This is a genomic window from Stenotrophomonas sp. 22LJNL06-5-1, from assembly GCF_056861455.1.
Genome location: NZ_JBSPUE010000002.1, coordinates 57,018 through 114,688, shown reverse-complemented (window position 1 = coordinate 114,688; position 57,671 = coordinate 57,018). Strand labels below are relative to the sequence as shown.

The 57,671-nt window shown below is 63.2% G+C and carries 47 protein-coding genes and 1 pseudogene (2 of these 48 cut by a window edge); 32 read left to right on the top strand and 16 right to left on the bottom strand.

The window, feature by feature from the left end:
* Nucleotides 1-1,445, bottom strand: the 5' portion of a protein-coding gene (locus tag AC13GF_RS06185) for a TonB-dependent receptor (protein ID WP_483004290.1). 730 nt of this gene lie to the left of the window's left edge; 1,445 of the gene's 2,175 nt are visible here — the first part of the coding sequence; its start codon is at nt 1,443-1,445; the stop codon falls past the left edge of the window.
* A gap of 220 nt (nt 1,446-1,665) precedes the next feature.
* Here AC13GF_RS06185 and AC13GF_RS06180 point away from each other — a divergent pair, with 220 nt between their 5' ends.
* Nucleotides 1,666-2,670 (top strand): extracellular catalytic domain type 1 short-chain-length polyhydroxyalkanoate depolymerase, encoded by a 1,005-nt coding sequence (locus tag AC13GF_RS06180; RefSeq protein ID WP_483003874.1) that lies wholly within the window; start codon nt 1,666-1,668, stop codon nt 2,668-2,670.
* Between the two features lie 78 nt (nt 2,671-2,748).
* Nucleotides 2,749-3,105, top strand: coding sequence for an excalibur calcium-binding domain-containing protein (locus AC13GF_RS06175; RefSeq protein ID WP_483003872.1), 357 nt, complete (start codon nt 2,749-2,751; stop codon nt 3,103-3,105).
* Nucleotides 3,106-3,151: 46 nt separating this feature from the next.
* On the opposite strand, the gene AC13GF_RS06170 is transcribed toward AC13GF_RS06175, so the two are convergent.
* Complete coding sequence (locus AC13GF_RS06170; protein WP_483003870.1) at nt 3,152-3,790, bottom strand: hypothetical protein; 639 nt, start codon at nt 3,788-3,790, stop codon at nt 3,152-3,154.
* Between the two features lie 198 nt (nt 3,791-3,988).
* On the opposite strand from AC13GF_RS06170, the gene AC13GF_RS06165 reads away from it, so the two are divergent.
* Both AC13GF_RS06165 and AC13GF_RS06160 read left to right on the top strand, forming a co-directional pair.
* A complete protein-coding gene (locus AC13GF_RS06165; protein WP_483003868.1) occupies nt 3,989-4,804 on the top strand; it encodes a S1 family peptidase in 816 nt (271 codons plus the stop codon).
* 75 nt (nt 4,805-4,879) lie between these two features.
* Nucleotides 4,880-5,503 (top strand): hypothetical protein, encoded by a 624-nt coding sequence (locus AC13GF_RS06160; protein ID WP_483003866.1) that lies wholly within the window; start codon nt 4,880-4,882, stop codon nt 5,501-5,503.
* Here AC13GF_RS06160 and AC13GF_RS06155 read toward each other — a convergent pair.
* Genes AC13GF_RS06155 through msuE form a run of 3 tightly spaced genes read right to left on the bottom strand, consistent with a single transcriptional unit; the run spans nt 5,460 to nt 8,150 of the window.
* Complete coding sequence (locus AC13GF_RS06155) at nt 5,460-6,494, bottom strand: methionine synthase (RefSeq protein WP_483003864.1); 1,035 nt, start codon at nt 6,492-6,494, stop codon at nt 5,460-5,462. The genes AC13GF_RS06160 and AC13GF_RS06155 overlap by 44 nt on opposite strands.
* Nucleotides 6,495-6,533: 39 nt before the next feature.
* The gene (locus tag AC13GF_RS06150; protein ID WP_054171777.1) at nt 6,534-7,511 is read right to left on the bottom strand and encodes a DUF1852 domain-containing protein; all 978 of its coding nucleotides are present in this window, start codon (nt 7,509-7,511) and stop codon (nt 6,534-6,536) included.
* Between the two features lie 57 nt (nt 7,512-7,568).
* Nucleotides 7,569-8,150, bottom strand: coding sequence for an FMN reductase (gene msuE, locus AC13GF_RS06145; protein ID WP_483003862.1), 582 nt, complete (start codon nt 8,148-8,150; stop codon nt 7,569-7,571).
* Between the two features lie 176 nt (nt 8,151-8,326).
* Between msuE and AC13GF_RS06140 the strand changes: the two genes are divergently transcribed.
* From AC13GF_RS06140 to AC13GF_RS06130, 3 genes are all read left to right on the top strand, one after another.
* The gene (locus AC13GF_RS06140; protein ID WP_483004289.1) at nt 8,327-9,241 is read left to right on the top strand and encodes a LysR family transcriptional regulator; all 915 of its coding nucleotides are present in this window, start codon (nt 8,327-8,329) and stop codon (nt 9,239-9,241) included.
* Nucleotides 9,241-10,110, top strand: coding sequence for a methylenetetrahydrofolate reductase (locus AC13GF_RS06135; protein ID WP_483003860.1), 870 nt, complete (start codon nt 9,241-9,243; stop codon nt 10,108-10,110). Before AC13GF_RS06140 ends, AC13GF_RS06135 begins: the two co-directional genes overlap by 1 nt.
* A 147-nt stretch (nt 10,111-10,257) precedes the next feature.
* Nucleotides 10,258-10,635, top strand: coding sequence for a hypothetical protein (locus AC13GF_RS06130; RefSeq protein ID WP_483003858.1), 378 nt, complete (start codon nt 10,258-10,260; stop codon nt 10,633-10,635).
* A 26-nt stretch (nt 10,636-10,661) separates the two neighbouring features.
* On the opposite strand, the gene AC13GF_RS06125 is transcribed toward AC13GF_RS06130, so the two are convergent.
* Nucleotides 10,662-12,209 carry an MFS transporter gene (locus AC13GF_RS06125; protein ID WP_483003856.1) on the bottom strand — a complete coding sequence of 516 codons (1,548 nt, stop codon included), beginning with the start codon at nt 12,207-12,209 and terminating at the stop codon, nt 10,662-10,664.
* On the opposite strand from AC13GF_RS06125, the gene AC13GF_RS06120 reads away from it, so the two are divergent.
* The 9 genes from AC13GF_RS06120 (at nt 12,208) to AC13GF_RS06080 (ending at nt 24,476) form a co-directional block, all read left to right on the top strand.
* On the top strand, nt 12,208-13,242 hold the full coding sequence (locus AC13GF_RS06120; RefSeq protein WP_483003854.1) for a LysR family transcriptional regulator: 1,035 nt from the start codon (nt 12,208-12,210) through the stop codon (nt 13,240-13,242). The genes AC13GF_RS06125 and AC13GF_RS06120 overlap by 2 nt on opposite strands.
* A 35-nt stretch (nt 13,243-13,277) precedes the next feature.
* The gene (locus AC13GF_RS06115; protein WP_483003852.1) at nt 13,278-14,084 is read left to right on the top strand and encodes an RNA polymerase sigma factor; all 807 of its coding nucleotides are present in this window, start codon (nt 13,278-13,280) and stop codon (nt 14,082-14,084) included.
* Nucleotides 14,081-15,118, top strand: a complete 1,038-nt coding sequence (locus tag AC13GF_RS06110) for a FecR family protein (protein ID WP_483003850.1) — start codon at nt 14,081-14,083, stop codon at nt 15,116-15,118. Before AC13GF_RS06115 ends, AC13GF_RS06110 begins: the two co-directional genes overlap by 4 nt.
* Before the next feature lie 108 nt (nt 15,119-15,226).
* A complete protein-coding gene (locus tag AC13GF_RS06105; protein ID WP_483003849.1) occupies nt 15,227-17,683 on the top strand; it encodes a TonB-dependent siderophore receptor in 2,457 nt (818 codons plus the stop codon).
* 70 nt (nt 17,684-17,753) lie between these two features.
* Nucleotides 17,754-19,613, top strand: coding sequence for a PepSY-associated TM helix domain-containing protein (locus tag AC13GF_RS06100; protein ID WP_483003847.1), 1,860 nt, complete (start codon nt 17,754-17,756; stop codon nt 19,611-19,613).
* 136 nt (nt 19,614-19,749) lie between these two features.
* A complete protein-coding gene (locus tag AC13GF_RS06095; RefSeq protein WP_483003845.1) occupies nt 19,750-22,398 on the top strand; it encodes an excinuclease ABC subunit UvrA in 2,649 nt (882 codons plus the stop codon).
* 287 nt (nt 22,399-22,685) lie between these two features.
* A complete protein-coding gene (locus tag AC13GF_RS06090) occupies nt 22,686-23,726 on the top strand; it encodes an alpha/beta hydrolase (protein WP_483003844.1) in 1,041 nt (346 codons plus the stop codon).
* A 213-nt stretch (nt 23,727-23,939) separates the two neighbouring features.
* On the top strand, nt 23,940-24,065 hold the full coding sequence (locus AC13GF_RS06085) for a hypothetical protein (protein WP_483003842.1): 126 nt from the start codon (nt 23,940-23,942) through the stop codon (nt 24,063-24,065).
* A 39-nt stretch (nt 24,066-24,104) separates the two neighbouring features.
* Complete coding sequence (locus AC13GF_RS06080; protein WP_483004288.1) at nt 24,105-24,476, top strand: porin; 372 nt, start codon at nt 24,105-24,107, stop codon at nt 24,474-24,476.
* 282 nt (nt 24,477-24,758) lie between these two features.
* Here the strand turns inward: AC13GF_RS06080 and AC13GF_RS06075 are convergent.
* Nucleotides 24,759-24,941 (bottom strand): annotated as a pseudogene (locus AC13GF_RS06075) (hypothetical protein); the annotation flags it as partial.
* A 212-nt stretch (nt 24,942-25,153) separates the two neighbouring features.
* Nucleotides 25,154-26,089, bottom strand: coding sequence for a sphingomyelin phosphodiesterase (locus tag AC13GF_RS06070; RefSeq protein ID WP_483003841.1), 936 nt, complete (start codon nt 26,087-26,089; stop codon nt 25,154-25,156).
* 1,233 nt (nt 26,090-27,322) lie between these two features.
* Here AC13GF_RS06070 and AC13GF_RS06065 point away from each other — a divergent pair.
* On the top strand, nt 27,323-30,424 hold the full coding sequence (locus tag AC13GF_RS06065; RefSeq protein ID WP_483003839.1) for an autotransporter domain-containing protein: 3,102 nt from the start codon (nt 27,323-27,325) through the stop codon (nt 30,422-30,424).
* Nucleotides 30,425-30,475: 51 nt separating this feature from the next.
* Here AC13GF_RS06065 and AC13GF_RS06060 read toward each other — a convergent pair whose 3' ends face one another.
* Nucleotides 30,476-30,925: a multidrug/biocide efflux PACE transporter gene (locus AC13GF_RS06060; RefSeq protein ID WP_483003838.1), complete on the bottom strand. Its 450-nt coding sequence runs from the start codon at nt 30,923-30,925 to the stop codon at nt 30,476-30,478.
* A 166-nt stretch (nt 30,926-31,091) separates the two neighbouring features.
* On the opposite strand from AC13GF_RS06060, the gene AC13GF_RS06055 reads away from it, so the two are divergent.
* From AC13GF_RS06055 to AC13GF_RS06045, 3 genes are all read left to right on the top strand, one after another.
* Complete coding sequence (locus tag AC13GF_RS06055) at nt 31,092-32,030, top strand: LysR family transcriptional regulator (RefSeq protein WP_483003837.1); 939 nt, start codon at nt 31,092-31,094, stop codon at nt 32,028-32,030.
* A gap of 173 nt (nt 32,031-32,203) precedes the next feature.
* A complete protein-coding gene (locus AC13GF_RS06050; protein WP_483003835.1) occupies nt 32,204-32,590 on the top strand; it encodes a hypothetical protein in 387 nt (128 codons plus the stop codon).
* On the top strand, nt 32,530-33,261 hold the full coding sequence (locus tag AC13GF_RS06045; protein ID WP_483003833.1) for a hypothetical protein: 732 nt from the start codon (nt 32,530-32,532) through the stop codon (nt 33,259-33,261). Before AC13GF_RS06050 ends, AC13GF_RS06045 begins: the two co-directional genes overlap by 61 nt.
* Before the next feature lie 17 nt (nt 33,262-33,278).
* On the opposite strand, the gene AC13GF_RS06040 is transcribed toward AC13GF_RS06045, so the two are convergent.
* From AC13GF_RS06040 to AC13GF_RS06030, 3 genes are all read right to left on the bottom strand, one after another.
* Entirely contained in the window at nt 33,279-33,749 is a 471-nt protein-coding gene (locus AC13GF_RS06040) for a hypothetical protein (protein WP_483003831.1), read from the bottom strand.
* Nucleotides 33,750-34,106 (bottom strand): hypothetical protein, encoded by a 357-nt coding sequence (locus tag AC13GF_RS06035; protein WP_483003829.1) that lies wholly within the window; start codon nt 34,104-34,106, stop codon nt 33,750-33,752.
* A 457-nt stretch (nt 34,107-34,563) separates the two neighbouring features.
* Entirely contained in the window at nt 34,564-35,319 is a 756-nt protein-coding gene (locus AC13GF_RS06030; protein ID WP_483003827.1) for a tetratricopeptide repeat protein, read from the bottom strand.
* Nucleotides 35,320-35,487: 168 nt separating this feature from the next.
* On the opposite strand from AC13GF_RS06030, the gene AC13GF_RS06025 reads away from it, so the two are divergent.
* The 7 genes from AC13GF_RS06025 (at nt 35,488) to AC13GF_RS05995 (ending at nt 48,643) form a co-directional block, all read left to right on the top strand.
* The gene (locus AC13GF_RS06025; RefSeq protein ID WP_483003825.1) at nt 35,488-36,204 is read left to right on the top strand and encodes a hypothetical protein; all 717 of its coding nucleotides are present in this window, start codon (nt 35,488-35,490) and stop codon (nt 36,202-36,204) included.
* A gap of 225 nt (nt 36,205-36,429) precedes the next feature.
* Nucleotides 36,430-37,089 (top strand): hypothetical protein, encoded by a 660-nt coding sequence (locus AC13GF_RS06020; RefSeq protein ID WP_483003824.1) that lies wholly within the window; start codon nt 36,430-36,432, stop codon nt 37,087-37,089.
* A gap of 177 nt (nt 37,090-37,266) precedes the next feature.
* Nucleotides 37,267-42,372: a hypothetical protein gene (locus AC13GF_RS06015; protein WP_483003823.1), complete on the top strand. Its 5,106-nt coding sequence runs from the start codon at nt 37,267-37,269 to the stop codon at nt 42,370-42,372.
* A gap of 788 nt (nt 42,373-43,160) precedes the next feature.
* Nucleotides 43,161-44,327 carry a HEPN-associated N-terminal domain-containing protein gene (locus AC13GF_RS06010; protein WP_483003821.1) on the top strand — a complete coding sequence of 389 codons (1,167 nt, stop codon included), beginning with the start codon at nt 43,161-43,163 and terminating at the stop codon, nt 44,325-44,327.
* Nucleotides 44,328-45,038: 711 nt separating this feature from the next.
* Complete coding sequence (locus tag AC13GF_RS06005) at nt 45,039-45,701, top strand: hypothetical protein (protein ID WP_483003819.1); 663 nt, start codon at nt 45,039-45,041, stop codon at nt 45,699-45,701.
* A 709-nt stretch (nt 45,702-46,410) separates the two neighbouring features.
* Nucleotides 46,411-47,622 (top strand): hypothetical protein, encoded by a 1,212-nt coding sequence (locus AC13GF_RS06000; RefSeq protein ID WP_483003817.1) that lies wholly within the window; start codon nt 46,411-46,413, stop codon nt 47,620-47,622.
* A gap of 7 nt (nt 47,623-47,629) precedes the next feature.
* The gene (locus AC13GF_RS05995) at nt 47,630-48,643 is read left to right on the top strand and encodes an ATP-binding protein (RefSeq protein WP_483003815.1); all 1,014 of its coding nucleotides are present in this window, start codon (nt 47,630-47,632) and stop codon (nt 48,641-48,643) included.
* Nucleotides 48,644-50,123: 1,480 nt separating this feature from the next.
* Here AC13GF_RS05995 and AC13GF_RS05990 read toward each other — a convergent pair.
* The 3 genes from AC13GF_RS05990 to AC13GF_RS05980 are packed head-to-tail and all read right to left on the bottom strand — an operon-like array spanning nt 50,124 to nt 53,000.
* Nucleotides 50,124-50,648 carry a Pycsar system effector family protein gene (locus AC13GF_RS05990; protein WP_099552198.1) on the bottom strand — a complete coding sequence of 175 codons (525 nt, stop codon included), beginning with the start codon at nt 50,646-50,648 and terminating at the stop codon, nt 50,124-50,126.
* Nucleotides 50,593-51,468 (bottom strand): E2 domain-containing protein, encoded by an 876-nt coding sequence (locus AC13GF_RS05985; protein WP_483003813.1) that lies wholly within the window; start codon nt 51,466-51,468, stop codon nt 50,593-50,595. The genes AC13GF_RS05990 and AC13GF_RS05985 overlap by 56 nt, the downstream gene beginning before the upstream one ends.
* On the bottom strand, nt 51,468-53,000 hold the full coding sequence (locus AC13GF_RS05980) for an adenylate/guanylate cyclase domain-containing protein (protein ID WP_483003811.1): 1,533 nt from the start codon (nt 52,998-53,000) through the stop codon (nt 51,468-51,470). Before AC13GF_RS05980 ends, AC13GF_RS05985 begins: the two co-directional genes overlap by 1 nt.
* Nucleotides 53,001-53,136: 136 nt before the next feature.
* Between AC13GF_RS05980 and AC13GF_RS05975 the strand changes: the two genes are divergently transcribed.
* Nucleotides 53,137-54,057, top strand: coding sequence for a TIR domain-containing protein (locus AC13GF_RS05975; protein WP_483003809.1), 921 nt, complete (start codon nt 53,137-53,139; stop codon nt 54,055-54,057).
* A gap of 2 nt (nt 54,058-54,059) precedes the next feature.
* Complete coding sequence (locus tag AC13GF_RS05970) at nt 54,060-54,761, top strand: adenylate/guanylate cyclase domain-containing protein (RefSeq protein ID WP_483003807.1); 702 nt, start codon at nt 54,060-54,062, stop codon at nt 54,759-54,761.
* 7 nt (nt 54,762-54,768) lie between these two features.
* Here AC13GF_RS05970 and AC13GF_RS05965 read toward each other — a convergent pair whose 3' ends face one another.
* Nucleotides 54,769-55,848 (bottom strand): site-specific integrase, encoded by a 1,080-nt coding sequence (locus AC13GF_RS05965; RefSeq protein WP_483003806.1) that lies wholly within the window; start codon nt 55,846-55,848, stop codon nt 54,769-54,771.
* A 106-nt stretch (nt 55,849-55,954) separates the two neighbouring features.
* Here AC13GF_RS05965 and AC13GF_RS05960 point away from each other — a divergent pair, with 106 nt between their 5' ends.
* From AC13GF_RS05960 to AC13GF_RS05950, 3 genes are all read left to right on the top strand, one after another.
* Entirely contained in the window at nt 55,955-56,875 is a 921-nt protein-coding gene (locus AC13GF_RS05960) for a DNA-binding protein (RefSeq protein WP_483003805.1), read from the top strand.
* Nucleotides 56,876-56,988: 113 nt separating this feature from the next.
* On the top strand, nt 56,989-57,507 hold the full coding sequence (locus AC13GF_RS05955; RefSeq protein ID WP_232462996.1) for a hypothetical protein: 519 nt from the start codon (nt 56,989-56,991) through the stop codon (nt 57,505-57,507).
* Nucleotides 57,504-57,671 carry the 5' portion of a hypothetical protein gene (locus AC13GF_RS05950; RefSeq protein ID WP_483003803.1) on the top strand. The gene runs 249 nt beyond the window's last position, so the window shows 168 of its 417 coding nt (coding positions 1-168); its start codon is at nt 57,504-57,506; its stop codon lies beyond the right edge, outside the window. The genes AC13GF_RS05955 and AC13GF_RS05950 overlap by 4 nt, the downstream gene beginning before the upstream one ends.

Genomic DNA, 57,671 nt, shown 5'->3' with positions numbered 1-57,671 from the left:
AAGCCACGCGTCGCCAGGCCATAGACCATGATGTCCGGGGTGATCTGGTAGTCCAGCGAGACCTTGGGCGAGACGTTCTTGAAGTTGGTCTTCTTGTCGAAATCGGCGGTCACCGCCACCGGCCGGCTGAAGCCCGGGTCGGCGTAGAGGCGGTTCAGCACGATCGCGCGCTTGTCCTCGTCGGTGTAGCGGGCGCCGACATCGAGCTTCAGCTTGCTGGTCAGGTCGAAGGTCCAGTCCGCGTACAGCGCGATGCTGTCGGTCAGCACCTTGCCCTGGTTGTCAGCGAACTGCGCACTGAAGTAGTTGTTCTGGATCTGCCCGCCCGCCTCGCCACTGAACTGGTACAGGCCGACCACACCGCGCACCCGGCCGCCGGCATCGTAGTTCAACTGCACTTCGTTGCTGACCTGGTCGTCATGGTAGGTGCCACCCACGTCGGCGAGCTTGACCGGGGCGGTATCGAAGTCGATGTTGGCCTCGCTGTCCGATTCACGCTTGGCGATCACGTACTTCAGTGCGATGTCCTCGTTCGGCCGCCAGTTCACCGTGGCCGAGGCGCCCTTGCTCTCCACGTTGTTGAGGTTGCGCATGCCCGAACGGATGTCATAGCGGCTGTCCATCGGCGGGTAGGCGCGCAGGAACGGATTGGGCGCCAGCATCTTCGAGCCGCGCATGCCGGACTGATCGTCGATCCAGTCCAGTGCGAACTGCACGTCGAAGTCGTCGCCCGCATACGCGCCCAGGTTCAGGCGCGCCGCGTTGATCTGCTTGTCACTGACCGGCTGGCCGTTGAAAGTGTTCTCGCCAAACCCGTCGTGGTTCATGCTCGCCACCGCCACACGGGCGCGCAGGCCACTGTCGGCACCGCCAATCGGGCCGCCGATGGCCGCCTTCGCATCCAGCTGGCTGTAGTTGCCCACGGTGATCTGGGCGAAGCCCTCGGTCTGGGTGGGCAGGCCGCGCGAGATGTACTTGATCGCGCCGCCAATGGTGTTCTTGCCATACAGCGTGCCCTGCGGGCCGCGCAGCACCTCGATGCGCGAGACATCGAACACATCCAGCAGCGCACCCTGCGGGCGCGCGATGTAGACGTCATCCAGGTAGATGCCCACGCCCGGATCGGCGCCCCAGGTGGGATCGGACTGGCCGATGCCACGGATGTAGGCGGTGACCGTGCTGCTGGCGCCGCGGGCGGCGTAGATGGTCAGATTGGGCACCTGCGCATCCAGGTCGCTGATGTCCTGGACATTCATCTTGTCCAGCGCCTCGGAGGTAAACGCTGTGACGGCAACCGGCACCTCCTGCAGGGTTTCCTCGCGCTTGCGCGCGGTGACCTTGATGCTGTCCAGGTTGGTGGGTGATGCAGTCCTGCCCGCCGTCGGCGTGGCCTGGGGCGTTTCCTGTGCCAGTACCGGCCCGGAGGCCAGCAGCGCGCCGATCATGAGACTCAAACAATTCCGTTTCATTCGGTCCTCCCCCAGGCAGTGCTTGCAGATGGCCCATTGCCACCCCTGCAGCCAAGGCTAGCGGTGTCATCGCGCAGCGGCGAGTGGACCTAGGTCCAGTCGGCAGCGGCCGCCGGATGCGGATACTGGGCGCGCCCCCAGCCGGAAGCGCTTCCCGGTACCACTTCATCCACGACTCACCCATGAGGATCTGGCCATGAAATCCGGAATCGATTCGATCAAGGTTGTACTGCTGGTGCTGTGCAGTTGGCTGGCGATGGCGGGCAGTGCCCTTGCCGCAGGCCCGGCCGGGCATTGGGACATTGGCCTGTACGGCAATCTGTTCGGCGCCCGCGAATACCAGGTGTGGGTGCCGGCCGGCTACGACGACACTCAACCGTTGCCTTTGCTGCTGGTGCTGCACGGCTGCGTGACCGGGCCGAACCTGATGGGTGAGGCTTCGGGCTTCAACGATGTGGCCGACACCGAAGGCTTCATCGTGGTCTACCCGCGGCAGAACGTCACCTCCAATCCGGCCCGTTGCTGGAACTGGCAGCTGCCGATCAACCAGGCACGCGACAGTGGCGAGCCCTCGCTCCTGGCCGGCATCGTGGACAAGGTGAAGGCGGGTTACAGCGTTGATCCGCATCGTGTGTACGTCACCGGTATTTCGGCGGGCGGCGCGATGACCTCGATCATGCTGGCCTGCTACTCGGATATGTTCGCCGCAGGCGCCATCCATTCTGGTGGCATGTTCAAGGGCGCGACCACGATTTCCGGCAGTGCCTACGCACTGCTGGCTGGCAGCATCTACTCGCCGGACAGCAACGGCCGCCTGGCATGGCAGTGCTCGGGTTCGCCGTCGCCGCGACCGCTGCCGGTGCTGGTCTTCCATGGCAGTGCCGACCTGACCGTCAATCCGGTGAACGGCCAGCAGGCCGTGCGCCAGTTCCTGCAGACCAATGACCTGGCCGACGACGGCCAGGACAACGACTCGGTGAAATACGTGCCGACCAACACCTATCACGGGCAGGTGCCGGGCGGCCGCGCGTATACCGTCGACACCTACGCCTATGGCGGCAGGACGCTGGTCCAGCACTATGTGGTGCAGGGCATGGGCCATGCCTGGAGCGGCAGCCAGTCGGGCCTGCCATTCACCGACCCGAAGGGGCCGGACGCCACGCTGATCACCTGGTTGTTCCTGAAGGACTACCAGCGCTGACGTTGCGCCGAATTCCGTCTACTACGGCACTCCCGTGCTAGCCTTCCCCCGGGGCAGGATTGCCTGACGGGGGAGGGTATGGACATCCGAGGCGATTTCTTCTTTGCATTGCCTGCATTCGCCATGCTCGCATTGATGCTGCCTGCCAATACGCTGGCGCATCCCGGCAGGCTCGACAAGAACGGTTGCCACACCAACCGGAAGACGGGCGACTATCACTGCCATCGAGGCGCCCCGGTCGCGCCGCGATACGTCGATACCCCGCACGGGAGTTTCGCCCCCGGTCCTGCACGCAGGTCCCGGGCATTTGCCAACTGCGCGGAGGCCCGGGCGACCGGGGCAGCGCCGGTACGGCGTGGTGATCCAGGGTACGGCCCGCACCTCGATCGGGACAATGATGGGGTGGGCTGCGAGCCCTATCGTGGTCGCAGGTAGGCTCTGTGGAGCCGTTGCTTCGGCGCTGGTCGATTCCTGCCGTTCCTCACGTGCGCTTGCCGAGGCCCCCAACGATGTGATCGATGTGCTTCACGCAGCTGTAGATGACATTGACAACCGAGTCCTCGTTGCCCTTTTCGTAGGCCCACTTGTAGAACTCGAACACATTGGCGCACACAGGGTCCAGTCCGTAATCGATGATCTTCATCAAGGCCTGTACGCTCTCGCTCAGGGATAGTGGCTTTGGCTTGCAGTCTTTCTCCCTGGAGAAGGAATGAGCCAGATACTTGCTTCGGTAGGCGTAAATTCCTCTGCCCTCGATCTCTCTCTTCACGGCCTTCATTTTTTTACGCAGCTCGATAGGAAAATTCTTTATCTCGATGCCGTAGTGCGTAAATATCTCATTGAGCTTGCACAGGCCAATCAATACTCCGGTCAGGCACAGGCGATTGATGGACAGGTAGTTCTGGCTGCTTGCATCCATTGCCGGTTTCAGCTGAAACGCAAGATCCACGGGCGTCTTGATGTCGCCGACAAGCTCATTGAGAAGCCACCCCATATCGACAAGGCGCGACCTCGTTTCATCATCAATATCCTGCACTGACACCTTGAACTCCCAACGGTAGAGACACGAATTACGGCGGCCAGAGACTGCCTGCCTCGGCACGGATTTGGCGCTGCCCAATTATGCTCATCCTCAGCGCAGAGTGCTGGCTTCGGCTGGAGCGGCCAGAGACTGCTCGATCCGCATGGGTAGTGCGGATTGACTTGGCGGTTGAATTTCCGGCCTTTGTCGCCCCACGCCAGCCTTGGTCGCCGGCTTTCCATCGGGCGGATATGTTCGGCTAGTCTGCAATGACTGACCGCAGGGATGATGACACCCATGAATCGCTTGCTTTTCCTGGCGCTTGCTGCGCTCCCGTTCGCCGCAGGTGCCGTGGTCATCCGTGATGATGTGGACGACGCCAGGTATCAGATCGATGCATCGGCCTTCCCCGCGCTGGCCGACATGCCGGGCGAAGGGCATGGCGTCCTCATCGCCCCACAGTGGGTGCTGACCGCAGCGCATGCGGCACCCATGGAAGGGATGGAAGAATCTGTCTCCATCAATGGGCGCGCCTATGCGGTCGAGCGCGTCTTCGTGCATCCCGGTTTCAGAAGAATGCCGGAGGCCCTGGGCAAGGAGGCGCTGGCGACGGGAAATCCCTCCAGGATCCACGCGTTCCTGGCGGCATCGGATGACATCGCACTGATCAGGCTTGCGACTGCTGTAAAGGACGTACAGCCCGTAGCGCTCTATCGCGGTGCTGCCGAAGTCGCGCAGATCGCGGCCCTGATAGGGAAGGGGGCTACCGGCAATGGCGCCGTGGGGCTGGTGCCAGGCGGCCCGCATCGCACGACCCTGCGGCGTGCATACAACGCGCTTACCGGCGGCAACGACCGGTATCTCTGGTATCGGTTCGATCCGCCTCCGCAGGCCCTGCCGCTGGAGGGCATTCTCGGCAACGGTGACAGTGGCGGGCCGCTGGTCATCGAAGAGCACGGAACGCCACGTTTGGTGGGGCTCGGCTCATGGATCAGCGCCGTTCCCGAGCATGCCCTTGAGGCGGGCTTCTATGGCCAGGTGGTCTACAACGTCCGGGTGTCCCGCTACCTCGACTGGATCGAAAGCACCATTGGGCGTGACGCGTCACGTTAATGCCCGCGGTGCGACTGTACGGAGGGGGTGGCGGAAGGAAGCACGCCTAAACGATTCATGGTCCCGGACAACCGCATGGCGCGGATCTCAGCCAGTGCGACGGGCGCTCGTATCCTTCCCGCCATGAGTTCCCCATACGATCTTCCAGATTTCATGAACGTCCCCCGGCCATCCGGTTGGGTGCAGAGCGGCGAGCGCTGGGATCTGTGGTGGAACGGCCGTTCGGTGGCCAATATCGTGCCGCATGCCGCGCTCGGGTTCCGCCTGTACCTGGACGCACGCAAGATGTCACAGACCAAGGTCGTGTCGGCCACCAGCGCCCGTCAGGCCAAGCGCTACGCCGAGCGCTGGTGTGCTGCACGGCTCTGCCCGCAGTTGCCTCTGCGCGATGCGGTGGCGCGGCTGGTGGGTGTTGCGCCGGACGCGGGCGCCGTGCTCCCGCCTTCGCCGTCACTGACGCGGGAACAGCGGCAGCAGGCCCGGCGGCTGGCCGAGGCCGGGGCAGGGGAGATGGGGCGGATCAAGGAGGCGCTGGCACCACGGCCGCGCGTGACGGCCGCCAGGCCCGAGCTGCAGGGACGAGGTGGAACCTGGTCTGTACCCGGCCAGATTCCATCCTCCCCGGACCGAAGCGAGAACACATCCCCAGCCAGGTTTACGCCGAAAGCTCCTCACGCACGATCCTGGCCCCTTCGCTGAGCGCACGCAGCTTGCCCCGTGCCACTTCACGGGCCAGCGGCGCCATGCCGCAGTTGGTGCTGGGGTAAAGCTTGTCGGCATCCACGAACTGCAGGGCCTTGCGCAGGGTGCTGGCTACTTCATCGGCGGTCTCCACCGTGCTGGAGGCCACGTCGATGGCACCCACCATCACTTTCTTGCCGCGCACCAGCTCGATCAGGTCGATCGGTACGTGCGAGTTGTGGCATTCCAGCGAAATGATGTCGAGGTTGGAGGTCTGCAGCTTGGGGAACGACTCTTCATACTGCCGCCATTCCGATCCCAGCGTCTGCTTCCAGTCGGTGTTGGCCTTGATGCCGTAGCCGTAGCAGATATGCACGGCGGTCTCGCACTTCAGCCCTTCAATCGCGCGTTCCAGCGCGGCCACGCCCCAGTCGTTCACTTCGTCGAAGAACACGTTGAAGGCTGGCTCATCGAACTGGATGATGTCGACGCCGGCGGCTTCCAGCTCCTTCGCCTCCTCGTTGAGGATCTTCGCGAATTCCCAGGCCAGCTTCTCACGGCTCTTGTAGTGCGCGTCGTACAGGGTGTCGATCATCGTCATCGGGCCAGGCAGCGCCCACTTGATCGGCTGCGTGGTCTGCCGGCGCAGGAACTTCGCATCCTCGACGAACACCGGCTTCGGACGGCTCACGGCGCCGACCACGGTCGGCACGCTGGCATCGTAGCGGTTGCGGATGCGCATGGTCTCGCGCTTCTCGAAATCAACGCCGTTGAGGTGTTCGATGAAGGTGGTGACGAAGTGCTGCCGGGTCTGCTCGCCGTCGCTGACGATATCGATGCCGGCATGCTGCTGTTCCTGCAGGGACAGGCGCAGCGCATCCTGCTTGCCTTCAGTCAGGCCTTCGTCCTGCAGCTTCCAGGGCGACCAGAGCTTCTCGGGTTCTGCCAGCCAGGACGGTTTCGGCAGGCTGCCGGCGGTGGAGGTGGGGAGCAGTTTCTTCGTCGACATTGCGTCTTGTTTCCTGGGGGCGGATGGAAAATCGATGGATCAGCGGGCAGCCCACTGTTCAAGCACGGCGCGATACGGCTTGATGAAGTGTTCTTCGGTGAACTTGCCCTGCTTGACCGCCAGCTGGCTGCGCTCTTCGCGGTCGTAGACGATGCGGGTGGACGAATAGTCCTGGTGCTTCAGGCTGGGCTGGTAGACCTTGCCGGCCACGGAGTTGGCGTTGTAGATCTCCGGGCGGTAGATCTTCTGGAAGGCCTCCATCGTGCTGATGGTGCCGATCAGTTCCAGGTTCGAGTAATCCCCCAGCAGGTCGCCCTGGAAGTAGAACGCCAGCGGCGCCACGCTGCCCGGCGGCATGAAGTAGCGCACCTGCAGGCCCATCTTGTCGAAGTACTGGTCGGTGGGCGAGAACTCGCCCTGGCGGTATTCCACGCCCAGGATCGGATGGTGGTTCTCGGTGCGGTGGTAGGTCTTGCTGCTGGAAACGCTGATGCAGATCACCGGCCCCTTGCTGAAGTTGGCGCGGTAGGCGTCAGACTCCAGGAAGTGCTTGAACAGCTTGCCATGCAGGTCGCCAAAGCCTTCCGGAATGCCGAAGGTGGCCTTGCCCTCGTTGCTGGCCGGCAGCACCACGCTGAAATCGTAGTCGCGCACATAGGACGAAAAGTTGTTGCCGACGATGCCCTCGGTACGCGCACCGGTCTGCGTGTCGACAATGGTCGGCCGCAATACTTCGATCAGCGGGAACGGATCACTGCCATCGCTGCCGTCGATATGCATCTCCACCGAGATGATGTCCAGTTCGACCGCATAGCGATCCGCACTCGGGTTGTCCCAGTGCGCCAGGTCGTTGAAGCGGTTGTTGATCATGCTGATTGTGTTGCGCAGGTTTTCCTGCCGGGATGCACCACGCGCCAGGTTGGCGAAGTTGGTGGTGATGCGCGTGCCATCGGCGGGCTGGTAGTCCTCGTTGAAGGGGATGCGCGTGATGCTGAAGGTGAAGGTGTCGGTCGTCATGGGCGGCGTTCCGGTTAGCGGGGTCACATCCGAATGCAGGGTGCTGGCATCCGGTATTCAGAGAATTGCGGCGGTCTCGGCGATGGCGGGCGCTGCGCGATGGGACAGCGCAAGCAAGGGCAGTGCCCGCTGCACCGCCAGCCGTGCGCGCTGGATCAGCGCCTCGTTATGGACGCGGCCCTCGGCGAAATCGCGGTCGGTGGCGTAGACGCCCAAGGGCAGGGTGCGAGCCTGGAAGAAGCTGAAGAGCGGCCGCAGCTGATGGTCGATCACCAGCGCGTGGCGCTCGCTGCCGCCGGTGGCGGCGAGCAGGATGGGGATGTCGACCAGCGCGTCCTGGTGGATGAAATCGAAGAAGTGCTTGAACAGCCCCGTGTACGAACCGCGGTAGACCGGCGTGGCCACCACCAGTACGTCGGCCTGTTCGACAGCGATCAACTGCCGCTCCACAGCCTCGGGCAGCTGCGAGCGCCACAGCGCACCGGCCAGCTGCGGCGCCAGCTCGCCCAGCTCGATCAGATGCTGCTCGCAATGGACGTCTTCGCCGATCAGGCCCAGCAGATGCTCGGCCAGGGTGGCGGCCCGGGACGGGCGTTGCAGTCCACCGGAGACGGCGACGATACGGAGGGGGCGGGTCATCTATTCGCTTTCAGCAGGGGAGGGGCTGCTTCGGCGCGATCTGCGGGGGCGCAGTCCTGCAGGCCAGCTGGATCAGCAGGCTGGCAGGCAACCGAAGGCATGACCCGATGCTAGCCACGCCTTTCCATGACGTAAAATGGTATTACTTCACCAATCCATGAATGAGATTCATCGTCATGCTGGAACGGATCCACCTCAGCATCGTGCAGCAGGTCGAGCAGCAAGGCTCGCTCACCGCTGCGGCCGGCGTGCTCAACCTGACCCAGTCAGCCCTGAGCCACAGCATGAAAAAGCTGGAGCAGCAGCTCGGCACCGATGTCTGGCTGCGCGAAGGCCGCAGCCTGCGCCTGACCCAGGCCGGGCAATACCTGCTGGCCGTCGCCAACCGCGTGCTGCCGCAGCTGGACCTGGCCGAAGAGCGGCTGGGCCAGTTCGCACAGGGTGAGCGTGGCGCGCTGCGTATCGGCATGGAATGCCATCCCTGCTACCAGTGGCTGCTGAAGATCGTCTCGCCGTACCTGGCCGCGTGGCCGGATGTGGATGTGGACGTCAAGCAGAAATTCCAGTTCGGCGGCATCGGCGCGCTGTTCGGCTACGAGATCGACCTGCTGGTAACCCCCGATCCGTTGCTGAAGCCGGGCCTGAAGTTCATTCCCGTGTTCGACTACGAGCAGGTGCTGGTGGTGGCCAAGAGCCACGCCCTGGCCAAGGTGGATTACGTAAAGCCGCGGCAGCTCGGCCAGGAAGTTCTGATCAGCTATCCGGTGCCGTTCGAGCGCCTGGACATCTACAACCAGTTCCTGCTGCCGGCCGGCATCACGCCGCGGCGCCACAAGGCCATTGAAACCACCGACATCATGATGCAGATGGTAGCCAGCGGCCGCGGCGTGGCCGCCATGCCGCGCTGGCTGGTGGAGGAATACGCCGCGCGCATGGATGTGGTGCCCGTTCGCCTGGGCGCCAAAGGCATCCCCAAGCAGATCTATCTGGGTGCGCGCGAGGCGGATACCGGCATTGACTACCTGCAGGCCTTCATCGAGCTGGCCCGCAACAGCTCGCCGCTTGCCGGCAATGCAGGCGGAGCCCGTTGATGCCTGCACCTGGATCACTGCGGACGGAAGCCTTCATCAACACCTTTTCACTGGAGGTCAGCGCGAAGGCCATGCCCGCGCTGCGCGCCGAGGCCGACCGCATACCGCGCGGCACAACGATCTCCATTCCCTACCTGGCCAGTGAGGATGACGACGCGCGCCTGGCCGCCGCACGCACGGTGCGCGCACTCGGCTTCGAGCCGATGCCGCACTTGTCTGCGCGCCGCATCGGCTCGCGTGTGGCACTCGAGCGGTTCCTGGAGCGCGCGGCCAGCGAAGCCGGTGTCGAGCAGTGCCTGGTGATCGCCGGTGACCTCGCCACGCCTGCTGGACCGTTTGCAGACAGCATTTCGATCATCGAGGCCGGACTTCTGGAACGCAGCGGCATCAAGGTCGTGGGTGTCGGCGGGCACCCGGAAGGCCATCCGGTGATGAGCAGTGACGATCGCTGGCAGGCACTTGAAGGCAAGTGCCGGGCCATCGAAACGCGCGGCATGGCACCCGTGATCATCACCCAGTTCGCCTTCGATGCCGATATCGTGCTGGCGTGGCTGGCTGTACTGCGTGCCCGTGGAATCAATGTTCCAGTGCTGGTCGGCGTGCCGGGGCCGGCCAGCATCACCCGGCTGATGCGCTACGCCGCGATGTGCGGCGTGGGTGCCAGCGCATCGATGCTGGCCAGGTACGGCGTCTCGATCGGCCGGCTGCTGGGAACAGCAGGGCCGGAGATTTTTGTCGACCGTCTCGTGCAGGGGCTGACCGACGCTCATGGCCTAGTCAGCCCGCACCTGTTCCCGTTCGGCGGCATCGCGCCGTCGTTGGATTGGATGGAGCAGTACCGGCGGCGCGCTTCCGGCACCGGCCGTTGAACCGTATCGATGGCTGCAGCCCGGGTGCAAGCGAACTGATGGCCCTGGTGGTGCCGGCCGCTGGCCGCCCTGCCCGTGCAGGGTTGTGCCGGGCCAACGCAGGCATCACGATGCTCGCCACTGGCTGGCATCGGAAACGCCCACGTCATGAAGACCACCTCCTGGTTCTGGATCAACCTGGTCAGCCACTTCGGTATTGTCGCAATCCTGGCCTGGCTGCCCGCGCGGTGGGCCGGGCAACTTGTGGAGGCGATGGCCGAGACGCAGCCGGCCATCGCTGATACCCAGTTTCCAGCCCTCATGGGCTCCATCTTCGGCTTCTGCGTGATCGCATTGATTCTTGTGGGGGCGCTGTCGGCCACCGGCGAACTCATCGGTTTTGCCAGACCGTACGCGCGACAGCCGGAACCCCGATCCGAAGTGCAGGCCTTCCACCGGAAGGTGCTGCTGGTTGCATTCGCTACGCTCTCGTGGGTGGCTGTAGGCTCACTCGCCGGCATTGCGTCGATCTTCGCAGCGTCGTGATCAGCGGCGATCGCTCCGCTGGATCCTCATGGTACGTTCGATTCGTTGGCGCACGATGCCAAGGAGTGTCGACTCCCCCGGAACGTAAGCGCACTGACACCTGCCAAGGCACAGGCACATACGCCCGCGTAAGCCATGGCAAGCTGGTAGCCGAAGATCAGCGACTGGTGCGCAACATCGCGGGACACCACCTGGCCAGTGGCCGCCAGCTCATCCAGGTGCGCAGTACCTGCGGACAATCCCTCCGCAAGTGATTGCAGATGCGAAGGGTTGCCTCCGGGCAGGTTCGTTTCAAGTGCGTAGTAAGTGCCTTTCACCAGAATCAACCCCACCACGGCGATGTTGATGGCGAGGCTGATGAATCGGGCGCTGGTGTCCATGCCGGATGCCATGCCAGCGCGATCGCTGGGTACGGAGCTGGTCGTCGTATTGGTGATGGGTGTATTGATCACCCCCAGGCCCGAGCCCGCCAGAATGCAGCCTGGCAGCAGGGTCAGCCAGCTCGCGTTTTCCGCACCCGCACCGATCGCCATCATGAGCATTCCGCCACCCATGACAAACATGCCGACGGGGATCACGCGCTCGGGCCCGTAACGCACCGCGAGACGCTCGCCGTAGGGCGGCAGCAGCAGCGACGGCAATGTGTATGCCAGGACGGACAGGCCGGTCGCGATGCTTGAGTAGCCAAGTCCATGCTGGAAGAACAAGGGCAGGTACACCATCAGCGGCCAGAAACTGAAGTTCATGCCCATCGAGCCCAGCAATGCGCCCGAGAAGCGCCGGTTGCCGAAGATGGAAAAATCGAACATCGGGTCCGGCACCCTGCGCTCGACCGCAATGAATACCGCCAGGCTGATGACGGCAATCAGAGCGGCCGCCATGGAAGAGGCACTTCCAATGCCCGCAGGAATGCCCTGGGTGATGAACCAGGTAAAGGAAAAGACGGCCACTGACAGCGAGACGATCCCCGCAAGGTCCAGTTTCCGTTGGCGTGGCGCCCGCGATTCGCGGATGCCCAGAACGGCAAGAACCGTCGCACCCACTGCCAGGGGCGCATGCACCAGGAACACCCAGCTCCAGCTGCTGATGAACACGACGCCAGCACCGATGACCGGCCCGAAACCCAGCCCTATACCAAAGACCACGCCCCAGATGCCAAAGGCCTTGGCTCGCTGTGCGGAGTCACTGAACTGATGGGAAAGCACCGTAAACACGCAGACCAGCATTGCGCCTCCGGCCGCGCCCTGCAGCGATCGAGCCACGATCAACGCCGTTCCGCTTCGTGCAAGGCCGCAGGCCAGGGACGTGATGCCGAACAGCAGCAGGCTGATCACGAAGATGCGCTTGCGCCCGTACCGATCCGCCAGCGCGCCGGCCGCCATCAGCACCGTCGTGCAGGCGAGGGTGTAGGCATTCATGATCCACTGCAGGCCGCTGAAGCTGCTGCCAAGCTCGGTCTCCAGTATCGGCAGGATGACCGGCACGCTCGAGATTTCCAGCCCGAACATGAGGGAAGCCAGGCACGCCGCTGAAAGCGCCAGGCGGTCTCGAGCGGCAGATGAAAGGGAAGTCATGGATCTCCTCAGGCAGGTCCGGGATCTGGCGCGCCGCAGGGTCGAATGCAGCTGCGCGTTTCAAGTGAGCGGTCATCTTGGAGAGACTTTCATGATGATAAAAATGATTTCATTTAATAGAATTGATCAATCCTCATCATGGATTGCCCCGGTGTTCTTTGATCCCGACCTGCTGCGCGCCTTTGTCGCTGTCGTAGAGACCGGTGGCTTCACCAAGGCGGGTGAGCGCATGAACCTCAGCCAATCGGCCATCAGCCACCAGATCCGGAAGCTGGAAGAGCAGGCGGGCAGCGCCTTGCTGAAACGGACCACCAGAAGCGTGACACTCACCGAAGACGGCGAGGACTTCCTGCGCCACGCCGAGCAGATCCTTGCTGCCCAGAGCCTGCTGGTTCGGCGGTTCCAGAAGGCTGCTGTTACCGGGGCAGTGCGCCTGGGTGTGCCAGAGACCTATGCCGGCGACCGGTTGACCGCAATGCTGTCGCGCTTCTCGCGCAGATTCCCCGCGGTACGGCTGGATGTGGCCGTGGAGTCCTATGGGGCACTGAACGAACAGATACAGGCGGGAACACTCGACCTGGCGGTGAATCTGTTCCTGCAAGAGGACGTTGAGTGGCCGGTATTGAGGCGGACACGTTTCGTCTGGGCCATCGGTTCGGGATTCGAACACAAACCGGAAAAGGCGCTGCCGCTCGCACTCGCACCCAGCCCGTGCACGCACCGGGACGTGTGTATCGAAGCTCTTGTTGACGCCGGCCTGGAGTGGCGCGTCACCTTTACCTCGGCCAGCCAGCAGGGCCTGCGATCGGCTGCAAAGTCCGGGCTCGCCATCACTGTAGCTCTGCAGGATGACGTCCAGGATGGCCTGGTCATTGCGGACGGGAGATTGGGGCTTCCTGCGCTACCCGCCGCGAGCTTCCGGCTGATGCGCAGCGCGGCCGCGCGGACGCCTGCGATCGAGGCGTTGGAGGAGCAGCTGCTTGGCGCTGGCGATGGCGCGTGTTCGGCCCGTGGACTCAGTGCAGTGGGCTGAATCCCAGCGACTGCACGGGGCAGTTCCAATTGCAAATGACTCTCACTACACTTACAGCCATCCACTCTGTCGCCAATCGCGGCCAATGCCCCGGCTATCAACGTGAAATCTCCGCCCTTCCTGTGCAGGCCACGGGCATCTGTTCCGAGGGCGCTGTGTCCACGCTAGAGCGGGGCATGGGCAGAGCGGCGAGCCCGGCCTCATCAACAGAGTCCGGCGTGGCCCAGGACAGCTCGCCGATGGGTGGGAGTCTGCTAGCGAAAGCCTATGCGCGCTGGCGGGGGCCCATCCTCCGTGGTCTTGCACGTGTCAGGGGCGGGGACGGTGAGGATGCCCTGCACGACGGTGCAGTGAAATGGATTGCAGCAAGCCCTGCACTGGCATCCTGCGATCAGCAGGGGGCTTACCTTCGCCAGACGGTGATGAACACCGTGTCCGACGAATACCGCGAGCATCATGCCGGGCGACGCCTTCAGACCTTGCCGCTGGCAGACGCAGAGGAGGCTGGCCACGCCCTGGCCAGCGATGAATCACAGTGCCCGTTGCAGCTCACCGCACAGCGGCAGCGCCTGGAGCGCCTGGCAGACGCGCTGGCCGAGCTGCCCGAGCGTCAACGCGAGGCATTCGTGCTCTGCCGCTTCGATGGCCTGACCCAGGAAGACGTGGCCGCTCGCATGCAGATCTCCCGGCGCATGGTGGTCAAGCACTTGTCGCGTGCGGTGGCCTACTGCGAAGTGCGGGTACGCTATGCCTCTCTGGCACAGATGCAGGAACTGCATCGCCCGATCAAGGCGGGCGAGGCGTTGGCGCCTGCCATCGATGCTGATCTTCCCTGCCGATGACCGATATTCCCTCTGCCTCAGGTTCCGACCCGTTTGCCCTGCATGAGGCGGCTGCCGCGTGGCTGGTACGGCGGCAGGATGCGGACTGGCAGCCGGAAGACGAGGCGGCCCTGCAGCAATGGCTGGCCGAGAGCGAAGCGCACCGACAGGCCTTCGCCGGCGTGGCCAGAACCTGGCACGACCTGGGGCAGCTGCCGCGCCCCGCGCTGGCCTCGGACGCGCATGCGGTAGTCGCCCCGGCAGTACCTGCCGCTCAACGGCGGGGCAGCGCGGCGCGGCGCGCACGGTCGTGGCGCCTGCCACGCGTTGCGGCGGCTGCGGCCGTGGCGATGCTGGCCTTGGGGTACGTCGGCTACGGTTGGTACACCGCGCCCAGCTACGTGCAGGACGTGGCCACCGGTGCAGGCGAGATCCGTGATCTCCAATTGCCGGACGGCTCACGGATTTCACTCAACGCACGCAGCACGCTGGCGGTGCATTTCTATCGCTCCCGTCGTGAAGTGGTGCTCAGCCAGGGCGAAGCCTACTTCGAGGTCGCCCCCGCCGCGAACCGGCCCTTCACCGTCGATGCCCAGCGCAGCCGGGTGACGGTGGTCGGCACGGCCTTCAATGTGCGCAATGGTCCGGGCGAAGTACTGGTCAAGGTGCTGCACGGGCACGTACGTGTACAACCGGATCGCGCTGAAGGCATCGCGCCGGTCAGCCTGCATGCCGAACAGGGCCTGGCCGTTACCACGCTCACCGCTGCTTATCGCCCCATTGCGGCAAGCGCAGACAGCATTGGCGGCTGGCGCAACGGGCGCCTGGTGTTCCGGCGCACCCCGCTGGACGAAGTGGCGCAGGAGGTCGGGCAGTATCTGGGCCATCCCGTCACGCTGGGCCAGCCAGGGCTGAAGTTCCTGCCCGTCTCCGGCTACGCAGCCACCGATGCCCCGGCCACCTTCCTGGAAGCCCTGCCGGATCTGTTGCCCGTGCAGGTAACCCGCAATGCCCAGGGCGGCTATCGCATCGACGAACGGCCCGTGACCCGCTGACGCCGGAACGAAGATTTTTCCCGGCGCGGGTTCCCACCCCACCGCCGTTTTCCGTTTACCCCAGTGAGGCCAGTGGTGGCCAAGCATGATGGAGCGGTAATGGGGTACATGAAGATCAAGCGCGCGCTTGTCGCCCGCGCGTTCTCTACGGGGGTACACGCCAAGCGGCTGCCGCTGCTGGCACTGTGCATTTCCAGCGCACTGGCGGCGCCGGCCATCGCACAGGCCCAGCCGGCCGCGCGCATGCAGTTCAACATTCCGGCTCAATCGCTGGATGCCGCACTGCGCAGCTTCTCCGAGCAGTCCCGGCAGCAGGTGCTGTTCAGCGAATCAGCGGTGGCGGGCCGTCGCGCCCCGGCCTTGACCGGCAGCTACACGCCGCAGGAGGCACTGGCGCGACTGCTGGAGGGTAGTGGGGTGCGTGTCAACGCCACCCGTCCGGGCGTGTTTACGCTGGCGCAGGAAGCAGCAGCACCTGCGCGCAGCAAAGACACCCAGACCACCCTGCAGACGGTGAACGTGACCGCCAATGCACCAAGCGACGGCTCCTACACGGCACGTGAGCTGAGTCTGGGCAAGCTGGGGCAGAGCATCCGCCAGACCCCGCAATCGGTCAGCGTGATCACCCGCCAGCAACTGGACGACCGCAATCTCACCACGCTGGACGAAGCGCTGGCGCAGACCACGGGCGTGACCAAGACCGCCCGCAACTTCGGCAACCACAAGTTCTCGATCCGCAGCTTCACCGTGGACGACAGCAATTATCTGGTCGATGGCGTGGCCGGCATCGTCTATGCCCCGGTGGGCTGGCTGCCTATCGACACTGCGGTGCTGGAGCGGGTTGAAGTGCTGCGCGGTGCCGGCGGCATGATGCTGGGCGCGGCCGACCCCAGCGGGGCGATCAACATGGTGCGCAAGCGCCCCCGCGACCAGGCCCATCTCGATCTGGCAGCAACCGTGGGCTCGTGGGACAACTATCGCCTCGAGGTCGATGGTGGTGGCCCGCTCAATGCCGCCGGCACCGTGCGCGGCCGACTGGTTGCCGCCTACCAGGACCGCGACTACTTCCAGCGGGGCACCTCATCGAAGGCGCCGCTCGCCTATGGGGTGATCGATGCCGATGTGGGCACCGACACCACGCTGACCTTCGGCCTGCGTCATCAGGCCAGTGACACCGACGGCTACTGGCTGTTCGGCCTGCCACGCTACACCGATGGTGGCGCGCTGGACATCAAGCGTTCCACCTCGCTCATCCAGGACTGGAATCGACAGGAAGGCTCCGTCGACGAAGCCTTCGCAGAGGCAGAGCACCGCTTCAACGAGCGCTGGAAGGCGCGCCTGTCGGTGAACCGCACCGAGTCGGACCTGGACCAGCGCGTAGCGGTTCCGCTCGGCGGGGTGGACCGGGCCACCGGTATCGGTTCGCGCTTCTATGACATCTATTTCAACCGCTCGCGCGTGCGCAGTGATGGCATCGACCTGCACACCACCGGCAGTTTCGAAGCCTTCGGTCGCAGCCACCAGGTGCTGCTGGGTGCGATGTGGTCGCGCCAGCGTACCCGTCAGAGCTCGGCGGACCTGGCCATCGATGTGCCGATCAATGTCTACGCGCCGGACCACAGCGCCATTGCGCAGCCCCTCCAGCCCGCCTGGGACTGGGCGGAAAACGCCCGCGCCCAGCAGAGCGGCGTGTACAGCAACCTGCGCCTGCAGCTGGCAGAGCCGCTGCACCTCACGCTGGGTGGCCGGCTGAGCTGGGTGAAGTACCAGTCCAGCGATGGCTTCAGCGGCGCCAAGAGCCGCGACTACGAACAGAAGCACGAATTCACCCCGTACGCCGGCCTCGTCTACGACCTGGGGCCGCAATGGTCGGTCTATGCCAGCTACGCCGACACCTTCCAGCCGCAGAGTTCGTACGTCACCTCGTCCGGCTCGGTGCTGGATCCGGCCATCGGGGCCAACTACGAGCTGGGCGTGAAGGGTGAGTTGAACGATGGACGCCTGAACCTCTCCGCTGCGGTATTTTCCATTCGCAAGACCGGCAACGCCGTGGTGGACGAGTCCGACCCGGGCACCTGCCGTGGCTCGCTGGCGTCGTCCGATTGCTACCGCAATGGCGGGAAGCTGCGCAGCAAGGGCTTTGAGCTGGAGGCCAGCGGCGAACTGGCGCCGGGTTGGCAGATGATGGCGGGCTATACCCATGTCACCAGCCGCGACGACGAGGGCGCGACCATCAGCGCCGAGACGCCGCGCCACCTGCTGCGCCTGTCGACGTCCTACCAGCTGCCCGGCAAGTGGAACGCGTTCTCCGTGGGCGGCGGTGTATCGGCACAGAGCAGCTACTCCTATCCGGCCTACGACGACCCGGACTGGCGCATGGGCGCAGCGGGACGCGCCGTATGGGACCTGCGCGCCGGCTACCGGATCAATCCGCGCTGGAGCGTGGGCCTCAACGTGGCCAACCTGTTCGACACGCGCTACTACGCGATGATCAGCCAGATCCGCAGGGGCAACTTCTTCGGCGAACCCCGCAACGTGATGCTGACGCTGCGCGGCTCGCTGTGATCCCCCGCAAGCGGCGGGACAATGGCATGCCCGCCACGGGGACGGCATGAAGGCAGGCTTCCGGCAAAGCATGTCCTGGCTGCACACCTGGGGCGGCCTTACCTGCGGCTGGCTGCTGTGCGCGATCTTCCTGACCGGCACGCTCAGCGTGTTCCGCGAACCGATCACGCGGTGGATGGAGGCCGGCCCCGTGCCGGCCTCCTCGCCGGCGGTGGACACGGGAACGCAGGCGGTGCGTGCGCAGCACTGGCTGGCTGCAAACGCCGCCGATGCCCGGGCATGGCAGATCCGCTGGCCTGCCCAGCAGGGCGGGCCGCTGGAGCTGTCATGGGAGGATGGCGACGGCACCGCGCACGAACGCTGGGTGGACGCCGGCACCGGCATGCCACACCCTCCACCTCGCCTTCGGGAAACCGAAGGCGGACGCCACTTCATGTCCTTCCATTACACCTTGCACGGCGGCATGGCCGGCTACTGGCTGGTCGGCTGGATCACGACCTGCATGTTGCTGGCGCTGGTCTCCGGCGTAGTGGTGCATAAACGCATCTTCAAGGACTTCTTCACCTTCCGCCCGGGCAAGGGGCAGCGCAGCTGGCTGGATGCGCACAACCTGAGTGCCGTGCTGACTCTGCCGTTCCTGTTCATGATCGGCTACACCGGGCTGACGTTCTTCTACAGCAGCTATCTGCCCTGGCCGGTGCACGCCGCCTATGGCGATGCAGATGGCGCCTATGCGCGCTATGAGACCGAACTGGCGCCTGTCCAGCCGGCTCCGCCGGGCATCCTGGTATCCGCCGCGCAACTGCCGGACCTGCAGCAACTACTGGCACGCGCGCAGGCCATCAGCGGGCAGCCGCCGGCATTGATCGTGATCCAGGCGCCCGGCACCGTGCACAGCGTGGTGGAAGTGATCGGTCGCAAGCCCGAGGGCGGCGCGGACAGGCATCTGCTGACCGAGGCCAGCCGGGTGACGTTCGATGCTGCCAGCGGCGCGCTGCTGCAACAGCATGGCGCACACCCGCATGCCATTGGCGCCGTGCAGGTGCATGAGACGATTGAAGCGCTGCACAAGGCCGATTTCGGCGGCTGGCCGATGAAGTGGCTGTACTTCATCAGCGGCCTGCTGGGCACGGCGATGATCGCCATCGGCACGCTGCTGTTCTCCATCAAGCGGCGCAAGCGCAGCGAGCATGAGTTCGGCGCAGCCACGGCGGGCATCTACCGGTGCGTGGAAGCCTTCAACGTGGCGTCGCTGGCCGGGGTGGCACTGGCAAGCATCGTCTACCTGTACGGCAATCGGTTGCTGCCGCTGGAAATGAGCGATCGCAGCGCATGGGAAATACGCATTTTCCTTGCCGCCTGCGCGGCCTCGGTGGTGCACGCGCTGTGGCGCCCACCGCGCCTGGCCTGGATCGAGCAGCTGTGGCTGGTTGCAACACTGTGCCTGGCACTGCCGCTGGTGAACATGGCAACCACCGGGCAGGGGCTGCTGATGTATCTGCACCGGGGCGCATGGCAGCAGGCCGGCGTGGAGCTGGTCGCACTGGCATTCGGGTTGATGTTGGCCAGAGTAGCCGTGATGCTGCAGCGCCGCTGGCCACGGGTGCAGGAGGCGGCGCGCAGTGCCAAGCCTCCTGCCGGGCGGGGCGCGGCCTATCGCTGGCAGGTGGCGAGCCGTGTGCTGGCCGCATCGGTGGGCGGCTACGTGTTCACCGCCCTGACCACCACAACACTGGCGCTCGTGCTGCCCACCCTGGTGAATATGCGCACGTCCGTTTCGGTCCTGACCAGTTCGCTGCTGGGGTTCGTGTTGTTGATTGCCGTTGCTGTGGGCGTCTTCAGTGCCCGCAGGGTGCGGAGCGTGTGGCTGAGCCTGGCGGCGGGGAGTGCCCTGATGGGTTTGTGGCTGGCAGTGCTGCAGCGAGGGTGAGGGCAGGGGGGCGAGGCGGGCGGGATCATGCCGGCTGTCACCGTGCCCACCCTCGCCGAATTCACCTCCCAGCAGCGAGAATGGGCCACTGGGCGCGCTCTGGCGCGCGCCACTCACTGCCTGCAGGATCGTAACGATGTCCAACACCCCCTTTGGCGAGTCGTCATGTGCTGCCGCAGCCAGCGGTTGCGTTGAGGTCCGCGGTGCGCGCGAGCACAACCTCAAGAATGTCGACGTCTCCATTCCGCGCAATGCACTGGTGGTGTTTTCCGGGGTGTCCGGTTCCGGCAAGTCGTCGCTGGCCTTCGGTACGGTCTTCGCCGAGGCGCAGCGGCGCTATTTCGAGTCCGTTGCACCCTACGCGCGCCGCCTGATCGACCAGGCCGGCGTGCCCGACGTCGATGCCATCGACGGGCTGCCACCAGCGGTGGCCCTGCAGCAGCAACGCGGCGCCAGCAATGCGCGCTCATCGGTGGGCAGCGTGACCACGCTGTCCAGCCTGGTGCGCATGATGTACTCGCGTGCAGGGGCCTACCCGGCCAATCAGCCCATGCTGTATGCCGAGGACTTTTCGCCCAACACGCCGCAGGGTGCCTGCAGCACCTGCCACGGCCTGGGACACGTCTACGAAGTGACCGAAGCGCTGATGGTTCCGGACCCGTCGCTGAGCATCCGCGAACGCGCCATCGCGTCCTGGCCGCCGGCATGGCACGGCCAGAACCTGCGCGACATCCTGGTCACGCTGGGCTACGACATCGACATCCCGTGGAAGAAGCTGCCGAAGAAGGCCCGCGACTGGATCCTGTTCACCGAGGAAGCGCCCAGTGTGCCGGTCTATGCCGGTTTCACTCCTGCCGAAACCCGTGCCGCGCTCAAGCGGAAGCAGGAACCCAGCTACATGGGCACGTATACCGGCGCGCGCCGCTACGTGCTGCACACCTTTGCCAACACCCAGAGCGCGCTGATGCGCAAGCGGGTGTCCCGCTACATGGAAGGCAAGCTGTGCCCGGCGTGCCACGGAAAGCGCCTGAAGCCGGAGGCGCTTTCGGTCACCTTTGCCGGTGTGGATATCGGTGAGTTCATGCGGCTGCCGCTGGATCAGCTGGCGGACCTGCTGGAGCCCATCGCGCAGGGTGATTTCGGCGCACACAGCAAGGGCGCACGTACCAGCAGGAGTGCGACACCCCGCGATCGCGCCCGGCGGGCCGCGAGTGGCCGTGCGACCCACGAGGGCGCCCCTGACGTGCGACTGACCTCTGCCATGTCTGAGGAAAAACGCCTGGCTGCACAGCGGCTGGCGGGAGGGGTCATGGCGCGGGTACGGCAACTGCGCGAGCTGGGCCTGGGCTATCTCTCGCTGGATCGCGCCACACCCACGCTGTCGGCCGGCGAACTGCAGCGCCTGCGGCTGGCCACCCAGCTCAGCTCGTTGCTGTTTGGCGTGCTGTACGTGCTCGACGAACCCTCGGCCGGCCTCCATCCAGCTGACAGCCAGGCGCTGTACGACGCACTGGAGCGGCTGCGCGACGGCGGTAATTCGGTGTTCGTTGTTGAACACGATCTGGAGCTGATGCGCCGCGCGCAATGGCTGGTGGATGTGGGACCGCAGGCGGGCGAGCACGGCGGGCGCGTTCTCTACAGTGGCGAGCCCGATGGCCTGCGCCAGGTCCAGGAGTCGCGCACGGCGCAGTATCTGTTCGACCAGGTGCAGGCACCTGCCAGCCGACAGCGCAGTGCCAACAGCTGGCTGGAACTGAAGGGCATTCATCGCCACAACCTGCAGGGCGTGGACGCGCGGGTGCCGCTGGGGCTGCTGACCGCAGTGACCGGCATTTCCGGATCGGGCAAGTCCAGCCTGATGGCGCAGGCCCTGCCCGAGCTGATGCTGTTGCACCTGGGGCACGAAACCGTAGAGGAGAGTGCCGACAGCGCACCCACCGACGGACCAACTGTGATCGAAGCGACGCGGGGCCAGCTGGCCGGCGACGTGGACGCCATTCAACGCGTGGTGCAGGTGGATCAGAAGCCCATCGGCCGCACGCCACGCTCCAACCTGGCCACCTATACCGGCCTGTTCGATCACGTGCGCAAGCTGTTCGCCGCAACGCCCGACGCACGCCGCCGTCGTTTCGATGCGGGCCGCTTCTCGTTCAATGTGGCCAAGGGCCGGTGCGAGACCTGCGAAGGCGAGGGCTTCGTCAGCGTCGAACTGCTGTTCATGCCCAGCGTCTACGCGCCATGCCCCACCTGCCATGGCGCCCGTTACAACGAGGCCACGCTGAAGGTGTTGTGGAACGGACGCAACATCGCCGAGGTCCTGCAGATGACGGTCGACCAGGCGCAGGCGTTCTTCGCCGAAGAAGACGCCATTGCCCGCCCGCTGCAGTTGCTGCAGGAAATCGGTCTGGGCTACCTGCGGCTGGGCCAGCCGGCTACGGAACTTTCAGGCGGTGAGGCACAGCGCATCAAGCTGGCTACCGAGCTGCAGCGCAGCCAGCGCGGACGCACGCTGTATGTGCTGGATGAACCCACCACCGGCCTTCATGCATCGGACGCGGACAGGTTGCTGGTGCAGCTGCAGCGGCTGGTGGAAGCGGGCAACACCGTGGTGATGATCGAACACGACATGCGCTCTGTCGCACAGGCAGACTGGGTGATTGATGTCGGGCCGGGCGCAGGTGGTGCGGGTGGCACCATCGTGGCGAGGGGCACGCCGCAGCAGGTGGCACACGCCAAGGGCAGCAGGACGGCAGCGTTCCTTGCGCGGGAGCTGGCTTCTCTGTAGAAGCCGAGCCATGCCCGGCTGACCCTCGAACCTGTCGCTTGCCATGTACAGCAGCACCGCCATCAGCAGCAGAGAGCCAGTTGCCGGAACGGGAAGATGCGAGAAAACAAGGAAGCCTGACGAAACCGTGCAATGGCGAATCCTCTGGTGACGCTCCAGCCAAAGGCGTCCACTTTGATGCTGCAGCGCACACAGAAAAGCACGGCCCAGCTAGTCCCATCCGGCTATAGGTCGCCAGCGCAACTCGACGCACACTTCGCCCGTCGAGGCCGACGGAAGGGCGTGATATGAGTCTGCATGTGGGGAAACTGCGCGGGCTGGCAGTGCTTCTGTTCCTGCTGAATCCCTTGCTCGCGGGCGCGGTGCCGGCAGCGCCGCCTGTACCTGCACCCGAGGTGGTTCCGCTGTGGCCGCAGGGCCACTGGCAGCAACGTGCGCGCGGCCCGGAACGGATCGGCGCCGAAGGCAGCGCAAAGGGCGCGGTCTCGGGAATCAGTAACGCGCGCATGGAGATCTACCGACCGCTGAAGCCCAATGGGACCGCCGTGGTGATCTTCGGCGGCGGTGGCTACTTCCGCATCCAGATCGGCAGCGCTGCCAAGCCGACGGCACAGTGGCTGCAATCGCTGGGTGTCACGGCCGCCGTGGTCTACTACCGGCTGCCTGCCGATGGGTGGGCGCCGGTCTCACCCTTCCAGGATGGCCAGCGCGCCATGCGGCTGCTGCGCGCGCAGGCGGCAAGCCTGGGGGTCGATCCGGAACGCATCGGCGCATTGGGCTTTTCCGCCGGCGGCAATCTTGCCGGCATCGTTGCCACGCGCTTCGATGCCCCGTTGTATCCGCCGGTGGATGCAGCCGACCAGCTGTCAGCGCGCCCGGACTTCCTTGCCATGATCTATCCGGTCGTTTCAATGCGCGCGCCGCTGGACCACACCCGGTCGAAGCGGGAACTGGCCAGCCAGGACGACGCACAGCAGGCCTATTCGGTCGAACAGCACGTCCGCAAGGACATGCCGCCGGTGTTCCTGGCCCAGGCCGTGGACGATCGCACCGTCGATGTCGGCCACAGCGTGGCGATGTACCAGGCCACGCATGCGGCGGGCATTCCGGTGGAGCTGCACCTGTTCGAAGCCGGAGGTCACAGCTGGGGGTTGGGCAAGCCCGGCACATTGGTCGCGCAGTGGCCGCGGCTTTTCGCCAACTGGGCACGCAGCCACGGCTACCTCGGGCCACCGCCGTCGCGGCTCACGCCGCACGGCACCAATGCGATACCTGCGGCTGCAGCTCAGCCACCGCGCTCGCTGGACGATGATGGCGCGGGCGACTGAGCCGCGCACTGTATTCCATTCGGGAGAACTGCATGAATTCACTGAAGCGTGCCGCGATTGGCGCGGCTGCCTGTTGCTGACTCCACCCTCTGTGCTGGCTGCGGCTGGCGACACCCTGGCGCATCTGCTGCGCGCACACTGGAATCCGCTGCGTGACCAGGCAGGCCTCGTGCACTTGGGGGCTGGTACTGGTGCGAGGATCTCGGCCAGGACGTGGGCAGCATCAACAAGACCTCTCCGATCGCGCTGGGCTGGAACGGCAACGTGCGCGTGTCGGCCAGCTCCATCGCCAACGTCACCGACAACCGCGCCTGGGGGCTGGAGCCGGGCGGAGTGTAGGGCCCGGTGTGGGCCTTCGCCGAATAGACCACTCGCACCATCGAGTCACGCACAGTCGATTCGGTCCACCAGCAGGCGACGTCGATCTACGCCGGCTGGCTGATCACCGGCGAGCGCCCCGGATTCAGTAGCCAATCTGGGGTCTGGGGCACCACTCGGGTATTGCGCCCGGTGCAGGAAGGTGGCATCGGCGCTTTCGAGCTGGCTGCGCGCTATCACCGCTACGACTTTCTCGATGCGGCCCAAGGCGGCGAGGGCACGGCATGGACGCTCGGGGTAAACTGGTACCTCAACAACGGGTCGCGCCTGATGCTGAACTATGTTCGCTGGAAGACCGACAACAAGGTCGGCAACGCGCAGGGGGCGGATTCCGGCAGTACCGTGGGCGTGCGAGCGCAGGTTTCGTTCTGACCAGGGCCGGCGATGGCGCAGCCAGCGCATCTGTAGAGTCGAGCCATACTCGGCTACTGCCTGCTACACCGCACCCCATCAGGCAGCTCGCCAACAAGTATCCCCAGCACCCGATCCATCAAAACAGGCTCCGACAGGCCAGCCAATACCTGCTCCAGATAGTCCAACGGACTGAAGAAGCGCCCGCAACTGCACGGCGTCGGGTGCCTGCTGCCGGGCGTCCAGCGATATCTGCAAGAGCAGATAGTGCGAGCGCCTCTCCAGCCACAGCACAGGAACGCCCAGCACCACGCGAAGCCCGGCCAGCCAGCAATCGGTGTCCGCCAGGGTGATGGGGCGGCCGGGCATTTGATGGCGCTCTGGCCAGGGCTGGCAATTGGCGGCGGCGCCCGAGCCGATGCTGTGCAGCAAAGGCGATGAGCGTATTCGGATCCAGCGCAGGGCTGTTGGCGGCGCGTCGTGGATCGGGTGTGGGACAAGGGAGGCCCTGCGCGTGATCGAATGGTCGATGCACCATCGGCAGGGCTGCCAGACGGTTAACCGGGTCGCGCAGATGGCGACCTTGCACGCGGGTTCAAGCCATCATGCAACTACCCGAGATTCCGGGGTGGGGTCCTGATCTCCCAGACCAACATTGGCCCGACTCTCTCAGAGAGTCGGGCTTCCTCAGTCGCCTGTCACTGCGCGTATCTGAACGTCGCAATCACTGGGTAGTGATCAGACAGCTCACCATGAAACCCCTTACGTTCGTAGTCATCCCTGGCCGCGCGCGAGCCGCGCAGCCATGTCCAGAACCATCGATTCTCAGAAGAAAGTGCCAGCACTTTCTGCGATGCCGGCACTACAGGATTCAGGTAATCACTGCGCCAAGTAACATAATCGATTGTGTCGTTGTAGTCCTGACTGTACCCGTCTTCAATAGAGCCAATACGAGCGAGCAAGTTTGACTTCGCCGAAAAGCTTCCGACACCTCCGTCAGCGGGATAATCCAAGTCAAGGTTGCCCGCATCAAGCATGGCAATTACATCATCCCCTTTTTTGTACTCAACATTAAGATCGCCCGCCACAATTACCGGCTCACTCCTCGGCAATCCGAAAGTGTCAATCCACCGACGTAGTTCGCGCAATTGATCCAATCGCACCTGGTGGTACGGACGATCGTCTTCGCCATCGGTAGCCTGTAGGTGAGTCCCTACTATGTGAAAGTCAAAGCCCTGCTTGCGCACTCGAACATAAGCGGCCCCCTTGTTCGAATAGTAATCCGCCGTCCATCTGCTACTGCTGCTGTAGACGAGAGCATGCTTATCGATTATTGGAAATCGACTGAAAATTGCCACTCCACCGCGAACGACGACGGGGCTGTTTGAGCAAGATCCTGAAATTGAATCCCAGCCTTTTCCGCTACACTTCTGGCCAGCGACGAGGGTTTGATATGGATAAAGATCCGAAAGTTTTTCACTTATCGTATCATAGGATGACTGATTGAATAATTCCGAAAAAACGATTACGTCGGGTAGCTCGCGCAGCCCGCGGATTGCAATTGCAATATTGGGAGCCCGACTCTCCTGATCCCAGTTCAAGTAGAGTGGCAACTGCATCACATTATAGGTCATTACTTTAATTTCCGGCCTCCCAGCATAAGCCGAAAATGATACAAATAACAAAATCAACCCGGACAAAATCAACCTGGAAATACGCATTACACTCCCCCAGTAATTTATATTATTATTCGGCCCAGAATACTCTAAAAAATAAATCGAGCGCTTAGCGTACAGGCCGAGGTTTACCGATTTGTTGCAGGAAATCTCGAGAAACGCCCCGCCCAGGTTCATTCCTGGGTAGATGAAGTTGGGGTGTGGGCGAAGCGCCCCTACAGAGACGCCTTACACGCTCCGGAGTGGCCTTGGTCCTCGGCTCATGTGGGCCACATTGGACGTCTCGACATCAGAGCCGGGATCACCCACGCCGATCCGTCGTTCCCGGCGAATTCCGAAGACTTCGGCCAATCACATATGACGCTGTATTTCGCCGTAGCCGAGGGCTTGAAGAGGACTCAGGTCCGGGGAGCCGCCTCAACCATCATCAGACGCCACTCCCGCGCAATGTTGCGAGTGAGAGCCCACCAGACCATATCGCAGGGTTCCAGCTGGTGACCTTCAGGAGTGAACATGCGCCCATTGCCCAGCGTGTAGGAGCCGGGAGGAACATACGGGCCATGCTCGACTACTGCCTGCCACACCGCACCCCATCAGGCACCTCGCCAGCAAGAGCCCGCAGCACCCGATCCATCAAGACAGGCTCCGACACACCAGCCAACACCTGCTCCAGATAGCCCAACGGCTCCATCTGCCACTGAAGAAGTGCCCGCAACTGCACGACGTCGGGCGCCCGCTGCCGGGCGTCCAGTGATACCTGCAAAAGCAGATGGTGCGAGTGCCGCAAGCGCCACTGCAAGGCACAGCGCCGTGATCGCCCAGCGGCACCAGGCCACTCAGCCCTCTGGATGCAGCCGCGTACTTGCGTGTGCGGTAAGGCCCAATCCGGCCATGATCAGGCCCTCCATCACGCGCGGGCCGACGTACTGTTCCAGCTCGCCGTTCTCGCGGGCGCGCTCTAATGCAGCTCCGCAGGGTGCGGCTTCGTCAATGGCAGGTGGCGGAGATAGCGGGCACGGGAGGCGCCCCATTCGACCGCGCGCAAGGCCGACTGGGGGAGGTCGGGTTTGCGTTCCGTTATCAAGCAGTTCACCCGGCGCCCCGCAACTCCGATGGCAAGCGTACCGGGCGGACCTGTTGTGCATGCCTTCCGGCGAACACCCGCCTGTCCCCAACCACCAGGACCACCCTATGAAGAGCATTCCCCGTCGGTCGGTCGATCGCCGATTCACCCCGCTCGGTGCCGCCGTCTGCCTCGCGTTGAGCGCGACGCTGGCGCCAAGCCTCGCCTCGGCATACACCTTCCACGTAAATGGCGATCGGATCATCGCAACCGGCGGCGTCAACTACCAGGACCATATCCGCCTGCGGAACATGCTGGACGCGGCCGCCCGCAACGGCCGGGTCATCAACCAGGTCGTTTTCCGCGACAGCCCCGGCGGGGATGCGGCAGCAGGGCGGGGCACCGGTGAGCTGCTGCGCCAACGGGGCATCACCTCGGTGTTCCAGGGCAAGTGCATCTCGGCCTGCGGTACCAGCTTCATTGGTGGCGTCGAGCGCCGTATCGCTACCTACGATCTGCCCGAGCTCGATGCCCGGTTTCCCGACAACATCTTCATGATTCATGGCAGCACTGCGGGCGGCAAGGTGGTTCCCATTGCACAGCAGGTATCAGACGATCACTACGCCAAGATGATGCAGGGGGTTGCCTCGCCGGAAGCCATTGCGCGGGTGGTCGGCGCCATCAACGGAATGATCGTCCCCAGCGGCTCCTTCCTCTACTACTACGACCCCAGTACCGGCAGGCCGGCACAGTTCTGCCCGACCGAGGCCACCTGCAAGGTGTACCCCGGCGTGGATATCCTCAGCGATCGCATCATCACCAGCGCAGAGCGCGTCGATCTGTCGGCCGACTACCTTCGCGTGTCAGGGAATGTACGTGGCGACCTGAATCCCAACTTCCACGCTGCCCAGTACGAATATGACGTGGGCTATGGCGCGTCCACGTTCGATGCCGAAAAGGCAGCGGCCGGCGATACGTTTGGCATGATCCGCCTCGACAAGGGGGGTGTCTGGACTGCAGACACATCCAGCGGCGCCGAGATTCTCTGGGCACAGGCCGGCAAAGTGGATGTAACCTCCGGCGCCCGGCTGGTCACGCTGAATACCATCATCGACGCCACCGGAGGCGTCAACCTGGAAGACGGCCGACTGAAGGCCGTAGATACCACCGTGGCCGGCTCGCTGCGCATCGGGGCTGGCAGTGAACTGGAAAACGTCAGTACCCTGCTTGTAAAGCGCGGTGGTAGCGCCATCCTCAGTGGCGGCAACATCAAGACCGCCGTTGTGACGCTCGACCCCGGGGCCAGGCTGGAGGGAAATGGCAGGATCACGGCCACCGAGTACGTCAAGGACGAGTCCTCTCCCAACTCGCCATGGAATGTTCCCCAGGTAGCACGAGTGCGCGTGGCAGGCGGCGACCTGCATCCGCAGGGTGGGCGACTGACCGTCAATGGCTACGTCAGTTTCGCGTATTCCAACGCAGGTAGGCTGCTGTTCGATATCACTCCGGAGACACGCCAGGCAGGCCTCTTCCTGGATACGTTCGAGGTCCATCGCTGCGCCAGCGTCAGCACCTACTTCCAGTGCGATCGCGGGCCCGCTGCAAAAGCGCCGGGCTTCCTGATCGGCGGCGACGTGGGCAAGCTCGCCCTGAATGTGGCGCCAGGCTACTACCAGCAGAATCTGGCCATTCCGCTGGTGGAGGGGAGGATCTACGCCAGCAAGGAAGGCGCCCTGTTGACGGGCAAACTGTTGAAGGACCGCAGCAGTGAGTTCGACGCCAGTGTTCCGCAGCTGCAGGCTGGCCAGGTCGCCTTCACCAAGGCCGAGCGTCAGGATGGCTCGGGCTACAGCGTCGATCTGACCAGTGCAGAGGCAGGGAAGCGCATGTTCCACCCACGCGACAATTCGCTGCTCAGCTTCAGCATCCGCCAGACCGGCGACGGCATCTGGGCGATCGCCAACCCTGCCTTCGACGATGTCTCCCTGCTTGCCAACGCGGCATCGGGCGGCGGCCTGGGCGAGGCATTGAAGAACGCAGCATCACAGCCGTCGTCGGCGCTGCAGCCATTGCTGGGAATCCTGCAGTTTGCCGACCGCGACGTCATTGCCCAGCAGGCGGGTGCATTGCGGGGTGATGCGCACGCAAGCCTGCGTCTGGCCGACAATGCGCTGGTGGGCAGCATCGGCAGCGTCGTACAGCAGCACCAGGCTGCCCGACGCAATGGCAGCAGCGATGCCGCAGGCCTGGCCGCACAAGCAGCGCAGGCAGCATCGGCACAGCCGGGCATGGCCAACGGCACCCTGTTCAATCAGCTGGCCATGCATCTGGTGGAACCCGCCGGCCTCGGCAACAACAGTGCAGAGGCCAGCGCATCGGCCGGCCGCCATGGGCTGTGGGGCCGCGGCTTCGGCAGTCATGGCCGCATCGACGGCCAGGGCGGCGTGGCCGGGCTTAGCCACACCGTGGGCGGCATCGTGCTGGGTGCGGATACACAGGTTGCCGATGACCGCGTGACCCTGGGCGTCAGCGTCGCCGCCGCCGACATGTCGACCAAGGGGCGTGATGGCTCAGGATTCACCGGCGATGTGCGTGCGCTGGATGTGGGCGGTTATCTGGATGCCACGTACTCGCGTGGCTACCTGTCGGTCTCCGTTCGCTATACCGATCTGCGCCACGATACCCGTCGCAGCATTGCCGGCATCGAAGGGCTGGAGACCCCGTTGCAGGCCAAGTACAACAACGATGCGATTTCAGCACGCCTGGAGCACGGCTTCTCGTTCACCACAGGCAATGGCCTGGTGATCCAGCCGCTGCTGCCGGTGCTTGACTATGCTCGTACCTCGGCCACCCGCTTCAATGAAGGGCAGGGGGCTGCTGCACTGGTTGGGCGCGGTGGCAGCCTGGAAAGCATCCGCGCAGGTGCCGGCCTGCAGCTGTTCAAAACCTTCGAAGGCAATCACGGCGAGCGCATCACTCCGCGGGCCCGCGTGGTCTGGCAGAAGGAGCTGGGAGATACCCAGGCCCGTTACAGCACCGGCTTTGCCGCCGCACCGGATCTTGTGTTCGGCACCAACAGCCAGACGGTGGGTGAGCAGGTGCTGGCGTGGAATCTGGGTGTGACCAGCCGCGCCAGCGACCGCCTGTCAGTCATGGTGGACTACATCGGCGAACGCCGCGATGGGCAGACCCAGAACGGCGTGCAGCTGGGGCTCGGTTACAGCTTCTGACGCAGCGCGTTGCCCCGTCTGCAAGGACGGGGCAACGTTCGCAGCGTCAACTCACGCCTGCTTTGCCTGATCTGCAAAATTCCGCTGCAGCAGCCGCTCTCTCACCTTGTCATACACCAGGTTGTAGACATAGGTGTAAGGCAGGAAGAACGCGATCAGGCCCAACTCCAGCAGGAACGCGTCCCAGTAGGAGATGGACAGCCACCACGCGGCAAGCAGCACCACAACCACCACCAGGCCGCCTTCAAACCCCACCGCATGCGCAATCCGCACCGGCACGGTTCGCTTGAACCCGATCTTCTTCTCAATCCGCTCGAACAGCGCGTTATAGATCATGTTCCAGAGCATCGCGCACGTCGCCAGGGCGACGGTCAGCACACCGGTTTCAAACAGCGATTTGCCCAGGAAGTAAGACATCACCGGAGCGCACAGGCACAGGGCAATGGCTTCGAAGAGGACGGCGTGGAGGAGGCGGTCCCAGAAGGTCTTTTTGGAATTCATGCTGCAGTACCTGATGTTCACCGACGGCAGTGCCGAGCGGACGTAAGAGCGAATCGAGAGGGGGCGGGGCAGAGCGGCGATCCACGCTCGTAATGTGCCCGGGCGCCATGATATAAGCTTCAAAAATGAACCAAAACACCCAATAACGCAGGCGGCCGTTTCATCCATGAAACACTTCCCCTGGGACAACCTGATCGTGCTGTTGGCCGTGATCCGCGGCGGCACCCTGCGCGAGGCGGCGAAGGCGGCCCGCATGAGCACGGCCACGCTATCGCGCCGGCTGGATGCGCTGGAGGAGCGACTGGGCGGCAAGGTGGTAGAGCGCACGTCAACCGGCTGCGTTCCCACGGAACTGGGGCAGCGAGTGTTTGCACTGGCGGAGCAGATGGAGGAGGCCGCCGACGAGATCGCTCGCCAGGTTGATACGCCCCGGGAGCTGGTGGGCACAGTGCGCATCAACGCCGATGAGTGGGCCAGTTTCATGCTGATTACGCTGCTTCCCGGCTTGAACCGCCAGCACCCTTCGTTGGATGTGGAGGTGCTCACCTCGCGCGAGCCTTACAACCTGGCCCGTCGCGAGGCCGACGCCCTGCTGCGCTACGGTCCGCCCGACACAGGCGATCTGCGTGGTGATCGCGTGGGGCAGATGGATTATGCGCTGTACGCCAATCAGGCCTATGCTGCGCGGCGGCAGGCGGCGATTGCCAGCCACGCATGGCATGAGCTGGAATTCGTGGGTCTGGATGAGCCGCGCGTTGAATTTGAGGTGGAACGCTGGATGCGTTCGTTGCCCGGGGCAAACCGTCCTTGGCTTCGCTGCAACTATTCTGTTGGGGTGCTCGATGGGGTCACCTCAGGAGCCGGGCTGGGCGTCATAGAATGTGCGGTTGCCCAGCATGTGGGCGGGTTGATACGCGTGCGCGATGCGCCGGCACTGAGCAAGGAAGTGTGGCTGTGGACGCACCGGTCGCTGTATGACACCCCGCGTTTCCAGGCCTTGCGGGATTATCTCAAGCAGACCTGGCTCAGTGGCAAGACCGGGCGGCGAAGTAGGCCGTACCCGCTGCAGCATCTGCTCGACGAGGCCCGCACCGACGGGCAGTAGGTGAAGAAATCCATATTTCGCATGGGCTCCCAGTTGATGAACATTGGAAGTAAGCATGTGCCCGCCCTTGCATCCGAAGCCGATCCTGGGGCCGGCCCTGTTGCGAGACGAAGCAGAACGGACCCTCACTGAACGCACCGGGCGCATTGACGCGGCAGGCATATCGCCTATTAGTGGAGCTGCGCACACTGGAAAAAGCACTTCAACGCGCGGATGAACTTGGCCAGCTGGCCGCGATAACGGACATCACCATCGCAGCCCGTTGCCTGTATACCGGTATTGCAGGCGCTCCTTATGGAACGATCCTGGACACGGAGGAATTCGACATGGAACGCGACGGGGCGCAGGTGCTGGATTCGTTCTTGCTGCTGTATGCGCCGCTGCATGCCTTGGGTCCAGCAGAATCTGCAGTCACGCAGCAATGCTGTATGCCGCCCTGGCCAACCTCAGCTACGATGGCCGGGTCCGGCATCTACGCCGGCGGGGCAGGGGGCGCGCAATGGATATGCAGGCAGGGGGCGGATTCGATCCGCCGGCAAAGACCGATTCGCAGGAACTGACGTTCCACTGGCTCTACCAGCGGGTGCAGGGGCTGGTTGAGCACAGCATCTACCCCAAGGCGGGCAGAGTGGAGACGTGGGCGTTTCGTGCGGCCATGATGGCCACCGTCATCGGCGTTCTAGGCAGTCAGCTGCTAGAGCAATGGTTTCCACTTGCGACCACGCTGTTGTTGGTGAGGACGTGTCTGGCGGTGGAGATTGGTGGCTTCGCCATAGCAGGCCTCCTTGCAGCAGGCCGTGGAATCCGTCAGTTCAGCCAACCCCGGCTGTCACATGCCCAGGAAATGGACGGAGAGTTTGCCCACTGGCAAGCTGTGATCGCCGACCTTCGGTGCTTCCCCCGGCTCGAGCGAGAGCGTCGCCTCAAGTACGTCAGTCATCTGCGCGAAAGCATGATCGAACGCATGGGCATGATGTACGGCGGGCTGCAGCGCCTTGGGCCATTTCCGCTGTTGATCGCGCTCTACGTACAATTCCGCGGATGGAAATGGGGCGATTGGGCGAGCGTGTTTGACGTCAGTCCGCTCGGAGCACTGCTGATCTTTGGCATGGTGCTGCTGTATGTCGTGGGCTGGATGTTGATCAGCTTACGCACCCGGCTGGACACCTACGTTGCCTTGTTGGAGGGCTCCATCCACGAACCCGAACCCTCCCAGCCAACGCCTTTGTAGGTTCGAGCCCTGCTCGACTACTGCCTGCCGCACCGCGCGCCATCAGGCACCTCGCCAGCGAGAGCCCGCAGCACCCGATCCATCAAAACAGGCTCAGGCACTTCAACCAGTACCTGCTCCAGATAGTCCAACGGCTCAATCTGCCACTGAAGAAGCGCCCGCAACTGCACAATGTCGGGTGCTCGCTGCCGGGCGTCCAGTGATATCTGCAAGAGCAAATAGTGCGAGCGCCTCTCCAGCCACAGCACTGGAACGCCACGGCAGTAAATCTTGATGGCGGCGTCTTGACGCTGTCCAACGAACTCAAAGCCCTGCCGTGGCCGCGCTTCCACAAACTGCCTTGCCTGTCGGCGAAGCTGTGAAAAGCGATCATCGGAAATGCCGTGGAACGCGAGCTGGTCAGGCACCGGCGGCACCGGCCACTGAATCTGCGCCGTAACCACCACCGCCAGACAAATCACCGTGGCCGCCCATCGGCACCACGCCACTCAACCCTCCGGATGTAGCCGCGTACTCGCGTGTGCGGTGAGGCCCAGTCCGGCCATGATCAGGCCCTCCATGACGCGCGGGCCAACGTATTGCTCCAACTCGCCGTTCTCGCGGGCGCGTTCCGCGGCCAGCAGAATCTCCAGCACCACGCGAAGCCCGGCCAAGGAGCAGTCGGTATCCGCCAGAGCGATGCGTCGGCCGGGCATCTGATGGCGTTCAGGCCACGGCTGACCATCGGATGCGGCGCCGGAGCCGATGCTGTGCAGCAGAGCGATGAGGGTGTTCGGATCCAGTGCGGAGCCGTTGGCCGGCGCGTCGTGGATCGAGTGCGGGGCAGGGGAGTGGGGCTTGGTCATGGCTGGGCTCCTTGCGTGCATGCAGAAGCCGCCACCGATAAAGGTGGCGGACGGTGCGAGGTTCGAAACCCGGTGTGCAATCAGACCGGCGGGCGCAAGGCCCCCACGCACCGCCCGCCATAGCCGGCTGACGGATTGCCAGTCGGCACCACGCAGGGTGGTGCCGACTGGCAAGCGCTTTTTACGATTGCACAACCGGGGTTTCGAAGCCCGGCCACCTGTTCGAGGTGGCACAGCAAGGAATACGCCCGGTTGTGCGCGATGCCAATGCAGTAGGGCTGATGCCGTCACCACTTTCAACATTTTCAGAATCGTTGCATGCGGCACAATGAGGCGGGAGCCTTGTGCTGCAAGGCTGTCGTCGGTGTCAGTGGTGCAAGCCGGCAGAGTGTCGGCATCCGCCCGGCGAGGCCGTGAACGAGGGGGATACGACAGAATTGCCGGAGGCAGCCAGGCGTCAGTAGCCCTTCAACGCGACCTTGGCTCGCTCCAACCATGCGGCATTGTGGCTGCGCGCGTGGCGTGACCAGTGCTGCGCATCGTCGATGATGCTGGCGAACAGGCTGCGGGCTTGCTCGCGGTCGTCGGGCTGCGGCTGCGCCATCAACCATTCGGCGTACAGGCAGCGAGCGGCCGCATCGTTTCCGCATTCGACGGCGCGCTCGAATGCGGCGCGGGTGCCGGGTGCTTGGGCGGCAGCCAGTGCCTGCGCGTAAAGCAGCGTCTGTTCCGGCTTGCGGCGCACATCCGGATGGCGGGCGAACAGACCGTCCAGCGTCTCCACCGCAAGCGCGGGCTGCCCGGAATCGAGGCGGGCACGCGCCAGACCGGTCAGGATGTAGGGATCGTCGCCCAGTGGCGAGCTGGCTGCCTGCTCGAGCAGGGTTCTGGCTTCCTCGGCCTGGCCGGCATCCAGTAGCGTCATGCCCAGGCGAACCCGGTTCTGCACGGTGGGCGTGCGCGCCAGTTCGGCGCGGGCATTGCGCAGGTCCTGGCCCGGGTCCATGAGCTGCTTGGCGGAACGGACGACCTGCCGGGCGCCGCGCGAGTGGCGGACTTCCGGAAGGTAGATCGCCAGGAAGTAGACGACGCTGCCGAGCAGCGGGAACGAGAAGAGCAGGATGAGCCAGTAGAGGCTCTGGCCCGAGCGTATGGCGTGCACCGCGAAGTAGATGGCCGCCAGTACGTGGAGTCCGATTCCGATATAGGGCATGTGTGCCGCCTCGTCCTTGTAAGGGGTGGAACTATAGTGGGGGAGGGGTGGGGCGCCAATGGGTTGGGGGCGATCGAGCGTGACGCGTCACATTAATAGGGTGGGTTCTGCAGGGCGGAGCGCTGCATGCCACTATGTGACGAGGCTGCATTGATGGAAGGGGGATACATGGAGCGTACGAAAAAGACACTGACTATGGCCGATATTGCTGGATGGGGTTCGGCGCTCGTCACCTTTGGGTTGATTCAAGGCGCCTTCTATCTGAAGGCGTACTGGGGCCATTTCGGACTGGATCCCTTTCAGTTTGTCGCCGTAAGCGAGCTTGCGCTGGCGGGTCTTGCTGGCATTGGCATGGCGTTGTTCTTTATGCTGGTTGCGCTGCTGTTTGGAGGGTGGGTCGAAGGGAAGGTGACTGCGAGCACGTCTCAAGCCAGTCTGCTGATGTGGCTGATCTTGGCCCTTTGCGTTGTTGGAATGGGCGCCCTGCTTTGGTGGTCGAATGGCTGGCCCGTTCTGATAGGTGCGGCCCTAACTGGCATATGTGCAATCGCTGTACGCCTGTCCCCAGTGCTGCCAGCCGCCGTAAAGGACTCGCCATGGCTGGTCTATGCCCTAGTGATGCTTGTCTATGTCCCAATCTCGTCAAGCTGGCTTGGCTTCGAGCGCGCCAAGACGATTACTTCTGGCGGCAGCAAGTACACGGTCAATGTGACTATTGATGAGAAGCTGCAAGGCAGCCTGGGCCTAGTGGGGCGTTTGGGTGATAGCTATGTGCTTTGGGACCCGGTACAGAAAGCTGCAGTTCTTGTGCCAGTGGACGACGTGAGTAGGCTGGAGATTGCGCAAAAACCCGTTCGGCCTGCCAAACCAGTTCAGTCGCGATAAGGGATGTTTATCGGTGGTGGGGAAGGGCAGCTTTCGAGCATCTGCCGAAGTGCATACTCTGCCCTTGTTGACGCTGGCTATAGCTCGGCTTGTTTGCCGGACCTAGGCGTCCTAAGATCGATTCGTTTCAGAGTGCTGGGCCTCTATGCAGCGTGCTGTGGATAAGTCTTATGGCCGAGCTCAGACATTCGGCTGTCAGCTGGCTAGGCATCCTAAGGGAGTTCTATGATTTCCGAGAAGACTGTCGAGCTTAATCTCACCACCGAATTTATTAACTGGCTGTCACATCAGCACAACACGCCCTATTTTGCCGTGGGACCTACCCAAGCACAGGAGGCGCAATGGGGGTTCGACGCGGGCGTATTTGGAGGCGCCACAGGGGCTCTTATTCAGTACAAACGTGCATATGTCAATGGAACGACTTGGGAGTGGAAGCTAAATCGCACGAAGGCCAAGGATCAACTGGATCGCCTACAAAAGCTTGAAGCAGCTGGACATGCAGTTTTCTTCGCATTCCCATACTTCAATACGCTAGGCCAGATTCAATCGCATCGCCGCAGGCTGCTTGTCCACACGTTCTGGTTCAAGCCCTCCCAGATCATGCCCACCGGAGGGCCCAACGGGCACCATGAAGTGCGCTTTGATTCGGCCACGAATAAGTGGTCCGTTCACTCCGACCAAGGTTCAGACATGCCTCAGCCCGTGAGTCTTGCCGATGTGATCAGTTCAATCGACAATGCTCACAATCAGCTTTCAGAATTGGCCAGATCATTTAATGAAATTTTTATGGACGACCTTGAGCAACCGCCCAATTCGGAAACGGAAGTACTCGCATCAACACTAAGCGGAATGTGCATCATTGGTCGCGGAGAAGGTGCGCAATAGTTCACCGCGGGCCGACCTAATTCAGATGTTGGCCCATATCCGTTTTTGACCGGAAGCGGGCATCGACCAGGACTGAGGATTAGGAAGATTTGTCGGGGGTAGGCGAGGGCGGCAGACGGGATCCTCAGCCTCATAAGGGGCCACAAAACCCGGTGCGATTCAGGGCAGAATATGGCAATGCGCCGTGACGATCCCACCGCCGTCAGTCATGAATCGAGTCCCGCTGCACGCGGCGGCGCCGGCTCCTACATCGAAGGCGAGCTTGGTGCGTTCTACCTGCTGGCGCTCCTCGCCGATATCGAGCCGCGCGGGTTGCCCGGAGCGCTCGTCCAGCGGGTTCGTTACCAAGGCGTAGATCAGGGCTTTTCGCTTGACGATCTGGTGATCCATGGAACATCTCACGCCGGTGAGATGCTGCTGGAGATCCAGTCGAAGCGAACGATCTCGTTCTCTCCGAAGGACACATTGTTCGAAGAGGTGTGCAGGCAGGTAGCCAGGAGTACCGCGCAAGGAATTCCCGAAGATAGGCATCGGCTTGCCGTTGCGACGCAGCGGACGAGCAGGGCCATCTCAGGTCCATACCAAGACGTCCTCGAATGGGCACGCAAGGCTGCGACCGGAGCCGAGTTCTTTAGCCGACTGGCGGCGAAAGGCGTATCCGGGCCCGACATGCGGAAATTCGCCGGCACGTTCCGCGCGAACCTTGTGGCGGCAGGAGTTGCGGATGATGACGATGCGATCTGGCGTTTCGTCCGGCGGTTCCTGATCCTGGAGTTCGACTTCGAGTCGAGTGCGCCGCTGGCGAGGACCCACGGGCTGTTCGTTGCCAGACTGATCCTCGCGCCCCAGGATGCACCGCGTGCCGAAGCGCTGTGGGGCAACCTGATCGAAATCTCGCTTGAGAGGGCGAAGGCAGGCGGCTTCGTCGAACGCGTCGAACTGCGCCGGCTGCTCTCCGACCGCGGCTTCCAATTCGCCGGCGACCGGGACTTCTCCGTACCAAGGCTGAAATTGGCGGAGAGATCACGACAGGCTTTGGCCGAGATCGGCAACAGCGTCGCCGGTGTCCAGCTTCCTCGACTCAAAGTGATCGAGGCGCTTGACTTGGCCCTCGATCAGCATCGCTTCGTCGAGATCAGCGGTGGTCCTGGCGCCGGCAAGTCGGCGGTGCTCAAGCATGCCGCCGAGCGCATCGCTGTCCAAGCCAACGTTCTCGTTCTCGATCCAGTGAGCACGCCGGAGGGCGGTTGGTCGGCATTGGCGCAGACGTTGAATCTTCAGGCGACGGCACGGGAGTTCCTGGCAGATTTGGCGACGAGCGGTGGCGGAGTGATCTTCATTGACAGCCTCGAGATGTTCACGTCTCCTGCGCGACGGCGGACGGTCAATGATCTGCTACGGGAAGTCGCAGCGATCGAAGGCTTGTCGGTCGTAGCCACCTCGCGGCCGGAGTACGGCGCAAACGGAGACGGCTGGCTCGCGCCGGAATTGGCATCGCTGCTTGGACCGGTACACACGGTCGTCGTCGGCGAGCTTGACGACGATGAAGTCGAGGCCTTGCGCGAGCATGCCCCCGAGCTTCGGGCGCTCCTGGCGCCTGGACACGCCGCCGCAGCCATCACCCGAAATTTGTACAGGCTCTCGAGACTGCTCAAGGTGCCGTCGACCACGACGGTCCGGTCGGAGGCGGCGCTTTCAAGCCACTGGTGGCAAACCGCAGATTCCGCGGAGTCCACCGAACGGCGAGCGGCCCAGCGACTGATGGCCGATCTCGCGGACGCCGCGCTCGCAGGCCGCAACGCCATCGAGGCCCGGGGTGATTCGCCCGCGCGCAACCACCTCCTGCGATCCCAGAGTCTGATCGAATCCAGGCGCGACCATCTACGGTTCTATCACGACGTGCTTCGGGACTGGGCCGTGGGCGCCCGTTTGCACGAGGATCCCGATGGTTTCAACACGCTTGACCTCGGGATTCCGGCGTCGGCGAAGGTCGCGCGCGGCGTGGAGTTCGCCGGACGCTTTGCGCTGGAGCTCGCCGCCGACGACTCGCAGTGGCTTGCGCTCCTCGAAAGATTGTCAGTTGAAGGGTCACACAGTACCTGGCGGCGCCAGGCGCTACTGGCGATCGTTCGTTCGGAGCTTTCAGCAATCTTGCTTGAGCGCTGTAGCGCGGCACTCCTCACACGGGACGGCGCGCTGCTCGTCGAGCTTTGCGTCGCGGTGACGACAGTGGAAACAGCGTCGCCTGCCGACATGGCGCGAGACTTGACCGGCGAATCGGCGGCATGGGCATCCTCGCTCCCGAAGACCATCCGCGTGCCAACCACGGCATCCGCGTGCAGACTGGTGGAATGGTGCGTGCGCCACTCAGCGGAGATTCCGCTTCAGGCGATTGCGCCTGTCGTCAAGCTTGTGCAGGTCCTGTACCTGTTGGTCACCGGCGCACCGAAATTGGCCGTATCTATCGCTGGAATGCTCTTCGGCTGGCTGCGTCAGCTCGACGAGCCGGACGCGGACGTCCTGATTCCTGCGGGGGCCACGCCCTTGCGCATCGACCGCAGGTCCATGATCTCGGAGCTCAGGGCGGTGTCCTTGCTGCTATCGCCCTACGCGCTGGAGCAGACGAAGGCCTATTTGCGCGCCGTCGCCACGGAGAACGACGGATTCAAGTTCAAGGAGGTCCGCCCATTCAGCGCAACCATCGCGCGCGTAGCGCCGCAGGAACTCGCCGATCTCGTTGCGGCGAGCCTGATCGAACCTCAAGACCGTCGAAGCCAGGGTGGTCGCCGCCGGGATCAAGCGTTCAGTTTCAACGACAGCGACTATCTGCCGCCATCACCGGCGCAGACGCCCTTCCTGGACCTGCTTGAGGCGGCGCCCACCGTGGGCCTCGACCTCGTGCGCAAGCTCGTCGATGAAGCGGTTGCCTTCCGATCCGGTTACGGCGATCCGGAAACGACCGGATTCTTGCTCGCGCTCGACGACGGTCCACGGTTCTTCCCATGGACCCAAACGTACCTCTGGTCGCGCGACCAGGCTCGCGAGTACTCGGTGGCGTCGGCGCTGATGGCGTTGGAAGCATGGGGACACGGCCGCGTCGAGGCAGGAGAGCAGTTGGATGCCGTCATAGCCGACATCCTCGGCCCCAACGGCAGTTGCGCGGCTTATCTGCTTGTGGCGATCGATCTTCTGCTGTCCCACTGGCCGGCGAGTCGGGAGTTGCTGGTTCCCTTCATCGCGTCCCCGGAGTTGTTGGCGGCGGATCGAGGACGGGCAGGGCATGATCCTCTGTCGACATTGGGCTTCGGCGTTGCCCAGGAGCCGGCCGGAAGAGTACGTCTCGCTGACCTCCAAGCGAAACGCTCGAGAGGTGTTGCGCTCGAGAGATTCTTGCTGGGCTATCTTCGGGACGACGAAGCGTCTCGGCGGGTGAGGACACTGCTAAAAAAGGCAGTTGTTAGGACTGGACCGTACGCTGCGCATGCGGACTTCGGCGATCCAGGGTTCATGGGTACCTATGCGCTGAACGTGCTTGACGAACGCAATTGGGTCGCCGTCGGAGACCTGCGCGAGTATCGATCACCGCCGGCAGAGGCCGATCATCTGGCGTGCCTTGACGAGTATCACAGCGGTCGCCGTCGCTCCATCGAAATCGAATCGAAGATCCAGCTCGCGATACACGACCTCACGCACGCTACCACGACCGTCGCACGCGAATCGGTAGAGTTCGCGAACGGCGAGCTGCCGGACGACACCGACTCCGGTGTGTTGCGTTCGAGGTCGACGCGCCTCGCGGCGACGGCGATGCTCGCGGCGCGAGACGGCGACGACGCGCTGCTGGATGAACACGAGGATTGGGTGCGCGAGGTTGTCAGGCTCACCTTGTCCCAAGAGGGAGAAAGCTACCGCACTTCAAGCTCAGCGCTCGCCTACAATCCTCAGGCCCTGTCGGTGCTGGCATTGATCCATCTTTGGCGCCGGCGCGGCCGAAATTCCGATCGCGATGCATTGCTTCGCGCTGCAACGCGGCAAGACCGCTGTGCGGTGCCGGCGTTCTTGGCGGCGCTGGATGCCGTCGCCGGAACCGATCCGCGTTTGCTGAAGTCCGCCGCGCGTGCCGCCTTCGCCACGAGTCGTTGGAGGTACAGCCCCTGGAACGAGGACAAGGCGGAAGCGACGAGATATGGGCGTGAGAAGGAGAACGTCGATCGCCTGGCAGTCGAAGCCGAGATTGCTTGGCTGGACGGAAGCTCCGAACCTGTCTGGCCCGCCTTTCCGGAGGAAGAGCCGATTCTCAGGCAACACACACGTGTGCGAAGCCCGCGCTCGGCCGGAACCGACAATCCCGAAGATGCAGCAAGCCTAAGACGGATTCCAGAAGCGAGCGCTCACATTGACACTCAGGTTGCCGCGCTGTGGCTGAATCTTCTGGCGGGCAATGGTGTGGCACGGGAATGGCATTCTGAGATAGTCGGGACCTACGCCATCTGGTCTGCGAGGAAAAACGGATTCGGTCATCCGCCTGACGTCGAGGTGGACCGGGAGCCTATGAAATGGAACAACGTTTTCTACGTCCTCGTCGCAAACCAATTGATGGATGCCCGCGACGATCGGTTCGATGAACTCCTGGCGCAGATCGAAGGACTTCCGGACCGCTCGTTCGGAGACGTTTCGGAGATCGTGCTCCACGCCGCCGATGTCTGCTACTTCACCGACATAACGCGCTCGCCCGAGCGTGCGGTGGAGCTTCGCCGTCGAATGGTGGCCCGCGCTTCGAAGTTGCGTTGCTGGAACCGCGATCCACGGCCGGGCGATCTGTCGGTTGATCGCGACACCGGCGGCGTGGTCGCGAAGTTATTGTTGAACACGCATAACCTAATCGGTGGCACCACCAGCTACCTCGTGCCAGCAGTGTTTGATCGCATCGATCCTATTCTGGAGGTGCTGCGCCCGTTCGTACGGGGCGGACCCACTCCCTTCGTCGCGTTGTGCACAATGAACATGCTGCTCGTAGCACCACGGGTGCGGCATCTCGATTTCCTGCTGCATGCTGCGGAAGAATGGCTCCAGCGGCTGCCTACCGATATCGGAATGTGGGTGGAGCTCGGAATCGGTCGGCGGCTAGTGGAATGGTTGAACACAGCCGCGGAGGAAGATTCGTCACTACTCACGCACGTCCATCCGATGCGCAATCGTATCGACGGCATTGTCGGACAACTCGTTAAGCTTGGCGTTCCGGGGAGCTATGATTTCGAGAGTATCGTGGAGCAGAGCGGTGATTGACCGTGTCGGATGCATTTTCACGAACAGGTCTACAGCACCAGCTCCGCCGCCACCAGACCCGCTTCGAGACCGTGGACCAGGACGACCAGGATCTTTGTCATCGCGCGGTCGCCGTGAGGGTGGTGAAGTGGGGGTTCTGCAATTAGCGCAGCGGCTGGGCCATGGTGCGGGACAGTGCGCCGTCACGCAGAACCCGGGCTTGCGCTGGACCAGCGCCATGTAGTGCTGCCATTCGTGGTGACCCCGGTGGCAGCTCGAAGCTGGCGATGACCGCATTGCTTACTTCCATAGCCAGCTCGAACGAGTAGATCCGTAGCCTCGCCAAGGCGCGGACGTGCTCACACTGCACGCTGTAGCCGTTGCGCTGAAACGCGAGGAGCGAGGTGGTGCCAGTTCGTACCGGGTTTTTTCGTCGGACCAGTGATGGGGGCAGGCCTCTGGCAGCGCTGTGCAGCTCAACCATGCCCAGTTTTGGCGGGACAGCGGGCCCGAAGAATCATGGCTGCTGTTCATGGCCGATTGTGTGGTGCCAACAGCGTTGGAGGGGGCTTCAGTAGTCATTCGTGACCGAGAGCCGTAGTAGGCATCGTTCTTGACACGCGATGTCAGCGCCACGCTGCTGTTGGCCCGTAGCGACCGAGAGGCGCCCGACCGGCTGCTGCCCCGCCTCCCGAGGGCTGAGTGGACCCCGGCACCGCTCGGGCTCAGAACACGTAGGCAACTGGCGGGCTATGGTCTGTTGCTGACACCCAAGGCTATGCTAGGGCGAACATCGCTGGGTGATCCGAATGGGCCAGGTCAAGACCGATTGGATGGAGGCCGAAGAGCGTGGCTGGAGCGGCGTAGACAAGGTAGTTTGTTCAGGCTGCGTCGACGATTCGGCACTGAAGCGGGTCGTGCGGGACGCGGCACGATCAGGCAGGTGCGATTACTGCGGAAACAGGAGGAAGGTCGCGGCAGTCGAAGCGCTGCAGGAAGCCGTGTATGCCGCGGTGTGGACCTACTACCACGAACCTACGGACGCCGGCGTGCCGTGGGATCGCGGATTCGTGATCGATCCGATCGACATCCAGGAGGTCTTCTACGGCCTGGGTTTCGATGGCCACCCGGATCTCATCGCCGACATCGTCGATGCGGACATGGGAAACGGCTGGGTGGCCGCAGTGGATGGGCATTGGGCGTCGGCCCACGATCACGAGGTGATGCTTGGGTCGTGGGCGTCTTTTGTCGAGGTGATCAAGCACAAGACGCGATTCCACTTCGGTTCCGTGGGCGAGATCTCCACGGCTGGCGCGCAGGACGTCGAGCCACGCCACATGCTGGGCGTGCTGGGCAATCGCCTCCGCCCTTACGTCAGGCAGGTCCCGGAGGGCACGCGGGTGTTTCGGGCGCGCATGAAGGAGAGGGGGGATGCTTGGAGCCCGTGCGCCAAGGAGTTGGGAGCACCTCCCTTCGACAAGGCGCGTGCAGGGCGCATGAATCCGGCGGGCATTCCGTACCTGTATGTCGCGTTCGACACCAAGACCGCGCTGCGGGAGATCGGGGAGTCGACCGCCAAGACCGAAGCGACGTTCATGGCGACCTTCGAGCTGACCGAGCCATTGCTGGTGATCGATTTGACGCGCCTGCCGCCACCGCCATCGGTGTTCGACCTGGAGAATAAGAATGAGCGCGAGAAACTGCTGTTCGCTGGGGGTTTCGTGGACGCGATCTCCAAGCCGGTGATCAAGAACGGTCAGGAACACGTGGAGTACGTACCTTCGCAAGTAGTCTGTGAGTATCTGGCGCAAGTGTTCAAGCAGGGGGGGAAAGCGACTCTAGAAGGCCTGGTCTTTCCAAGTTCCGTACGCGAGGGCGGCAGAAACTTGGTTGTCTTCCCCTCAGAACGCGGTCTCGATCAGTCTTTCCACGGGGTAGAGTACAGGCACGCCAGGAGGGTCCGGTCGCGACAGTAACCGCACTCCGCCCCTCTCGACTCTAAGTCTCGAAGCATGAGACTGAATCGTGGTGTAGTAGAAAGATGACTGCCGGCATTCGGCAGGAGTGTAGCGTCGGCGGACTGGCGTCGGGAGCGGATATGGGCTTAGAAGAGAAATCGTCAGCAACCCAAAAGGGGATGCCGATCTATGAGGACACAGAAGAACGCTCCATCGTCGACGCACTCGACGATAATCACGAGACGCCTGACTGGTATCCCGCCAATGAGCTTGCGAGGAAGCTATGGCATTTCAACGCCACGACGAGGCGGTCTTGAAATCTGTCGAGAACTCGGCAGTTGAGGCCGTCAGATTTGAGGCAGACCGTCCCCGGCCATGTAGAAGCTACCGAATTGGTGACGGGGCAACTGTTTCTGTACTCGGCGTCGTACCGCGAAACAGTGGCTTACAAACGACTGCCCTCGATTGAAACGAGTATGAATGGGTGACCTTACCCACTAAAAATGTACTCTGTCCGGAAAACTGCAACTAAATCTGTACTTAGCCCGTTTGGGTTCGCGGACGGAATTGTCATCGAGAGAGTCTAGGAGTACGGTTGCGCCGAACACCTAGGGCCTGCCGATCAGGCAGGCGACCTTTGTCACGGCAGGCCCAGATAGTGACATTGGTGTCGCCCTGATCGTCAGTTGTAGACGATAGAATAGTGACGCGTGGACTGGATCTCTTGAGATGAGTTTGGCGACGCGAGCGCGAAAACGCATCCTGGGCGTACGGCAGGCGCGCACCAGCAATTCTTCGAATCTCTGGCACCTCAAGTCGCCGCTCGCTAGCCATGCGGTAACCCTCAGTGGCGATCTCAGTATGCTGCTGTTCTACTACTGCGAAGGTGATCCAGCGGTCCACCGAGCTGAGTATGCCGGGCCAGAAGTTGACCTCTCGATAGGCGGCATGGAGGCGATTGCTGATGCGGTGGTCGTCCTTGAGGATGGGGCGTCCCAAGGCAGAGTGGTAGACGACGGCTCCACCAACGCATTAAAGAAAATTTCCGCACTGCAAGAGGCCGGTGGCCGATCGATCACATTAATTACCGTTGGCGATCTGATTGAGGCGTCCCTACGCATCCGTAACTGGAAGGCAGCCATCGCAGCCTTTCACCGGTGCGGAGGCGTGGACCTAGCGCCGCTTGCAGACGAAGTGGAATCCCATGTCCGGCTTCGCCGCTTCACCACCCTGGGAAATCTAGTCAATGACTTGGATGCCCATCATGCATCCCATGTAGTTGGGGCAGCCGTACTGGCGTTGCGAGCGCGCTCATTTCTATCAAACCTTGATACCGCGCCATGGTCTTTGCACACGAGGTTGATGAGGCTCGATCATGCCCGCCTTGCCTAGGTACACAAGAAGAACGTTGCCCGCTGACCTCAGAGATATGTCGGCGTGGCCGTCGTTTGATTTCAGCGTGCTTAGTCCGGAGGATCTAGCTGTGTGGAACCGTCGCAGGGCTGCGCTTGCTTGCTACCTCGCAGGCGATCCAGTTTCATTGATCGAAGAGCGACACGGCTACCAATGTCATCAGGTTGTGCTCTTCTTGAACCGATGTCTCCACGTAATGCACGATGGCCGACTCGCCGGCTTCATGGGCTTGGTAAAGGGAATTCGGACCAAGCCACCTGTTCGAAGACGCCCCGTCCGCTCAATGCCCCATCTGTCACGCGGTGGGTACGTAGGCGCACTTGACCAGACGTTCACGATTAGTCCGAGCATCCGAGTCGCCTTGGATAAGTACTTGGCGACGGGTGTCGACCCTGCGGGGAACGATCGGGGGAGGGTAACGCCCCGCACAGCACATCAAGTTTTCCTGAGGCTCTGCACTGATGCAGGACTTGGACCTTCAGACTGGCCGTTCTGCGTAGAGCGCCAAGGACGTACCAGTCTTACCCAATACTTACACCGATTCTTTGCCGACAACCATCAACAGGTAGCGCTGCTTCAGTTCGGGGAGATTAGCCGAGATCGCTCCAAACGGGGCAGATCGCCATTGGAAAAGATCGAGGCGAAGGCTCCCTTCGAAGTGGTAGAGGCAGATGAGCACGAAGTGCACATGATCATCTCGGTCGGCATTGAAACGCCGAAAGGAACGAAATTTGTCCCCTGCCGGAGATTGACGCTGATCGTAGCGGTGGACCGTTACACCAACTACATCTTGGCATGGGATTTGGTAGCGCGTCGCCAGCCATCCAGTGCGGACTTCCTGGAATGCATCGATCGAGCGATTGCAGGACAGTGCCTTTCGGTTGAAATCAAGCAAGCGTTGCTATCGGGAGTGCGGCGCACCAATCAATGTGGACTTCGAATCGGCTTTGACACGCTTTTCGTCGACAACGCACTGGCGCACCTGTCCGACTCCGTATGCGCCAAGGTCCGCGAATCCGCTGGTGCCGCTGTTAGTTTTGGCGCGATCAAGCGCCCCCAGCGGCGCTGCCTGGTGGAGCGTGTTTTCAGCTGGATGGCACGAGAGCTCTTCCATCGCTCACGCGCCACAACCGGGAACAATCCCGTAGACACGCGACGAGTTCACCCAGAGCGCGCGGCTGTAGGCATGAAGATCTCCATGGAGGACATCATGCATGCAATGACAAATGCAGTAGGGCTGTGGAATAACAGGCCCACCGAGGCCAATTATGGAAGTAGCCCCGCTCAGCAGCTGCTAGATTACTATTTCAATACCAGCGGGGTGCTGCCGCCACTGTGCCCACCCCCTGACCTTACGTCCCTGCCGCTGAGGCTTGAAATCTGCATGCCTACCGTACGCGGAAGTCAAGCGAAGGGTAGGTTACCGTATATAACGTATGCCTCCGTGGAGTATTCATCCAGGGAGCTCGCGGCACGGTGGGACTTGGTAGGTGAGAAGATCCGAGTGCACGCCGACCCTAACGACATTTCTACCGTCAAAGCCTACACCGTAGAGGGCGAAGTACTTGACGAGCTACTGCCAATCTCCAGTCGTTGGCGGTATCCGCACTCGCGCGAGATGCGCCGCTTGCTCAAAGCCAAAATCAAGCATGCGCATGACCTTCTTGACCAACATCCCGCCCAGGAGTTCCTCGCGGGCCAGGAACAAGCTGCACTTGAAGCAAACGAAAAGTCAGCCAGGGTGACGCGAGCTGCCTCCATAGTCGCGGAGGAGGCCCGCAAGGGATATACCTCTGAGCAGCCGCAGCCGATGCACTCGAAACGCGAATCCACACAGCAGCTTGTGCGCCGACTTCGTAAGCCAACGGTGATCGACTTCAGCGTCATTGGGAAAACGTGAGGAGCTTATGCACGCCAAGGACAATGTGGAGGCGATCCGTGCGACCTATCCGGACCTGCTCGCTGACCATCCGTTACTGAGGGGTAACGCGATACTTGCCACGCCCGCCGTGAGGGAGGCGGCGACGCTCATCTTCGATAAGGCTCGCCGTGCGCGGTCATCGGTTGCATTCTGGGCGCACCCACTCTCCGGGAAGTCCTCCTGCATTGCCGCCCTGAGAAAGCTGGCACCTGTTCAGTTCCCACGCTGCGGCTTCATAGTCTATGAACCTTCCTCCAAAGAGGTCCCTGCGGAAGGCGCACTGATTGAAGACCTGCTTTCCGAGATCGGCTATGAGGGCCGCATTGATCGCACCCTGACCGGGAAGCGGAATCAGCTTGAACGAGCGCTTTACTCGCTGGCTATCGCTGGAAGACGCATCTTCCTGGTAATTGACGAAGCTCAGAACCTCCACGCAAAGGAGCTCGGGTGGCTGAAGCGCCTGGTCAACTGGCTCACTGTTCGAGATATCAAAGTGACTGTGGTGCTGTTTGGCCAAAGCCAGCTGTGCGCCATGCATGACCGACTCAAGGTCCAAATGCCGGACTTCAGTGAGAGGTTCATGTCGCGACTCAATGAGTTCCGAAGCCTGCAAGACGCGGCTGACATACGAGTATGTCTGCGCTGTTGTGACGAGGAGGCGCAGTATCCGACGGGATCTGGGTGGTCGTACACCCAGTACCTATGGCCGCGTGCTTACGCACAGGGATTTCGTCTCGCAAGGTGTGCAGACGAAATGTTTGAGGCGTTCCGTGCCCGGTCCGGGGGCGTGATTGATCGAGAGGGGGTGAGCATGCAGTGGATAGCGGAGGCGCTCATGCTGGTGGGCCTCGACGCGGAGACCAGCGATGCCGATGATCTGGTGCTGACCCGCAACGACTGGGAACGAGCAATCGAAGACACCGATTATGGTGCGCGTAGTCCGCCCGCATTCGTGTCTGCCGCACGACGTGGCCGAGTTAATCGTCAGGATGGCGCATGATTTCCTGGAGTCGCCTGTTGATCGATGACCACTGCTCATCGTGGTCCATCGTTCAGCTTTTGGGCTGGCTAAATCGCTCACGCGTAACTTGGCTAAAGACCAAGCGAGCGTGGCGATTCCATTTGCGCGGCCAAGCCGTGCTCTTGCCGGATGCACAAGCGGTACTCTTGCCGGATGCGGATGCGGATGCGGATGCGGATGTGGGTGCGGGTACGCACCTAGCCGAGCAAGAAGAGCTCAGTGATGTGGCGCACCTGCTCGCCGAACCGCGCAGGTGGCTTGGTGAGGACGAGCTTCGATACTGCCCAGTATGCGTTGGTTACGGGATGCACTACGCGTATCAGCAGGACGATAGGTTCAGGAACTGCATTATTCATGGTATCCCCCTTCAGCTGCAGTGCCCCAACTGCGGCACTTCACTCGACACAAAAGGCGTAAGCTGCAGTGGATACGCCTGTATTGAGTGCGGCCAGTCCCTGCTCGACGCAAGAACCTCCATGCTGCGTGGGGAATGCCAGGGCAAGCTAGCAGCTTCGGCGCTAAACGAGCTCGAAGCATGGCAGGGGGCAGTAGACCAGCTCGGCTCTGGATGTCAAACGCCGAGGACGGGGTATGCGCACCCGTTATGGGGGGACCTGTCGACGCGTGAGGAGACCGGCTGGTATTGGCGCGCCATTGAGGTGAATCCGAACTCGTTGGTCGCTGCGGCGCTGGAGCCGGCACCAAGCACCTTCCACTTCTACCCATCACTCCCCAAGCTGATATCTCTGTGCGACCAGCGAGCGGGGAGGTCGGAAGAGCATACGCTCCCGGCCTATCAGCGTATGTTTAGAGCAGTTTCCCGTCACCTCCGACGAAGCCATCTACGAGGTCATGGCGCTTGCGCCAGATATGCGTTAACGGCCATTGGTGGGTTGCGAGGGCGCATCCCTAGGGAGATCTGCATACATCCAGAGATGTGCTGCTTGGGACAGGGCTATGCGCTCTGGCGACTGCAGTGGGACCGCGAGTTCAAGCGAATGGATGCGTGGTTTGATCGGCATCGTGCAGACGACTGGGAGGAGCAGATGGGGCTTCCCAGCCTTCCCGCCGCGCAACTAAGCCTTGCCAGCTCTTTCCAGCACTGGGTCTACGCCCTAGCGGAGATTCAGAATGCATATGCTGACTTAGACCAACGCGCAATTCTCGATGGCGTGACAGACACGCCACATTGGGCCCTCCTTCAGCCGGGGGCCTCTTACAGTTGTCCGATGCACTTTAGGCATCCTGACTTGGGCACGCTTGGTCGATGTGATCGCGGTGGCGTACGACGGCGCGAACATGAGCGAGTTCTATCCACCTTGCAGGAAATTGGAAGACAACGGCAGGCTATCAAAGCGCGCCTGTTGGCCGACCTTCCTGTGCCACCCCCATAGATCGCCAGGGGATGCCTAAGATTGAGGAACCATTGCATAAACCTTAGCTGTTGGAAGACGCGCGGCTATTTCGCAGGCGATGGAAGCAGCGTAATGAGCGCCATCCAAGGTGCAATGGTCAGGGCAGTAGCGAGGTAAGACCGCTTCAAGCACTTGAACTTGGAAGCCAGGATCTTGGAGTTCCTCCAGCATTGACCCAGCAGGTCTCGCTCAAACGCATCCAGTGTCCTGTCCTCGCAAGCGCGCAAGAACTCAGACTCGGTCATTTTTTCGATTCGAAGAAAGAAGATCAGCGAATTGGATCCGCCGCGAAGCTCTGGGAAGTATCCCCACCACAGGTTCCAGAAGCTCAACGTCAACGGCGTCAGGAACAGCACGCCAATGACTGAGACGAGTAGGGTGAGATCTTCCGGCCTGGGGATTCGGGTGGAAAGCATCGCCAGCATGCCCAGGTTGATGCCCAGACCGACCGATAGCTTCGTGTCCACTCGCGAGAAGAAGCCAAGCACGAGCTGCAGCTGCTGCCATGCGGCGTTAACGCGGTCGCTTTGACTTGGCTGGCGGTCGCCAGAATTTCGAACTTCTTGCATGTTGAGAGCTCTCTTTCTTCATGGAGGCGACTAGCTTGCGTCGGATGGCCATGCGAAGACCGCATGTCTCCAAGGTCCCGCAGCAAACCATTCCCGCTGCAGCGCATTGATCAAGGAAGGCCCTGTCGGCTAGCAAGCAGCGGTGCCGTTCCAGGACAAAGGTCACCAGAGCTTCGGCGTGGTCTACGCAATCCGCCGTCGCGCGCTCAGGATGGCGACCGCAAGGGCAGGCCAATCTTCCAGAAAGCAGGGTGTTGCTGCGAAGCGAAACGCGCGCAAGAAGTCGTTTGCCACGCCACAGCTCCAATCGATGCTTTCCCGGTCGCCCATCTTGCCGGACTTCTAACAAGCCGGCTTGCGCTGCCGCCTTGAATTCTGGGCCCAAGCATTCGGCTGCCTGCTCTGCGATAGCTTGATGCTTGGCCGCGTCGCCATGGGCGCGGCCGTTTTCCGCGCCAGGGAAGACCCTGCGTACGTTCGCGCTGATTTGATGGGCCAAGAATCGATACACGGTCGACCACCACTGTCTGGCTGCCGCTTCGTCAATGATGTGGCCCGGCTTGCTTTCACCCCATCCCAAGCAGAAGCTTTGGTTGGGGTTGATGTGTCTGTCAGGGCAGAATTGCGGCAGTTGATGGTGTCCTGGGGCTTCCTGAGCAGACACGTGCTCCCCGGCGATGGAGATCGCCAGGGTGAAAACATGCACAGCCCCGCCTGGACGAGTGACCAAGATCTCAGCCCTCCCTCCGCCTGCGGCGCGACGCAGCGTGGCACCGAAGTCCGATGCCACGCCTTGCAGCAATTCGAAGGCCAACGCCATCAGTGGATATCTGAGTGCGGGCGGATCGGCTGTTCAAGGGCGGGAACCACCGCGGGGGCCGCCTCTGCGTAATGGGCCGCCAATACCGCCTTGGCTACTGGGTCACCCGACGCGGCCAGTTCTTCCACCGCTGCCGCGTAATCGAGGTTGGCCACCTTTCGGTCAGATGCGAACACTCGACGAACTGCGTCGGTACCGGCGTTGTAGGCCTTCTCACCGATCGCGGTCTGCACGCCATCGCACTGCCGCTGTTCATCCTCCGAGGCCAGCACCGCCCTGCCGGTTGCGCAGCGCACCAAACTGCCCTTCATGCCCAGCCGGGACAGTGCCAGCGGCCCAAGCTCAAAGCCGATGGCCAGGCCCAGCTGCTCGGTGGTCGAACCCTCGGAGTTCAAGTAGTCGAGGGCCACGGCGAAGCTGCTGCGAAGTGCGCCTGCGCACTGTACAGCTGTACTCACCGTCGCTTCGGTGTCGGTCTCCTTTGAGGTACCTTCCAGCAGCACGCCTTGCAGGCAATCGCCGATAAAGCGAATGCGCCGCCCGGCAAAGTCCAAGTGCACTACCGCATCCAGCTCTGACCGCAGCACGTGGAGAGCGCGTACCAGATGCTGCGGATCCTCATCCAGATGCTTATCTACGAAGTTAGTGAAGCCGTCGATGTCTGCATACAGCGACACGCCCTCAAAGCGCTTGGACTTGGCAGCGCTAAGCAGGCTGAAGTCCAGATCGGAAATCGGCGGGGTGGGTCGACTGAATTCGAACTCGCCAATGGGCAGGTCCTCCTGCTCCTCCTTCCAGAGCTCGATGATCCTCGTCTTGGAAACTCCCAGGCCTGCCGCCTCCACGCAGGCCGCCACTTGGTCTTGGGTCAGTGGCGTGGTGCGGTCTTTGTCGCCGCTCAGCGCCGGGAGCTCGAGCAGCGCCCGTGCACCATGGGTGAGGTAAATGCCCTCCGCCACGCCATGGCCGGCGCACTTGGCGGCCTGATTTGCCGGGGAGCCCAGGAAGAGCGGCTCGCGGCTGGCGCGGCGACCGTTGTTGACGGCCAGTGCCAGCCCGCTGTCGATACCCACACGGACCTGTGCATTGGGGATGTGCTCATCCGTATCGCCCGTTTCGGCCAGAACGTCGATGGTCAGCTGGGCAATGGCCACCGCGCGCTCGATCCGTGCGCGCTCATCGGCATCGCCATAGGGCTTGGTGACCACCGCATGCAACCGTTGGTTGTGGAAATCCACGCGGACCGTCTCACTCTCGACTAGGAGGCGGTGGACGGCGCGGTAATGCTGATTCAGGAAGCGGAGAGCGCGCTTGTGGCACGTTTCGCCTTCAACATTGGTGCAGTTGAGCATGTCCTGCAGATTGACGATGTCGATGTAGACATGCGCGCCGTTAACCCGATAGGCGCGGTTGACCGCGATATTGTCCAACGAGGTCTCGCGCGTGTAGTCACGAATATCGACCTTACGGACTTCCTCGTAACGCGTGGCCAGGCGCTTCTTGGTGCGGTCTTCCTTCCAGCTATGTCCCATCGTCCTGCTCCCTGCGGCCAAATGGAGACCGGGCCGGAGCGGGTCGCGTCGCTCTCGGGCCGGGCACCAACCGGTTTTCGGCTGGTTCATTTGTCGTATATTGGGAGCCAGTTCACACTTTCAAGGGAGGGAAGGTATGGGGGCGAGCATTATCGAGCGACTTTCTGCCGACGGCGGCAGGCGACTGGTGGCGGCCTTGGCCGAGTTCCGCACCCTGGCGGGGCTGGAGGCTGCTGCCACGCAGCTGGCTGAGGCCGGGGAACTGCTGGACGTGGCGGCTGGCGCGTCCTTCATCACGCAAGAAGATGCCGAAACCGACGTCTTTTTCATCGTGGCCGGTGCGGTCGACGTGATCGTCAATGGCAAAGTGGTCAATACCCGCCGCGTCGGGGAACACGTGGGGGAGATGGCAGCCATCGAGCCGACCCAGTTGCGTTCGGCGACCATCACCGCCACCGAGCCCACAGTGGTGCTGAAGGTGCCTGAAAGCGATTTCAGTCGCGTTGCCGATGCACACCCATTGATCTGGCGGCGCTTGGCAGCTGCTCTGTCGCGCCGGCTGAAGGAGCGCAACCGAATGATTACGGCCCCCCGCGAACGGGTCCGGGTCTTCGTGATGTCCTCGGTGGAGGCGCTGCCGGTCACCCGCCTGCTGGTGCAGCATTTCGAGCACGATCCCTTCCTGACGGTGGTCTGGGACCATGGCGTTTTCCGCGCGGCCAACTACACCCTTGATGAGCTGGAGGCCCAGCTGGAACAGGCGGACTTTGCCATTGCCGTGGCTCATGCCGACGACATGGTGATCAGCCGCGGTGACGAGTGGCCGGTCATGCGCGACAACGTCGTCTTTGAGCTGGGCATGTTCATTGGGTTCCTGGGACGTCGGCGCGCCTTCCTGATGGAGCCGCGCGAAGACAAGCTGAAGCTGCCAAGCGACCTGGCGGGGCTGACTACCGTTCCTTACCGATACAAACCTGGTGCCGATGCCCGTGCCTTGCTGGCACCGGCATGCGAGCAGATCCGCGCCCGGATTCTCGCCGCTGGACCGAGGGACTGACCATGACAGTGCTGGAAGAGATGACGGCAGCAGTCGAAGCGATCACGCAAAACCAGTGGTCAACCCGACAGGGCCAGGTCGTGCCCGATCCTGAGGATCTGCGGCTGGGCAACGACGCAGTCGAGTTTGATCGCGCCACGGTCCTGTACGCAGACCTTAAAGGCTCCACCAAGATGGTCGATGCCGAGCATTGGTGGCTGAGCGCGGAGATCTACAAAGCGTTCCTGCATTGCGCCGCCACCATCATCAAGAAGGAGGGCGGCAAGATTACCTCCTACGACGGTGACCGCGTCATGGGCATCTGGGTCGGTGACCGGCAAGCCACGCCAGCCGCCAAGGCAGGGTTGAAAATCAACTACGCGGTCAAGAATATCGTCGTGCCGGCACTGCGGCGCCAGTATCCGCACTGGGCCGGCACCGTGAAGCAGGTGGTCGGAATCGACAGCAGTACAATCCGCGCTGCACGCACGGGTGTGCGCGGCGGTAATGACCTCGTGTGGGTGGGGCGCGCTGCCAATCACGCTGCTAAGCTGACCGAGCTGGACCTAGAACCGTCCACGTGGATTACCGACGAGGTGTTCACCCGGTTGGCGGATGAGTCAAAGTACGGTGGCGCGCCGCCGACATTGATGTGGAAGCCCTACACCTGGAACCAGCAGGGCAATCGCCGCATTCATGGTTCCAACTGGACGTGGAAGGTCTAGCCCGCGATCAGGGCGCATCCGATAGTCGCGCCGCGGGGTTGTTCACCGCGCCGCCTTGCTGGAAGTACCCCACCACGCTGGCCACCGAGCGGTGATCGGTCATAGCCATCAGGGCGGGCAGGGCCACGCCCTGGCGCGCCCCTTCGGTGATGAAGCCCGAGCGCAGGCTGTGACCGCCGAAATCCCCCTCCAGGCCGGCCAGCGCGGCACGGCGCTGGATGACCAGGGCAATGGCGCGATCACTCAACGCCGGGCCGACCCGGTTACCCCACACCCGGCGAAACAGCGCCCCTTCGGCGAGCTTGGCGGCGTCCAGCCATGCCTGCAACGCGGTCGCGGCCGCGCCCAGTAGCGGCTTGTCCGGACTGCCGCCGGCCTTGGGCCCGTCCTGCAGCGTCTTGCCCTGGTCCAGGTGGTAGACAAAGCCGCCCTCGGGCAGCGCACGCAGATGGGCCAGGGTCGCTGCCGCCACCTCGCTGCGACGGCGACCGCCCGTGGCAAAGCCGAAGTAGAGCAGGGCACGATCGCGCACTCCGGCCAGGTCGGGGCCGCAGGTGGCCAACAGCGCGTGCAGCTCCACCCGGGTGATCGCAACCTTCTTGCGTGGGCGCTCGCCACGCTTGTGCGCGGTCCGGCGGGCGCTGGCCAGCAGCTGGCGCACCTCGGCGCTGTCGATGGGGTTGGCCAGGTGCTGCAGCTGATGGACCTTGCTCAGCACCGAGACGCGGTGGGTGAGGGTGGCCAAGCGCCACGGGCCGGGGCGGCTCTTCAACCTGGCCGCCACCAGCGCCTGGTCCAGCGCGGCCGGCAACTCCCAGCGTACGCCCTCGGCGGTGTCGCGGGCCACGTGGTCGACGATGAATTGCACCACCGTTGCTGCGGGCAGCGGCAGCCGCAGCGGCTGGCCGTACCGGCCCTGGTACCAGCCGGCCCAGTAGCGCAGGGCGGTGCGGTAGCTGCGGGTGGTATTGGCGCTGCGTGCTGCTGCCAGGATCTGGTCGGCGGCGGTGGCGGCCTGCGCTGACAGCCGGGCCGGCTCGGGCAGGGCGAGCGTCCGATCGACGGTAGTAGAAGTGATGGTTTTCATCTGTACTATGTATGCCTCACTACAGCAATGCCGCGATACTTCCGATAAGTCTACATTATCGGAAGTACAGCGCCTGCCGCCGTAAGTTTGAACCCAGGAGACCCGCATGGCCCGTGGCCTGACCGAGTTGGATGTGCATAACGCCGCCGATGACCTCGTCGCCGGCGGGGAGCGGCCCACCGTGGAGCGCATTCGTGCCCACCTGGGGACCGGCTCCCCCAATACCGTGACCCGTCACTTGGAGACCTGGTGGGCCAGCGTCGGCGCACGCCTGCGCCAGCGCGCCCGGGAACAGGGCCGCCCGGACGTGCCGGCGGCGGTGGACGCGTTGGCGCAACGCTGCTGGGCCGCCGCGCTGGAGGCCGCCGCCGAACACGCGCAGGCCGTGGTGGCCGGCGAACGCGCCAATCTGCAGGCGGCGCAGGCCGCCCTGGCCAGCCAGCAGGACGTGCTGGCTCAAGAGCGCAGCCAGGCGCTGGAGCAACTGTCCCAGGCCCAGCACCAGGCCCGCACAGCCGAGGCCAGCGCAGCCGCCCTGCGCGAGCAGATGCAACAGCTGCACAACCAGCGCGACGACCTGCTCCGGCAACGCGACGGCGCGTATAGGCGTAACGAACACCTGGAAGGTCAACTGGCCGCGCTGCGCACCGAGCTGGCGCAGAAAGCCGACCAGCACAGCGCCGAGCGCGATGAGCTGCTGGCGCACCTGCGCGCCACCGAGGACCGCGCCCTGGCCGAGGTGGACCGGGCCCGCCAGGCCCTGCAGCAGCTTCAGCACAGCGTCACCACACAAGCCCGCCAGCAACAGCGTGAGCTCAGCGAGCTGAGCTCGGCCCGTCAGCAGGCCGAACAGGCCAGCGCCCAGGCGCTGCGCGAGCGCGACATCCAGCGCGCACTGGCCAGCGCCTATGCCAGCCAGCTTGAGCGCCTGGGCGATCTGCCCGAGCAGGTGCGCGCTGCACTGACCCCGCCGGCAGCGCCGGTGCCAACCAAACCCAAACCGCTCCGCAAGGCGCGCCCGCGGTAGGCCGATGACCGCTGCGAGCAGCCCCTCCCGCGCGATCACCCGCCGGCGGGGCAGGGCAGCGCTCCCGCCGCCACTCCACTGGCCCAACAGACCCACCAGGCACCCGATCAATGATGAGCAATGCCCAGTTGAACCGGATCCCCAGCATCGAACTACAGCTGTTCAAGTGGATCTCGCTGGTCGATGCCGCCGAGATCCCCGACTGTGTAGAGCTCAAGCGCGCCGGCACCCGGATCTGGATCAAGCACGCACGACAGCCGTTGGCCGGGTTGGGGGATGCGGTTCCGGTACTGACCCTGAGCAATATCCAGCTCAACCCCCGCCTCAAAGGCCGCGGTTGGCTGACCGAATTCATTGAGCTGTGCGATACCTTGATTCCGTGGCCGGCGCTGTTCGTGGAGCGCGTACAGAATCCCCGGCTGCCCGCCTTCCTCAGACGCAAAGGGTTTATCGAACTGCAGCACGCCAATTTCTATCGTCCATCCAAGGCCTGGCGGGCGTGCCATGACTGGTCGGCTGACCACGCCCTGGCTGCACAGCAACACGCCGACCGGGCACACGTACGGCCGCTGTGGGACGACCCCGATGCCATCGCCCAATTCATTGCACAACGAAAGGAGACACACCGATGACAACCACCATCTCCCGACGCGCGCACGCAGCCGACATGACCATGCTCGTGCTCTTCATCGCGCTGTTTCCGATCATGTCAACGCTGCATGCCCGGGTACCGAGTGAGCTGTATCACGTTCTGGCGGGCCTGCTGCTCGGCGGGATCGCCGCGCTCAGCCACGCC

Bases quoted from the DNA above. Each gene is read 5' to 3' on its own strand.
- AC13GF_RS06180 (WP_483003874.1), top strand. From the start codon at position 1,666: ATGAAATCCGGAATCGATTCGATCAAGGTTGTACTGCTGGTGCTGTGC.
- AC13GF_RS06175 (WP_483003872.1), top strand. From the start codon at position 2,749: ATGGACATCCGAGGCGATTTCTTCTTTGCATTGCCTGCATTCGCCATG.
- AC13GF_RS06165 (WP_483003868.1), top strand. From the start codon at position 3,989: ATGAATCGCTTGCTTTTCCTGGCGCTTGCTGCGCTCCCGTTCGCCGCA.
- AC13GF_RS06160 (WP_483003866.1), top strand. From the start codon at position 4,880: ATGGCGCGGATCTCAGCCAGTGCGACGGGCGCTCGTATCCTTCCCGCC.
- AC13GF_RS06155 (WP_483003864.1), bottom strand. From the start codon at position 6,494: ATGTCGACGAAGAAACTGCTCCCCACCTCCACCGCCGGCAGCCTGCCG.
- AC13GF_RS06150 (WP_054171777.1), bottom strand. From the start codon at position 7,511: ATGACGACCGACACCTTCACCTTCAGCATCACGCGCATCCCCTTCAAC.
- msuE (WP_483003862.1), bottom strand. From the start codon at position 8,150: ATGACCCGCCCCCTCCGTATCGTCGCCGTCTCCGGTGGACTGCAACGC.
- AC13GF_RS06140 (WP_483004289.1), top strand. From the start codon at position 8,327: ATGCTGGAACGGATCCACCTCAGCATCGTGCAGCAGGTCGAGCAGCAA.
- AC13GF_RS06135 (WP_483003860.1), top strand. From the start codon at position 9,241: ATGCCTGCACCTGGATCACTGCGGACGGAAGCCTTCATCAACACCTTT.
- AC13GF_RS06130 (WP_483003858.1), top strand. From the start codon at position 10,258: ATGAAGACCACCTCCTGGTTCTGGATCAACCTGGTCAGCCACTTCGGT.
- AC13GF_RS06120 (WP_483003854.1), top strand. From the start codon at position 12,208: ATGGATCTCCTCAGGCAGGTCCGGGATCTGGCGCGCCGCAGGGTCGAA.
- AC13GF_RS06125 (WP_483003856.1), bottom strand. From the start codon at position 12,209: ATGACTTCCCTTTCATCTGCCGCTCGAGACCGCCTGGCGCTTTCAGCG.
- AC13GF_RS06115 (WP_483003852.1), top strand. From the start codon at position 13,278: ATGACTCTCACTACACTTACAGCCATCCACTCTGTCGCCAATCGCGGC.
- AC13GF_RS06110 (WP_483003850.1), top strand. From the start codon at position 14,081: ATGACCGATATTCCCTCTGCCTCAGGTTCCGACCCGTTTGCCCTGCAT.
- AC13GF_RS06105 (WP_483003849.1), top strand. From the start codon at position 15,227: ATGAAGATCAAGCGCGCGCTTGTCGCCCGCGCGTTCTCTACGGGGGTA.
- AC13GF_RS06100 (WP_483003847.1), top strand. From the start codon at position 17,754: ATGTCCTGGCTGCACACCTGGGGCGGCCTTACCTGCGGCTGGCTGCTG.
- AC13GF_RS06095 (WP_483003845.1), top strand. From the start codon at position 19,750: ATGTCCAACACCCCCTTTGGCGAGTCGTCATGTGCTGCCGCAGCCAGC.
- AC13GF_RS06090 (WP_483003844.1), top strand. From the start codon at position 22,686: ATGAGTCTGCATGTGGGGAAACTGCGCGGGCTGGCAGTGCTTCTGTTC.
- AC13GF_RS06070 (WP_483003841.1), bottom strand. From the start codon at position 26,089: ATGACCTATAATGTGATGCAGTTGCCACTCTACTTGAACTGGGATCAG.
- AC13GF_RS06065 (WP_483003839.1), top strand. From the start codon at position 27,323: ATGAAGAGCATTCCCCGTCGGTCGGTCGATCGCCGATTCACCCCGCTC.
- AC13GF_RS06060 (WP_483003838.1), bottom strand. From the start codon at position 30,925: ATGAATTCCAAAAAGACCTTCTGGGACCGCCTCCTCCACGCCGTCCTC.
- AC13GF_RS06055 (WP_483003837.1), top strand. From the start codon at position 31,092: ATGAAACACTTCCCCTGGGACAACCTGATCGTGCTGTTGGCCGTGATC.
- AC13GF_RS06045 (WP_483003833.1), top strand. From the start codon at position 32,530: ATGGATATGCAGGCAGGGGGCGGATTCGATCCGCCGGCAAAGACCGAT.
- AC13GF_RS06035 (WP_483003829.1), bottom strand. From the start codon at position 34,106: ATGACCAAGCCCCACTCCCCTGCCCCGCACTCGATCCACGACGCGCCG.
- AC13GF_RS06030 (WP_483003827.1), bottom strand. From the start codon at position 35,319: ATGCCCTATATCGGAATCGGACTCCACGTACTGGCGGCCATCTACTTC.
- AC13GF_RS06025 (WP_483003825.1), top strand. From the start codon at position 35,488: ATGGAGCGTACGAAAAAGACACTGACTATGGCCGATATTGCTGGATGG.
- AC13GF_RS06020 (WP_483003824.1), top strand. From the start codon at position 36,430: ATGATTTCCGAGAAGACTGTCGAGCTTAATCTCACCACCGAATTTATT.
- AC13GF_RS06015 (WP_483003823.1), top strand. From the start codon at position 37,267: ATGCGCCGTGACGATCCCACCGCCGTCAGTCATGAATCGAGTCCCGCT.
- AC13GF_RS06010 (WP_483003821.1), top strand. From the start codon at position 43,161: ATGGGCCAGGTCAAGACCGATTGGATGGAGGCCGAAGAGCGTGGCTGG.
- AC13GF_RS06005 (WP_483003819.1), top strand. From the start codon at position 45,039: ATGAGTTTGGCGACGCGAGCGCGAAAACGCATCCTGGGCGTACGGCAG.
- AC13GF_RS06000 (WP_483003817.1), top strand. From the start codon at position 46,411: ATGATCATCTCGGTCGGCATTGAAACGCCGAAAGGAACGAAATTTGTC.
- AC13GF_RS05995 (WP_483003815.1), top strand. From the start codon at position 47,630: ATGCACGCCAAGGACAATGTGGAGGCGATCCGTGCGACCTATCCGGAC.
- AC13GF_RS05990 (WP_099552198.1), bottom strand. From the start codon at position 50,648: ATGCAAGAAGTTCGAAATTCTGGCGACCGCCAGCCAAGTCAAAGCGAC.
- AC13GF_RS05985 (WP_483003813.1), bottom strand. From the start codon at position 51,468: ATGGCGTTGGCCTTCGAATTGCTGCAAGGCGTGGCATCGGACTTCGGT.
- AC13GF_RS05980 (WP_483003811.1), bottom strand. From the start codon at position 53,000: ATGGGACATAGCTGGAAGGAAGACCGCACCAAGAAGCGCCTGGCCACG.
- AC13GF_RS05975 (WP_483003809.1), top strand. From the start codon at position 53,137: ATGGGGGCGAGCATTATCGAGCGACTTTCTGCCGACGGCGGCAGGCGA.
- AC13GF_RS05970 (WP_483003807.1), top strand. From the start codon at position 54,060: ATGACAGTGCTGGAAGAGATGACGGCAGCAGTCGAAGCGATCACGCAA.
- AC13GF_RS05965 (WP_483003806.1), bottom strand. From the start codon at position 55,848: ATGAAAACCATCACTTCTACTACCGTCGATCGGACGCTCGCCCTGCCC.
- AC13GF_RS05960 (WP_483003805.1), top strand. From the start codon at position 55,955: ATGGCCCGTGGCCTGACCGAGTTGGATGTGCATAACGCCGCCGATGAC.
- AC13GF_RS05955 (WP_232462996.1), top strand. From the start codon at position 56,989: ATGAGCAATGCCCAGTTGAACCGGATCCCCAGCATCGAACTACAGCTG.